The organism is Gammaproteobacteria bacterium, from assembly GCA_016195665.1.
Lineage (GTDB): Bacteria > Pseudomonadota > Gammaproteobacteria > SURF-13 > SURF-13 > JACPZD01.
The window spans coordinates 111082-168499 of the sequence record JACPZD010000024.1 but is presented as its reverse complement, the minus strand read 5'-3'; the positions used below and the strand labels follow the sequence as shown (position 1 = coordinate 168499).

At 59.5% G+C, this 57418-nt stretch carries 55 protein-coding genes (2 of these 55 running past the window's edge); 26 read left to right on the top strand and 29 right to left on the bottom strand.

What is annotated here, in order from left to right:
* Positions 1–55: the end of a DEAD/DEAH box helicase gene (locus HY028_07100; protein ID MBI3344604.1), read on the top strand. Its footprint begins 1265 nt before the window's first position; only the last 55 of its 1320 coding nucleotides appear in the window; its start codon lies beyond the left edge, outside the window; it ends in the stop codon at positions 53–55.
* A gap of 886 nt (positions 56–941) precedes the next feature.
* Here the strand turns inward: HY028_07100 and HY028_07095 are convergent.
* From HY028_07095 to HY028_07040, 12 genes are all read right to left on the bottom strand, one after another.
* Positions 942–4832, bottom strand: coding sequence for a TIGR02099 family protein (locus HY028_07095; GenBank protein MBI3344603.1), 3891 nt, complete (start codon positions 4830–4832; stop codon positions 942–944).
* Between the two features lie 83 nt (positions 4833–4915).
* Complete coding sequence (gene rng, locus HY028_07090) at positions 4916–6388, bottom strand: ribonuclease G (GenBank protein MBI3344602.1); 1473 nt, start codon at positions 6386–6388, stop codon at positions 4916–4918.
* Entirely contained in the window at positions 6389–6964 is a 576-nt protein-coding gene (gene maf, locus HY028_07085; GenBank protein MBI3344601.1) for a septum formation inhibitor Maf, read from the bottom strand.
* A gap of 13 nt (positions 6965–6977) precedes the next feature.
* Complete coding sequence (rlmH, locus tag HY028_07080) at positions 6978–7445, bottom strand: 23S rRNA (pseudouridine(1915)-N(3))-methyltransferase RlmH (GenBank protein MBI3344600.1); 468 nt, start codon at positions 7443–7445, stop codon at positions 6978–6980.
* 2 nt (positions 7446–7447) lie between these two features.
* Positions 7448–7933, bottom strand: a complete 486-nt coding sequence (rsfS, locus tag HY028_07075) for a ribosome silencing factor (GenBank protein ID MBI3344599.1) — start codon at positions 7931–7933, stop codon at positions 7448–7450.
* Positions 7915–8577, bottom strand: coding sequence for a nicotinate-nucleotide adenylyltransferase (gene nadD / locus HY028_07070; protein ID MBI3344598.1), 663 nt, complete (start codon positions 8575–8577; stop codon positions 7915–7917). Before nadD ends, rsfS begins: the two co-directional genes overlap by 19 nt.
* A 111-nt stretch (positions 8578–8688) precedes the next feature.
* Positions 8689–9945: a glutamate-5-semialdehyde dehydrogenase gene (locus HY028_07065; protein MBI3344597.1), complete on the bottom strand. Its 1257-nt coding sequence runs from the start codon at positions 9943–9945 to the stop codon at positions 8689–8691.
* Complete coding sequence (locus HY028_07060; protein MBI3344596.1) at positions 9945–10976, bottom strand: DNA polymerase III subunit delta; 1032 nt, start codon at positions 10974–10976, stop codon at positions 9945–9947. Before HY028_07060 ends, HY028_07065 begins: the two co-directional genes overlap by 1 nt.
* 633 nt (positions 10977–11609) lie before the next feature.
* Positions 11610–12617, bottom strand: coding sequence for an NAD(P)-dependent glycerol-3-phosphate dehydrogenase (locus HY028_07055; GenBank protein ID MBI3344595.1), 1008 nt, complete (start codon positions 12615–12617; stop codon positions 11610–11612).
* Entirely contained in the window at positions 12614–13093 is a 480-nt protein-coding gene (secB, locus tag HY028_07050; GenBank protein ID MBI3344594.1) for a protein-export chaperone SecB, read from the bottom strand. The genes HY028_07055 and secB overlap by 4 nt, the downstream gene beginning before the upstream one ends.
* A gap of 183 nt (positions 13094–13276) precedes the next feature.
* Positions 13277–13534 carry a glutaredoxin 3 gene (gene grxC / locus HY028_07045; protein MBI3344593.1) on the bottom strand — a complete coding sequence of 86 codons (258 nt, stop codon included), beginning with the start codon at positions 13532–13534 and terminating at the stop codon, positions 13277–13279.
* Between the two features lie 136 nt (positions 13535–13670).
* Entirely contained in the window at positions 13671–14102 is a 432-nt protein-coding gene (locus HY028_07040) for a rhodanese-like domain-containing protein (GenBank protein ID MBI3344592.1), read from the bottom strand.
* A gap of 146 nt (positions 14103–14248) precedes the next feature.
* On the opposite strand from HY028_07040, the gene HY028_07035 reads away from it, so the two are divergent.
* The 8 genes from HY028_07035 to HY028_07000 all read left to right on the top strand — a co-directional run bounded on the left by HY028_07035 (position 14249) and on the right by HY028_07000 (position 22937).
* Complete coding sequence (locus tag HY028_07035) at positions 14249–15847, top strand: 2,3-bisphosphoglycerate-independent phosphoglycerate mutase (GenBank protein MBI3344591.1); 1599 nt, start codon at positions 14249–14251, stop codon at positions 15845–15847.
* Positions 15848–15893: 46 nt separating this feature from the next.
* A complete protein-coding gene (locus tag HY028_07030) occupies positions 15894–17039 on the top strand; it encodes a peptidoglycan DD-metalloendopeptidase family protein (protein MBI3344590.1) in 1146 nt (381 codons plus the stop codon).
* Positions 17040–17253: 214 nt separating this feature from the next.
* Entirely contained in the window at positions 17254–18642 is a 1389-nt protein-coding gene (locus tag HY028_07025) for a S41 family peptidase (protein MBI3344589.1), read from the top strand.
* A gap of 143 nt (positions 18643–18785) precedes the next feature.
* Complete coding sequence (locus HY028_07020; protein ID MBI3344588.1) at positions 18786–19343, top strand: DJ-1/PfpI family protein; 558 nt, start codon at positions 18786–18788, stop codon at positions 19341–19343.
* Complete coding sequence (locus HY028_07015) at positions 19340–20977, top strand: STAS domain-containing protein (protein ID MBI3344587.1); 1638 nt, start codon at positions 19340–19342, stop codon at positions 20975–20977. The genes HY028_07020 and HY028_07015 overlap by 4 nt, the downstream gene beginning before the upstream one ends.
* 362 nt (positions 20978–21339) lie before the next feature.
* Positions 21340–21489, top strand: coding sequence for a lmo0937 family membrane protein (locus tag HY028_07010; GenBank protein ID MBI3344586.1), 150 nt, complete (start codon positions 21340–21342; stop codon positions 21487–21489).
* A gap of 73 nt (positions 21490–21562) precedes the next feature.
* Positions 21563–21784 (top strand): DUF3185 domain-containing protein, encoded by a 222-nt coding sequence (locus HY028_07005; GenBank protein MBI3344585.1) that lies wholly within the window; start codon positions 21563–21565, stop codon positions 21782–21784.
* A 211-nt stretch (positions 21785–21995) separates the two neighbouring features.
* Positions 21996–22937, top strand: coding sequence for a hypothetical protein (locus HY028_07000; protein MBI3344584.1), 942 nt, complete (start codon positions 21996–21998; stop codon positions 22935–22937).
* 114 nt (positions 22938–23051) lie between these two features.
* On the opposite strand, the gene ubiB is transcribed toward HY028_07000, so the two are convergent.
* The 10 genes from ubiB to HY028_06950 form a co-directional block, all read right to left on the bottom strand.
* Positions 23052–24710, bottom strand: a complete 1659-nt coding sequence (gene ubiB, locus HY028_06995) for a ubiquinone biosynthesis regulatory protein kinase UbiB (GenBank protein MBI3344583.1) — start codon at positions 24708–24710, stop codon at positions 23052–23054.
* Positions 24707–25354, bottom strand: a complete 648-nt coding sequence (locus tag HY028_06990; GenBank protein MBI3344582.1) for an SCP2 sterol-binding domain-containing protein — start codon at positions 25352–25354, stop codon at positions 24707–24709. Before HY028_06990 ends, ubiB begins: the two co-directional genes overlap by 4 nt.
* A 29-nt stretch (positions 25355–25383) precedes the next feature.
* Entirely contained in the window at positions 25384–26133 is a 750-nt protein-coding gene (ubiE, locus tag HY028_06985; GenBank protein MBI3344581.1) for a bifunctional demethylmenaquinone methyltransferase/2-methoxy-6-polyprenyl-1,4-benzoquinol methylase UbiE, read from the bottom strand.
* Positions 26130–26483 (bottom strand): DUF971 domain-containing protein, encoded by a 354-nt coding sequence (locus HY028_06980; GenBank protein MBI3344580.1) that lies wholly within the window; start codon positions 26481–26483, stop codon positions 26130–26132. Before HY028_06980 ends, ubiE begins: the two co-directional genes overlap by 4 nt.
* Before the next feature lie 235 nt (positions 26484–26718).
* Positions 26719–28059, bottom strand: a complete 1341-nt coding sequence (hslU, locus tag HY028_06975; protein MBI3344579.1) for an ATP-dependent protease ATPase subunit HslU — start codon at positions 28057–28059, stop codon at positions 26719–26721.
* Between the two features lie 21 nt (positions 28060–28080).
* Positions 28081–28614 (bottom strand): ATP-dependent protease subunit HslV, encoded by a 534-nt coding sequence (gene hslV / locus HY028_06970; protein ID MBI3344578.1) that lies wholly within the window; start codon positions 28612–28614, stop codon positions 28081–28083.
* 156 nt (positions 28615–28770) lie between these two features.
* On the bottom strand, positions 28771–30066 hold the full coding sequence (gene lysA, locus HY028_06965; GenBank protein MBI3344577.1) for a diaminopimelate decarboxylase: 1296 nt from the start codon (positions 30064–30066) through the stop codon (positions 28771–28773).
* 475 nt (positions 30067–30541) lie between these two features.
* On the bottom strand, positions 30542–30745 hold the full coding sequence (locus HY028_06960) for a cold-shock protein (GenBank protein MBI3344576.1): 204 nt from the start codon (positions 30743–30745) through the stop codon (positions 30542–30544).
* Between the two features lie 240 nt (positions 30746–30985).
* On the bottom strand, positions 30986–31696 hold the full coding sequence (locus tag HY028_06955) for a type 1 glutamine amidotransferase (GenBank protein MBI3344575.1): 711 nt from the start codon (positions 31694–31696) through the stop codon (positions 30986–30988).
* A gap of 95 nt (positions 31697–31791) precedes the next feature.
* The gene (locus HY028_06950; GenBank protein ID MBI3344574.1) at positions 31792–32232 is read right to left on the bottom strand and encodes a group 1 truncated hemoglobin; all 441 of its coding nucleotides are present in this window, start codon (positions 32230–32232) and stop codon (positions 31792–31794) included.
* 114 nt (positions 32233–32346) lie between these two features.
* On the opposite strand from HY028_06950, the gene HY028_06945 reads away from it, so the two are divergent.
* Together HY028_06945 and HY028_06940 are read left to right on the top strand one after the other, a co-directional pair.
* On the top strand, positions 32347–32691 hold the full coding sequence (locus HY028_06945; GenBank protein ID MBI3344573.1) for a helix-turn-helix transcriptional regulator: 345 nt from the start codon (positions 32347–32349) through the stop codon (positions 32689–32691).
* 20 nt (positions 32692–32711) lie between these two features.
* Positions 32712–33353 (top strand): retroviral-like aspartic protease family protein, encoded by a 642-nt coding sequence (locus HY028_06940; protein MBI3344572.1) that lies wholly within the window; start codon positions 32712–32714, stop codon positions 33351–33353.
* 155 nt (positions 33354–33508) lie between these two features.
* On the opposite strand, the gene HY028_06935 is transcribed toward HY028_06940, so the two are convergent.
* The 5 genes from HY028_06935 to HY028_06915 form a co-directional block, all read right to left on the bottom strand.
* Positions 33509–34342 carry a GTP cyclohydrolase I FolE2 gene (locus HY028_06935; GenBank protein ID MBI3344571.1) on the bottom strand — a complete coding sequence of 278 codons (834 nt, stop codon included), beginning with the start codon at positions 34340–34342 and terminating at the stop codon, positions 33509–33511.
* Positions 34343–34474: 132 nt separating this feature from the next.
* A complete protein-coding gene (gene queD / locus HY028_06930) occupies positions 34475–34930 on the bottom strand; it encodes a 6-carboxytetrahydropterin synthase QueD (GenBank protein ID MBI3344570.1) in 456 nt (151 codons plus the stop codon).
* Positions 34931–34939: 9 nt separating this feature from the next.
* Entirely contained in the window at positions 34940–36832 is a 1893-nt protein-coding gene (dxs, locus tag HY028_06925; GenBank protein ID MBI3344569.1) for a 1-deoxy-D-xylulose-5-phosphate synthase, read from the bottom strand.
* An 87-nt stretch (positions 36833–36919) separates the two neighbouring features.
* Positions 36920–37792: a (2E,6E)-farnesyl diphosphate synthase gene (gene ispA / locus HY028_06920; protein ID MBI3344568.1), complete on the bottom strand. Its 873-nt coding sequence runs from the start codon at positions 37790–37792 to the stop codon at positions 36920–36922.
* A 62-nt stretch (positions 37793–37854) separates the two neighbouring features.
* Complete coding sequence (locus HY028_06915) at positions 37855–38115, bottom strand: exodeoxyribonuclease VII small subunit (GenBank protein MBI3344567.1); 261 nt, start codon at positions 38113–38115, stop codon at positions 37855–37857.
* A 243-nt stretch (positions 38116–38358) separates the two neighbouring features.
* Here HY028_06915 and HY028_06910 point away from each other — a divergent pair, with 243 nt between their 5' ends.
* A complete protein-coding gene (locus HY028_06910) occupies positions 38359–39387 on the top strand; it encodes a VIT1/CCC1 transporter family protein (GenBank protein ID MBI3344566.1) in 1029 nt (342 codons plus the stop codon).
* Positions 39388–39482: 95 nt separating this feature from the next.
* Complete coding sequence (gene typA / locus HY028_06905) at positions 39483–41303, top strand: translational GTPase TypA (GenBank protein MBI3344565.1); 1821 nt, start codon at positions 39483–39485, stop codon at positions 41301–41303.
* Positions 41304–41429: 126 nt separating this feature from the next.
* On the opposite strand, the gene HY028_06900 is transcribed toward typA, so the two are convergent.
* The gene (locus tag HY028_06900; protein ID MBI3344564.1) at positions 41430–42353 is read right to left on the bottom strand and encodes a cation transporter; all 924 of its coding nucleotides are present in this window, start codon (positions 42351–42353) and stop codon (positions 41430–41432) included.
* 342 nt (positions 42354–42695) lie between these two features.
* Between HY028_06900 and HY028_06895 the strand changes: the two genes are divergently transcribed.
* Together HY028_06895 and HY028_06890 are read left to right on the top strand one after the other, a co-directional pair.
* Positions 42696–43655 (top strand): ABC transporter substrate-binding protein, encoded by a 960-nt coding sequence (locus tag HY028_06895; GenBank protein MBI3344563.1) that lies wholly within the window; start codon positions 42696–42698, stop codon positions 43653–43655.
* Positions 43652–45784 (top strand): EAL domain-containing protein, encoded by a 2133-nt coding sequence (locus HY028_06890; GenBank protein ID MBI3344562.1) that lies wholly within the window; start codon positions 43652–43654, stop codon positions 45782–45784. Before HY028_06895 ends, HY028_06890 begins: the two co-directional genes overlap by 4 nt.
* A gap of 1 nt (position 45785) precedes the next feature.
* Here the strand turns inward: HY028_06890 and moaC are convergent, their stop codons facing one another.
* Positions 45786–46259 carry a cyclic pyranopterin monophosphate synthase MoaC gene (moaC, locus tag HY028_06885; protein ID MBI3344561.1) on the bottom strand — a complete coding sequence of 158 codons (474 nt, stop codon included), beginning with the start codon at positions 46257–46259 and terminating at the stop codon, positions 45786–45788.
* Positions 46260–46284: 25 nt separating this feature from the next.
* Here moaC and moaD point away from each other — a divergent pair, with 25 nt between their 5' ends.
* From moaD to trpC, 11 genes are all read left to right on the top strand, one after another.
* Positions 46285–46518, top strand: coding sequence for a molybdopterin converting factor subunit 1 (moaD, locus tag HY028_06880; GenBank protein ID MBI3344560.1), 234 nt, complete (start codon positions 46285–46287; stop codon positions 46516–46518).
* Between the two features lie 111 nt (positions 46519–46629).
* The gene (locus HY028_06875) at positions 46630–47067 is read left to right on the top strand and encodes a molybdenum cofactor biosynthesis protein MoaE (protein MBI3344559.1); all 438 of its coding nucleotides are present in this window, start codon (positions 46630–46632) and stop codon (positions 47065–47067) included.
* 102 nt (positions 47068–47169) lie between these two features.
* Positions 47170–49371 carry a CHASE domain-containing protein gene (locus tag HY028_06870; GenBank protein MBI3344558.1) on the top strand — a complete coding sequence of 734 codons (2202 nt, stop codon included), beginning with the start codon at positions 47170–47172 and terminating at the stop codon, positions 49369–49371.
* Positions 49372–49588: 217 nt separating this feature from the next.
* Positions 49589–50032, top strand: coding sequence for a response regulator (locus HY028_06865; GenBank protein MBI3344557.1), 444 nt, complete (start codon positions 49589–49591; stop codon positions 50030–50032).
* Positions 50033–50035: 3 nt separating this feature from the next.
* Positions 50036–52516, top strand: a complete 2481-nt coding sequence (locus tag HY028_06860; protein ID MBI3344556.1) for an EAL domain-containing protein — start codon at positions 50036–50038, stop codon at positions 52514–52516.
* 44 nt (positions 52517–52560) lie between these two features.
* Entirely contained in the window at positions 52561–53241 is a 681-nt protein-coding gene (gene rpe, locus HY028_06855) for a ribulose-phosphate 3-epimerase (GenBank protein ID MBI3344555.1), read from the top strand.
* Positions 53242–53245: 4 nt separating this feature from the next.
* Positions 53246–53935 carry a phosphoglycolate phosphatase gene (locus HY028_06850; protein MBI3344554.1) on the top strand — a complete coding sequence of 230 codons (690 nt, stop codon included), beginning with the start codon at positions 53246–53248 and terminating at the stop codon, positions 53933–53935.
* A gap of 110 nt (positions 53936–54045) precedes the next feature.
* Positions 54046–55605, top strand: coding sequence for an anthranilate synthase component I (locus HY028_06845; protein MBI3344553.1), 1560 nt, complete (start codon positions 54046–54048; stop codon positions 55603–55605).
* Entirely contained in the window at positions 55596–56207 is a 612-nt protein-coding gene (locus HY028_06840) for an aminodeoxychorismate/anthranilate synthase component II (protein MBI3344552.1), read from the top strand. Before HY028_06845 ends, HY028_06840 begins: the two co-directional genes overlap by 10 nt.
* Positions 56208–56266: 59 nt before the next feature.
* Positions 56267–57286, top strand: coding sequence for an anthranilate phosphoribosyltransferase (gene trpD / locus HY028_06835; protein ID MBI3344551.1), 1020 nt, complete (start codon positions 56267–56269; stop codon positions 57284–57286).
* 98 nt (positions 57287–57384) lie between these two features.
* A protein-coding gene (gene trpC / locus HY028_06830; GenBank protein ID MBI3344550.1) for an indole-3-glycerol phosphate synthase TrpC crosses the window boundary here: on the top strand, positions 57385–57418 show its 5' portion. It continues 779 nt past the right edge of the window; the window shows 34 of its 813 coding nt (coding positions 1–34); the start codon lies at positions 57385–57387; the stop codon falls past the right edge of the window.

Genomic DNA, 57418 nt, shown 5'->3' with positions numbered 1-57418 from the left:
CCGTCCCTCCGGACGCGCCGATAGCCGCCGGAGCAGTGCCCGCTCTCGCGCCTGAAGCACGGATTAATTTTGGTAACACGGAAAGCGGGGCGCAAGCCCCGCTTTTTTTATGTCCCGGATTCGTACAGGGTCTGTATTAGATGTGTCATTGCAAGACCGATCCTGTTTCTAAGCCACGGACCAAGGAATGTCCGGATAGATGGCCAATGGTTTCTGTTCCGTCATAAATGTTCGCCAACAAGCGGGCTCTAACGCCGCGCGTGAGCGGCGCCGGCCACGGAGCCACAGGAAACGGCGCGTCCGGCGCAACGCGGATGTTAGCTGACATTCTTTATACGAAGGCATATACGACTACAAATCCCGCCATCACCAACAACGTGAGCGAGAATAGGAACACAATGTCAATGAGGTTGATCCAATACCGCACTTTCTTAGACTGAAGGCGTCTGAGAGTGAAAAATATGAGGTAGCAAGCAACGACGAAACCCAAGGATGAAAAAAGAAACATGTCATCAGCCAGAGTTTCGACCTTTGAGTTGGCTACTTTGAGATTAACGATACTAACGAGAGCCAGGCTAAGGCCTGCCAAAGTTCCGCTCGTCGGAAGGAGCGAAAGCAAGAGTTGTTGTATATCTTTCGGGTCGTTACCGTTCTTCAGCATATGTCAGCCGACTAAAATTAGACACCAGACGGTGTCTAATTCTGTCATTTCCGATTGTTAAAGCCAAGAAAGCTTGCTCCACGAGAAAAAAGTGTCAAACTCTGAAAAAATACGCCAACCAAATGTTCTCGAACATTAGCAGTCTGCTCAAAAACGTGATCAGGGGATGCAGCGCAAGGCGGAAACGAGCGAGAAAGCGGAGTTGACACGTAGTCAATGAGCATTTTGAGCCCGCTTCCAACGCCGCGATGCGCCCCTCAGCGCGTTTTTCAGCAGGCTGTTAGGGCTTGGTTTCGGGTGCCTTATTGACCGGCTCAATGACGGGTTTCTCCCACGGGCCTTTGACGGTGTATTGATAGCGTCCGATCTGGCCGATGCCGGGCAGGAGTTTGTCGGCGAGGAATACTCCGAGCGCGGCGACCGGGCCGCCGGCGACGGCGGCGGCGAGGGGGAGACTGCTTCCGATCTGGGGGATGACGGTGACGAGTTGATCATAATCCTTAGCGTCGAGGCCGGTTCTGCCGGTGACGGCGATCACCGCGGAGGGGCCTTCCATGATGAGATTGTTGGTGTAGACGTTGCCTTGTTCGAGGCTGAAGGTTCCGGCGATCTTGTCGAATCCAAAACCCTTGGCAAACAGGTCGGTGAAGTCAAGAGTGAGGCGGCGTGGCAGGGCTTGTAAACTGAGCAAGCCGAATATCCGTCCCGCGCCGGGTTCGATATCGAGAAAGCGTCCCTTGCTGGCCTTGAGGGAGAGCGTGCCGTTGAGATTGGCGAGGGCGTAGTCGCCGGGTCCGCCCGGCCAATTTGCGGCGATCTCCATCTGCGCCTTGCCGCCCTCTACGGTCTCGGCGTAACCCAGTTGCGCGAGCGCCTTGCCGAGGTCATCGGTGTCGAGTTTGCCGTCCATACGGGAAGTCTGTCCTGCGCCGGTTACGAGCCAGTCGCCCCTGGCGTCGAAGCGGAGGTGACCGGACTCCAGTTGCAGCCGGTCTATGCGCAGGCCGCCGGTCTGTTTGGCGGCGTCGAGGGTGGTGCGGCCCAGGTCAATATCGCCGTATTTGAAGCTCTCGCTGGTAAGATGCAGGGCCGGCCAGTGACGCGGGTCGAAGTCCGACGGTTTTGATTCCTTGGAGAGCGCGGCAAGGTGCAGCCGCTCGAAGGTCATCGTCAGATTTTGCTCGGGGGTTTGCAGGAAACGGCCGCGCCCTGCGATGGTCTCACTGTCGAGGGCGATGTTCCATCCTTGCGCGTCCTGCCCGGCGCGTAGGGCGATGGCGTTGAGGCGCTGATCGAATACTTCCAATATGCCGAAGCGCACGTCTATGCGATTCAAAAGTTGCAGCAGCGGATTGGGTTGCGAGCCCGCGGCGGGTGTGGCGATATAGGCTTGCCAATCGGCCCATGACAACTGCGGCAGCTCGCCGCTCAGCCGCAGACCCTGTTCGGGCAGACTCGCCTCACCGCCGCCGAAGCTCAGCTCGCCGCGTTTCAGACCCCATCCGTTTTGCTGTGACAACTCGAAGACACCGTTGATGCGATCACCGTAGCGCAGCGTGAGCCGCTTGTCGCCTTGCTTGGCGAGATCGGTGGCGATGCGCACCGGCAGTTCTTCGTTCGCGGCCTTGGCAAGCGGCGCGGGCAGGCGCACCGTCACGCCTTGCAGGCTGGAGGCGAGCGCAAGATCGGCTTGCACGGCGCCGTTGGCCGTATCCGAAAGCCGCAGGGTCGCCAGCCAGTCGGTTTCACCTTCCAGGCCGTTGAACCATTCGGCCTTGATGTCGGGCGCGGCCAGCTTGAGTTGCTTGACGAGTGTTGCGATATCCGCGCGGCTGCGCAGTTCAATAATGGCGGTCAAGGGCGTCGGCCCATTTGCGCCGGTGCGCCGCGTCCCCTGCTCGGTGCGCAGGCTAAGCCGTCCCGGTTGACCGTTGAAGGTCGCCGCAAGGTCGTTGCCGGCGAAGGTCAGGCCTTCCATGAACGCGACGGTTCCGGTGATATGGGTGAACTCGATGGCTTGTCCAAACTGTTCTTTAGGCAGCCGCACGCTGCCGTCCTTCAATTCCAGCGTGCCCTTTACGCGATTGGGCGTGGGGGAGAGCGGGATTTCCAGATCAAGGCTCAGTACGCTCTGTCCTCCAGCGCTGAGCCGGCTGACATAAGGGCCGAATTCCTTTTTGAGCGGGCTTTCATTGAGCAGCCGCACCACGTCGGATGCTGGTCCTTTCGCCTTGGCTTTTACAGTGAGCAACGGCTCGTGCACGGTCACATCGGCAATCTCGGCGTGCGCTCTGATGAGTTCTGAGTTGTAGATCCTGGCGCTCGCTGCATTCACTTCCAGGCTGCGGCCGCGAAAAACGACCTCCGCCTCGGTGTCGCCCAGCCAGGGCCAGTCCGGATGATAGGCCAACAGCAGATCGCGCGTGGTGAGGTTGACTTCAAAATTGCCCTGATGGGCGTCGAAGGGAAAATCGCTCAACCGTCCGTAGAATAAGGCGCTGCCGCCGGTCACGCGGCCGCTGGGGAAGGACTGCTCCAGCCAATGCACGCCCTTTGGCGCCATCACTTTTACCGGGAGATAACGCGACAATTGCCCGACATCAAAATTTTCCAGCGCCACGCGCGCGTCTAAAAAGGGCGACGATCCATCCTCCGGAAACTCCATGTGCATATTCAGTCTGGCGTCGAGATCGGCATTGTTGAAGCGTAGCTCCTCGGCGCCGATCCGCCATGCGCCGTCCATATGTTGCCAGCTCACTTGGCCCGACAGGGTGTCGAGTCCTATGGATGCTTGTAATAATTTATCTGCTATAAATGAGACACGGTGTGTGTCGAGATCGAGAGTGCCGGAATGCTGATCGCCCTGCAGTATTGCATCCAGTCCCGAAATTTCCGGAATGGTATTCCAGGCTTGAGTGGCGAGATCCACGACTTGGGTTTGCACCGAAAACGGCGCATCCTCGAATCGAGCGCCGTCCATGAGTATCGGCAAGCGCACTCGGAGATCACGCAACTCACCTTGCGGTTGCAGTGAATTCAAGGCCTCCTGCAACGCAGGCGGGAGCACTCCACCCGCTAATACTAGTGCGTTGACCTCCTCCAGCCGCAAGGTGTCGGCGCGGATATCCAGTTCGGTGGTTGCGCCGGCCTGCGTTGTTGCATGCACGGTCAAACGGCTGGCCGGTGATGGGGTATTGCCACGCCTGATGACCAGCCGCTCTATGCCCAGCGCCCAGCCCATGCCTTCACGTTGCCACGCAAACAGCCCGCTGGCGCGAGTGAGTTTGACGGGTGCAGCAGCCCAAGACACGCCGTCAAAACCGAATTCTCCCTCCAACCGTCCGAGGCGTCCACGCGCCCACTCTCCCCAGACCTGGAAGCCGCCCGTCCCTTCGCTGAATCTGATCGCGGTCGAACTCACCGACTCCGACCACTGCGCCAGATCCATGGCCTGTCCGCGTAGATAAAACTTACCGTCCCACTCGGCGGGCTGCATTACCGCTCCGCTGAAATCCAAGACAAAGTCGAGATGCTGATCCGGCTTTTTCGGGAGCGTCATCCCATTTTCACTAGCCAGCGTCAGCTTGCCGCTCAACTGATGGCGCGCGCCTTGAGTGCTCAGAGTGAGGTTGACACCGGTGAAATGCAGGCGCTTGCCTCGGGTTCGCTGATCGGTCCAGTAGAGTTCGCTGTCGTCCACGCGCAGGTGACCTTGTTGCACGAACCAGCCGAGCACATCCCCCGAGCCTGTCGCCTCGCCATTCATGCCTTCGAGCAAGAGACTGCCGTCGCTACGCCTCACCAGCGAGAGCATCACGCTGGAGACGCGTAATCCGCCCGGCTTGACGCGCCCGTGGCGCAGGTAATAAGGGAGATCCACCTCCAGTACCATTTCGCCGAAGCGGTACAAGATGCGCTCACCCGTGTCGTTCACCAGGCGCACGTCGCTGAGCCGCATGCGCGGATTCAGTCCCTGCCACTCTACATCCACCGCGCCGATCTTGACGGGCTGGCCCAGGGTCTCGCTGACCCGTTGCTCGATATCGGCGCGGTAATGGCCTGCAAACGGCAGCAGCAGACGCACCACACCAACCGCCACGGCGGCCAGGATGATTAGCACAATCGCCGTGGAGATGAAGCCGATCCGAAGATATTTAAGAAAACGCCGCATGATTTTTTGTGGGGTACCCTTGCTATGAGTAAGACTATGCAGTGGCCTTGAAGTTTACCTAGTCAAGCAGGCCGAGCAGGGTTTTAGGTCAGTACTACGTCATACTGCTCTTGGGTATACAACGACTCCACCTGAAACCTGATCGGCCGTTTGATAAATTCCTCAAGCTCCGCCACGCTGGCGGATTCTTCATCGAGCATCAAGTCCACCACCTCTTGCGAGGCCAATACCAGAAGCTTCTGACTTTCGTATTGGCGCGCCTCGCGCAGGATCTCGCGGAAGATTTCGTAACACACCGTTTCGGCGGTCTTCAACGAGCCTCGCCCCTTGCACACCGGACACGGTTCGCACAGGATGTGCCCCAGACTTTCGCGGGTGCGCTTGCGCGTCATCTCGACAAGGCCGAGCGCGGAGACGCCGCTGATATGGGTTCGGGTGTGGTCGCGTTCCAGATATTTTTCGAGCGAGCGCAGCACCTGACGTTTGTGCTCAGGGTCCTCCATGTCAATCAGGTCTATGATGATGATGCCGCCGAGATTGCGCAGCCGCAGTTGCCGGGCGATGGCGTAGGTCGCCTCGAGGTTGGTTTTGAAAATGGTCTCTTCGAGATTGCGATGGCCGACAAAGGCGCCGGTGTTGACGTCAACAGTGGTCATCGCCTCGGTCTGATCTATAATCAGATAGCCGCCGGATTTGAGCGGCACCCTGCGTTCCAGGGCCTTTTGTATTTCATCTTCGACGCCGTAGAGATCGAAGATCGGCCGCTCGCCGGGATAGTGTTCGATGCGAGACACCATCTCCGGCATGAACTTTTCGGCGAAGGTGATCACCTTTTGGCAGGTTTCGCGTGAATCTATGCGCAGCTTTTCGATCTCGGCGCGCACCAGGTCGCGCAAGGTGCGCAGCACCAGCGGCAGGTCCTCATATATCAGCGTCTCCGGCGGTTCGCTGCGCGCGCGCTCCTCGACCGACTGCCACAGCTTGTGCAGAAAATCCATGTCGGCGCGCAGTTCCTCCTCGCTGATGCCTTCGGCCGCGGTGCGCAGGATGTAACCGCCGCCGCCCTCCTGCGGCACAAAGGCGTTCACGATGTCCTTGAGGCGCTGCCGCTCCGCCATATCCTCCAGCCGGTGGGAGACGCCGATGTGCTGAGTGTAGGGGACGAACACCACGTAGCGCGAGGGGATGGCGATCTGCATGGTGAGCCGCGCGCCTTTCGTGCCCAGCGGGTCCTTGACGACCTGCACCAGAATCTCCTGGCCTTCGGTCAGCAGCTCACTGATGCCTTCGGGCGGGGTGCGGATTTTACCCTCCTCGCCGCCCTTCGCGGCCAGCAGGATGTCGGAGGCGTGCAGAAATGCGGCGCGATCCAAGCCGATCTCCACGAACGCCGCCTGCATCCCGGGCAGCACGCGGGCCACCCGGCCTTTGTAAATATTACCCACCAGTCCGCGCTTGTGGACGCGCTCGATAAACACGTCCTGCAATACACCGTTCTCGACCACGGCCACGCGGGTCTCGTGCGGGGTGATGTTAATTAATATTTCCATGCCCATTTACAGCACCTCGATACCACAATCGCGCAATAGTTCCGCCGTTTCAAACAAAGGTAGACCCACAACGCCGGAATAACTGCCTTCCATCCGTTCAATAAAGGCCGCCGCGCGGCCTTGAATAGCATAGGCGCCGGCCTTGTCATCCGCCTCGCCGCTGGCGGCATAGGCCGCCCGTTGCGCGGGCGTGGTGGCCGCGAAGGTGACCGTGCTGATACTGATGCGTACCGCCTCCTGTTCATTGACCAGCGCCACTGCCGTCAACACGTGATGGCGGCGCCCGGAGAGACGCTCCAGCATGCTAAGCGCATCCCGACGATCCTTGGGCTTGCCCAGGATTCGGCTGTCCAGCACCACTGCCGTATCGGCCGCCAGCACAGGCAACGCCTTGTCCGCGACAATCCGCCGTGCCGCGCGCGCCTTAAGCAAGGAAAGCCGTTGCACATACTCCTCCGGCGGCTCCCGCCCGTCCCAGGTCTCATCCACGGAAATCTCTGCTACATGATAGCGGACACCGATCTGCTCCAACAATGCTTGCCGGCGTGGCGAAGAGGAGGCGAGGTAGATGTGGGGCGTCATGGACACCTCATGTTCAGCGATGATAGGGGTGACCCGTAAGCAAGCTCCATGCGCGATACAACTGTTCGGCGACCACAATGCGCACCAGCGGATGGGGCAGGGTGAGCTTTGAAAGCGACCACAGATGATCCGCGCGCTTGAGACAACTTTCGGCCAAGCCATCCGGGCCGCCGGTGAGCAAAGCGACATCACGGCCGTCTTGCAGCCAATCTTTAAGCCGTTGGGCGAGCTGCGGGGTGTCCCACTGTTTGCCGCGCATATCGAGGGCGATCACATGGGCCTCTTTGGGTAGAGCGGCGAGCATGCGTTCGCCTTCATCCTGGATTGCCCGCGCCAGGTTGGCGCCCTTGCCGCGCTTGCCTGCGGGGATCTCTACAAGTTGCAGGCGGCTCTCGCGCGGCAGCCGCTTGACGTATTCGTCATAGCCCGATTTCACCCAATCGGGCATACGCTCGCCGACCGCGATGAGATGAATGCGCAGCGTCAGGTTCCCGTGCTGCGAGCCCGCTTGACGGCAGGCGCCCGGCGCTTGCCTGTGGTTTTTGCAGACGCGAATTTTTTGGGCTTAGTCACGCCGCTTTTGGCGGCGGATTTCGCGCTCTTTTTCGGGATTTCTTTTTTCACGGAACCAGCGCCTTCCTCTATTGCAGCATCACCCCAGAGTTTTTCCAAATTATAGAAATCGCGCGTCTGGGGAAGCATGATATGCACCACCGCATCGCCGAGATCCACCAGCGCCCACTCGCCGGCCTGCTCGCCTTCCACGCCGAGCGGCGGCAGACCTTTTTTCTTTGCCTTTTCAACGACGTGATAGGCGATGGCCTTGACCTGGCGATCCGAGGTTCCGCTCGCGACGATCATGAGATCGGTGACATTGCTTAGGCCACGCACGTCGAGTACTTTGATATCCTGCGCCTTGAGGTCCTCCAGGGCGTCTATCACCAATTTCTTCAAGCGATCGAGTCGCATCGGTTCTCCTTGTGAACAGTTGAATACAGGTTCTCGGCCTTGATGATTTTCAGCACGGACTCCGGCAACAGAAAACTCGCGCTGTTGCTCTCCGCAGTCAGCCGGCGGATCTGCGATGAGGAGATGTCCAGTTGGGTGATGGGGCAGAGAAAAATACAACCGGCGCCGGATGTTGTGAGCCGTTTTGGATCATCCACCCGCCGCTCCGCGAGCAACTGTCTGATCTCATCCGCCGGTTCGCCCGTCCAACCGGGGCGGTGCGCGGCCACGATGTGGGCAAACCCCGGAAGCTCTTGCCAGCGATGCCAGGTGTTGAGCTTCAAAAACGCATCCATGCCCACGATGAGACAGAGCGGCATGGCGCCGAGTTCGGCGCGCAGCGACAGCAGCGTGTCCACCGTATAGGAAGGGCCGCTGCGCCGCAGCTCGCGGTCATCCACGCGCAGGCCAGGCACGCCCTTGATGGCGGCCTTGACCATGCTCAATCGTTGTCCGGCGCTTGCAATGGGCGGGCTGCGGTGCGGCGGTTGACCGGTGGGGATTAGGCGCAATTCGCTGAGTTTCAGGGCCTGGTACACTTCCACGGCGAGGCGCAGGTGGCCGAAATGGATGGGGTCAAAGCTGCCGCCTAAAATGCCGATCATTTGAGAGGCAGATACAAGATACAAGATACAAGATACAAGATGGAGGCAACCTTGCCATCCCCCTCCGGAAAATACGGGGTTAACTTGTATCTTGTATCTTGTATCTTGAACCTATTTTCTAACATGCCCTTCGCCAAGTACGATGAATTTTTGCGTGGTCAGCCCCTCCAGCCCCACCGGGCCGCGCGCGTGCAGTTTATCGGTGCTGATACCGATCTCCGCGCCCAAGCCGTATTCGAAACCGTCGGCGAGCCGGGTGGAGGCGTTCACCATCACTGAACTGGAATCCACTTCGCGCAGAAAACGCTGCGCGTGAGAAAAATCCTCGGTGACTATGGCGTCGGTGTGTTGCGATCCGTGCTGCTCGATATGCTCGATGGCCTCGTCAATATTGTTCACCACGCGCACCGCGAGTATCGGCGCGAGATATTCGGTGTTCCAATCTTCTTCGGTCGCGGCCTTTGCGTCAGGGGCCAACGCGCGCGTCGCCTCGTCGCCGCGCAGTTCCACACCGGCCTCTTGATACATCTTGGCGAGTCGTGGCAACACGCGCGGGGCGATATCCTTGGCGATCAATAGCGTTTCCATGGTATTGCAGGTGCCGTAACGCTGGGTCTTGGCGTTGTAGGCGACCTTGACGGCCTTCTCGACATCGGCCTTGTCGTCTATGTACACATGGCAGACGCCATCCAGGTGTTTCAGCACCGGCACCGTGGCCTCCTTGCTGACGCGCTCGATCAGGCCCTTTCCGCCGCGCGGCACGATCACGTCCACGTACTGCTTCATGCGGATCAACTCGCCGACTGCGGCACGGTCGCTGGTCTCGATGACCTGTACGGCATCCTCCGGCAAGCCGGCGCGTTTGAGCCCCGCGTGGATGCAGGCGGCGATGGCTTGATTGGAATGCAGCGCCTCGGAGCCGCCGCGCAGGATGGCGGCATTGCCCGCCTTGAGGCACAGTCCCGCGGCGTCGGCCGTGACATTGGGACGCGACTCGTAAATGATGCCGATCACACCGAGCGGCACGCGCATCTTGCCGACCTGAAAACCGGCCGGGCGGTATTTGAGATCGGTGATTTCACCGACCGGATCGGGCAAGGCCGCGATCTGGCGCAGTCCTTCGGCCATGCTCTTCACGCGCACCTCGTTCAACTCCAGGCGATCCAGCATGGCGGCGTCGAGACCGGCCTGGCGGGCGGCGTCCATGTCCTTTTTGTTGGCCGCAAGCAGTGCGGCCTCATCCCGCTCGACGGCCTCGGCCGCCGCGAGCAGGGCGGTGTTTTTTGCCTCTGTGCCGGCCTTGCTCAGCGTGCGCGCCGCGCGCCGCGCACGCTGCCCAACGTCATGCATGTACTTTTTGATGTCCATTATTGCAACTCTACCTGCAAATTGTTGGGTGCGCCAGCCATCGCCAGGCTCAACGCCGACAGCTCGTCCCAGGCATCGCCCGGGGCAAAGCCCTTGATGACGCGGTCGGCGCGGGCGGCGCGCCGCAACAGCTCGTGCCAAACGCGCGTCTTGTGACGCTGCAAGGCGCGATGCGCAATGGGTTTGCGCTTTTCCCAGATTTTATACTTGGCGTAGATCTGCTCGACGCGCGCGCCGTGCTCGCTCTCGTACGCCATACCCGCAAGGCTGCGCAACTCGCGCGCCAGCGCCCACAACACCAGCACCGGCTCAACCCCTTCATCACGCAGGCCGTTCACGATTCGCGAGGCGCGCGTCACATCGCCGCTCGCCGCGGCGTCCACCAGATCATAAATATCAAAACGTGCGCTGTCGGCCACCGCGGCCGCGGCCTGCTCCATGTCCAGTTTGCCTGCGCCATAGAGCAGGTACAACTTCTCGATGTCCTGCACGGCGGCGAGCAGGTTGCCCTCCGCGCGCTCGGCCAGCAGGCCGCACACCTCGGGACTCGCCTGCATGCCTCGTGCGGCGAGGCGCCTGCCGATCCAGCCGGGCAGGGCCTTTGCCTCGACCGGCCAGATTTGTATCACCACGCCCGCCTGCTCCAGGGCGCCGAACCACTTACCCTTTTGCGTCTGTGCGTCGAGCTTAGCAGTGATGACCAACAACAACGTATCGGCGGGCGGGCGGCTCGCATACTCCACCAGTGCGCCGCTACCCGTGTCACCGGGCTTGCCGGTAGGCAACCGCAGTTCGATCAGACGCCGTTTGGCGAACAGCGACAGGCTGTGCGCGGCCTGCCACAATGTGTTCCAGTCAAAGTCCTTGCCCGCCGTCAGCACTTCACGTTCCGTGTAACCTTGGGCGTGCGCCGCCGCGCGGACGGCCGCGCACGACTCATCCACCTGGAGGGGCTCGTCGCCGGACACCAGATAGACCGGCGCCAGCGTGCGCTGCAAGTGCCCTGTGAGCTGTTCGGGTTTCATTCTCATAAAGAAGTGTGTTGAGCTTGGCGCCCGGCCGGTAGAATTTTCCCCGCACGCCTCCTGAGAAGTCAATCTCATCCGGTATGTCGTCGTTGGGTGGGTTACTCGTTGCGTTCATGGTGTCACCTACAGGCGCCTACAACAACTGGGCTAGGTGGCCCGCGTTTCTTGCGTGAGCATAGCCTCTGCTGCATAAGGTTATCGTACCCTCCTAAGTAACGAAGTTCAATCGTACCAGTAAGTACCCTGGGTGTGACAAAGTGGAATTTTGAAAATTATCCTGGGTTTCATTTCATTCCATCCAGTCTACGCGCTTAAATCAAGCGTAGCAGATTCGACACTGATAATATAAAGGGCGTTTGTCGGCTCTGGCCATGCCTTGAGCCGGCCTACTACTCTTCATAAACTTGGATAATAAGGAGCGAAAACCATGAGTAAAAGCATGGACAGTAAGAAACAAACCAAGAAACAACCGACCAAGACCATGAAAGAAAAAAGAGCAGCGAAGAAGACTAAGAAGGAGAGCAAGCGTTAGCCAATGTCAACGCGTGGGCATAAAAAACGTGCCCACCCTACCCTGACTTTGCGGTGCCGACGCATCATTAAATGAAATGTCGGATCCGCTACGCTTGATCCGACCTACATCGTTTCCGCTTTTTGTTCTCGCTGGAGTAATGACTGCACGGCTGCGCGTGGGTTTTTGCCTTCGCGCAGCACGCAACACACCTGTTCGCTGATGGGCATTTCGACTCCGCGCGCTTTCGCCAGGCGCATGACTTCGCGCGCGGTGGGGACGCCTTCTACGATTTGGCCGATCTCGCGCAAGCCTTCAGCCAGCGGCGTGCCGTGTGCGAGTGTGAGGCCCAGGCGGCGGTTGCGTGACTGGTCGTCGGTGCAGGTGAGCACGAGATCACCCAATCCGGCGAGGCCCATGAAGGTTTCGCGCTTGCCGCCGAGCGCTACGCCCAGGCGCATCATCTCGGCGAGGCCCCGCGTAATGAGCGCAGCACGGGTGTTGGCGCCGAAGCCCAGACCGTCCGCGATGCCTGCGGCGAGGGCGAGCACATTTTTGACTGCCCCACCCACTTCAACGCCGATCACATCATCCGAGGTGTAGGCGCGAAACGTATCACTATGCAGGTGTGAGGCAAGATCGGCGGCGAACTGCGGGCTGGCGGAGGCTACGGTGACCGCGGTGGGTAAGCCCGCCGCCACTTCGCGCGCGAAGGTAGGACCGGAGATGACCGCGGTGGGGCGTGTTCCCACTATTTCTTCGGCCACTTCATGCAGCAGCTTTCCCGATTCCGGTTCCAGCCCTTTGGTCGCCCAGGCGATGCGCATATGCGGTTTCAAACGAGGAGTGAGGCGCGTTAACGTTTCGCGGAAGGCGTGACTCGGCACCGCCACCAGGCAATCCTCACAGCCCTCCATCGCCAGTGCGACGTTGGCCGTAACCTTAAGTGCGGCAGGGAAAGCGATGCCGGGGAGGAATTTTTTATTACAGCGCACCTCGGCCAACTCGGCGATGTGCTTTACATCGCGGCCCCACAATGTCACCGGCGCGTCATTACGGGAGAGCAGGATAGCGAGCGCGGTCCCCCAAGAGCCTGCGCCGAAGACTACTATCGGTTTAGCCGGAGGTGTTATTGCAACACCTCGCCTTGTCCTGCCTTTGAGCGGGTGTGCATATAGAGCGCATCGAAATTCACCGGCGAGAGCAGAAATTGCGGGAATCCGCCCTTGGCGACCAGCCCCGCCACCACCTCGCGCGCGAATGGAAACAACACGCTGGGGCAGAGACTGCCCAGCACGGGTCCGAGGTCAGCCTCGTTGCCGCCGGCGATGTTGAAAATTCCCGCCTGATGTACCTCCGCGAGATAGGCCGTGCGGTCACCCTGTTTGGCGGTGACGACAATGGTTAGGATTACTTCATAGACGCCCTCACTCTGCGGCGCCGCGGCACTGCGCAACTGAACGTTGATCTCCGGCGCCCAGCTTTCCAAAAATATCTGTGGGGAGTTGGGGGTCTCGAAGGAAAGATCTTTGACATAGATCTTCTGTATGCTCAATTGAATACCGGGCGAGCCCGCGCCCGGCTGTTGCTGTTCCTGTGTTTCCGCCATGTGTTATTTCCTGTTGTCGGTTAAAGGTACTTCTAAAAAAACGGTTAGGCGGGAGAGACCGCCCGCCACCCCAGTATCGCGGATTGTGCCCATGAACCGGACGGTCTCTCCCTCATCCGGCTCTTCGGACTCCCTTCTCCCGCAAGCGGGAGAAGGGAGTCCGTGCGGCCTTCAGCCGCAGGTTCATGGGTAGATTCCGCCGAGCAGGGTGTCCAGCTTACCGCTCTGTTCGAGACGCCACATGTCATCAAAACCGCCCACGTGGTGGTCGCCGATAAAGATCTGCGGAACGCTGCGCCGCTGACTTTTATGTTCCATTTGTTGCCGTAATGCGGGGTCGAGATCCACGCGCAGATCGGTGTAACTCACGCCCTTGGCATCCAAAAAACGCTTCGCGCGCACGCAATAGGGGCACGCGGAGGTGCTGTAGATAACGATCATCTACTTAGGGCGCCTCTAAAAACGCGTCTTTTGCTCCAATACTGCGTTGCAGCTTGTCTCCGCTGCTCACATACTGGCGTGTATGCTGCGCTGCTCGACGGCGCTGCGCCTTGTCTTGAAGCAAAATCCATCATTTTTAGAGGCGCCCTTTACTCAGCGGCAGCTTGGCCTCGCGCCAGGCGCGCAGCCCGCCAGCCAATTTGTAGGGCGTGGTAAAGCCCTGTTTGCGCAGCAGCGCAGCCGCGCGCGCGGAACGCTCACCCGTTTGACAGGCGATGATGATGGGCTTGTCCTTATAGTCTTCCAGCGCAGGCAGGCGCGCCTCCAAATTTTCCAGCGGAGCGGATATCGCGTGCACGATGTGACCCTCGTGGAACTCTTTCTCTTCACGCACATCCAACACCGTGGCGCCTTGTTGATTGATGAGGCGCACCGCCTCCTGCGGCTCCACCTCTTTGAAACCGAGCATTTTCTGACTGAGGCCGCTGGTTAACAGCAGGGCGAGGATAATCACCAGCGCCAAAAACAGCTCCCAGTGGGCGATGACGAATGTGCTTAACTGCTGCATGCGCTGTATACCGAATAGGGAAGAAAATTGTATAATTTGCTTATAAACGCCTATTTTATAGTTATAACGCCTTTCATGCCATTGTCTTTGCGTTTCCCCGGTTGTCCGGAACCAGCCAACACTCGGCCGTGTGCAGGATTAAATCCATGCCTTTGACACATCGCCCCATGGTGCTCATCGTTCTGGATGGCTGGGGCTATAGCGAAAATCCGGTAGGCAACGCCATACTCGCCGCCCGCAAACCGGTGTGGGACGGCCTTTGGAAAAATTACCCGCACACGCTCATCAGCACCTCGGGGACGGATGTCGGCCTGCCCGCCGATCAGATGGGCAATTCCGAGGTGGGGCACCTCAATCTCGGCGCGGGACGCATCGTCTATCAGGAATTCAGCCGCATCAGCCGCGCCATCAAGACCGGTTCGTTCTTCACCAACGAGGCGTTGACCAAGGCCGTGGATCAGGCCGTCGCCAATAACAAGGCGGTGCACATGCTGGGGCTGCTGTCCGACGGCGGCGTGCACAGCCATGAAGAGCACATCCACACCATGGCCGAATTGGCGGCGCGGCGCAGCGCGGCGCGCGTGTATCTGCACGCCTTTTTGGACGGCCGCGATACCTCGCCAAAGAGCGCGACGGCTTCCATCAAGGCCATGCAGGATAAGTTCGATGCCTTGGGCAAGGGCCGCTTCGCCTCGATCATAGGCCGCTATTACGCGATGGACCGCGATCACCGCTGGCCGCGTATTCAAGCGGCCTACGACCTCATCACGCTGGGAAAGGCGGAGTTTCGCGCCGAGACCGCCATGCAGGCCCTCGAGATGGCCTATGCGCGCGGCGAGTCCGACGAGTTCGTCAAGGCCACCGCCATCGTTCCGCAGGGCGACGTACAGGGAAGTACTAGTGTCGCGGGAGGCAGGATGCCGGGAGCGACTCAACAACCGGTGCGCATCGAGGACGGCGATGTGGTGATCTTCATGAATTTCCGCTCCGACCGTGCGCGCCAGATCACGCGCGCCTTCATCGAGCCGAACTTCACCGGTTTCAGGCGCGAGGCCATGCCCAAGCTCGGCGGCTTTGTCACCCTCACCGATTACAGCGAGGACTTCCCCGTGCCGGTGGCCTTTCCGCCGGAGCGCCTGAAAAACGTCTTCGGGGCCTATGTCGCGGAACAGGGTTTACGTCAACTGCGCATCGCCGAGACCGAAAAATACGCGCACGTGACCTTCTTTTTTAACGGCGGAGAGGAGCAGCCGTTTGTGGGCGAAGATCGCATCCTGATCCCCTCGCCGCACGTCGCTACCTACGACTTGCAGCCGCAGATGAGCGCGGTGCAACTCACCGACCAGTTGGTGCAGGCCATCGAGAGCCGCACCTACGATACCGTCATCTGCAACTTCGCCAACCCGGACATGGTCGGACATACCGGCAACCTTGACGCCACCGTTAAGGCGATTGAAACCATAGACGCCTGCCTCGGTCGCATCGTCGAGGCCCTAAAAAAGGTCGGCGGCGAGTTGCTCGTCACCGCCGATCACGGCAACGCGGAGCAGCTCATCGGCGAGGGCACCGGTCAGGCGCACACCGCGCATACCACCAACCCGGTGCCGTTGATCTACGTCGGCCGGCCCGCCAAGATGACCAAAGGCGGGACCCTGGCCGATGTCGCCCCGACCCTGCTGCACCTTATGAACTTGGACATCCCCTCCGAGATGAGCGGCGATAGCCTGGTGGAGTTTGTTCATTAGAACCAGATACAAGGGAAAAGATACAAGATACAAGATAAGCGTTCTCATGCTTGTATCCGCCCTAGCGCTGCCCGCTTGGGGCGCTACGCAAGACAACGACGCCGCGAATTACCAAAGCAAGTCTGCTGAGCTGGAGAATCTTCGCAGCCGGATCGAGACATTGCGGTACAGCCTGGAGGGCGCGCAGCAACAACAGGGCGATCTGCGCACCCGCCTCGCCGACGCCGAGCAGGCCATTGCCGCTCTCGATGCGCGCCTCAAAGAGCAAGACGCCCAACTGCAAACCCATACCCGGCGGCTCAACGAACTGGAAGCTGAAAAGCGTCGCCTCCAGGACGAACTTGACGCCCAGAGCGCGGCGCTGGGCCGGCAGCTGCGTGCGGCCTATATCCTGGGGAGGCAGGATGACTTGAAGATCCTGTTGAATCAGGAAGACCCCGCCCGGCTCGGCCGTCAACTGGTTTATTACGACTATCTGAATCGCGCGCGGATGCGCCGGATAGAAAACTACAGTGTAAATCTCAAGCAACTTGCCGCGGTGACTGAGTCCATCGGACAGCAAGTGGCCGCCCTCGAGACATTACAGACCGCGCAACGGGAAGAAAGACAGCTTCTGGAACTGGGCCGGCAAACGCGCGTCCAACTGCTCGCCGGGCTTAACAGCGAGATCGGCGTCAAAAATGAGGAGTTGACCCGCCTCCTGGAGGACGAAAGACGCCTCCAGGCCTTACTTCCCACCTTGCAGCAGTCGGCCGCGGCCCATGAACCCAAGACCGGCGGCGACCCTACGCCGTTTGCGGCGCTCAAAGGCAAACTACCGTGGCCGAGCCAGGGCCCCCTCATCGCCCACTACGACAGCCCGCGGCTGGGCGGGCAACTAAAATGGCGCGGGGTGTTGATCCAGGCCGAGGAAGGCGCGGCGGTACGGGCCATCGCGGCGGGCCGGGTCGTGTTTGCCGACGAACTGCGCGGCTTTGGTTTGCTCGTCATTATTGACCATGGCGACGGCTACATGAGCCTGTATGGCTACAACCGCGAGTTGCATAAAAAATCCGGCGACCGGGTTGAGGCCGGCGAGACCATCGCCGCCGTGGGTTTGAACGGCGCCGAGGAACCCGCCGGGCTGTATTTTGAGATCCGGGCGCACGGCGAGCCGAACAACCCTGCACTGTGGTGCGCGCCTCCGGCTTAGCAGTTCAAAATCGCTTACTCCATCAGGTTGTTGAAAAAAAGCCCGCCATGGCCTTTTCCAAATCGCAAAGCAAAAAGTGCGATTTTTGCTTTGCGCCGTGCGCCCCAGCAGGCTGTTTTTTAACAGCCTGCTATAAAAAGCACAAGGAAAATCGCCCATCTTGCGGTAAAATGCAATATTAGTCGTTCCTCACGGATGTAGAGTGGAGTCACACATGAATCACAGAATGCGTAGTCTTTTGATCCTTGGCCTCGGCCTCTTGCTCGGCATCTCGCTCGCGCTGGGGCGGGGTGTCCTTGCCCAGCGCGAAGAGGCGCAGGCGGCTTCGCCGCTGCCTCTCGAGGAGCTGCGCACCTTTACCGAGGTATTCGCCAAGATCAAGAGCGACTATGTCGAACCCGTTGAAGATAAGGTACTGCTGGAAAGCGCCGTGCGCGGGATGTTGGCAGGCCTCGACCCGCATTCGAGCTATCTTGACAGCAACGCCTTCAAGGAATTGCAGATCGGCACGACCGGCGAATTCGGCGGCCTCGGTCTCGAGGTCGGCATGGAGAACGGCTTTGTGAAGGTCATCGCGCCGATTGATGACACGCCCGCCAGCCGCGGCGGCGTCCACGCCGGCGACCTCATCATCCGGCTCGACGACACCCCGCTACAAGGCATGGAACTCAATGACGCCGTCAAGCTCATGCGCGGCCCGGAGGGCTCCCAGATCACCCTCACCCTTCTGCGCAAGGGCGAGGAAAAGCCCCTCAGGATTACGCTGACCCGCGCCATCATCAAGGTCAAAAGCGTCAAGAGCCAAACCCTGGAGCCGGGATTCGCGTATCTGCGCATCTCGCAATTCCAGGCGCAGACCGGCCCGAATATGATCGAGGCGATAGACAAACTCAAAAAAGACAGCAACGGTGAGCTGAAGGGTCTGGTGCTCGATCTCCGCAATAATCCCGGCGGCGTGCTCAATGCCGCGGTGGCGGTGAGCGACGCCTTCCTGGAGAAGGGCCTGATCGTCTACACCGAGGGCCGCGTCAAGGATTCTCAATTCCGCTTCAACGCCACACCCGGAGACGTCCTGAAGGGTGCGCCCATAGTGGTGCTGGTCAACGGCGGTTCGGCCTCGGCCTCCGAGATCGTGGCGGGCGCCCTCCAGGATCAGAAGCGCGCCATCGTGATGGGCGCCAAGACATTCGGTAAGGGCTCGGTGCAGACCATCCTGCCGATGACCAATGACTCCGCTCTCAAGCTCACCACCGCGCGCTACTTCACGCCCAACGGCCGCTCCATCCAGGCCGAGGGCATCGTGCCGGATGTGGTTTTGGAAAACGTCAAGCTCGCCGCCACCGAGCAGTCCGGCATTGAGCTTATCAAGGAGTCGGATCTCACGCGCCACCTTATCAATAACAAGGGTCAGGACGGCAAGGCCGGCGCCGATGGCAAGGAGCAAGGCGAAAAGGGAGAGAGCAAAGGCGACGCTACCTCAGCGCCCGAGACCGGTGCTCCCGAAAAGCCCAAAGAACCTCTGTTGACCAGCGACTACCAACTCCATGAGGCGCTCACCCTGCTCAAGGGGCTTGCCATATTGCCGCAACGTTCAGCAAATTGAGTTTGCGGCCGTAAACCTAGGGAAACTCTGAAAATATATCATCAACCGCCAAGGCTCCAAGATCACCAAGAAAAAAGGCTTGAATTGAAGGAAAAATCTTGGCGTTCTTGGCGTCTTGGCGGTTCAACTCTATAGGACCCGCGATGACACAGGTGCTCGTTCCGCTTGCACAAGGTTGCGAAGAGCTTGAGGCCGTCACCATCATAGACCTGCTGCGCCGCGCCGACATCACGGTCGTGACGGCCGGGTTCGATGCCGGGCCGGTGCGTGGAAGCCGCGGTACGCGCCTGTTGCCCGATACCACGCTCGACGAAGCGCTCGAGCACGACTACGACATGGTGGTGCTACCCGGCGGCCAGCCTGGCGCAGACAATTTGAACAAAGACGCGCGCGTCCGTGAACTGTTAAAAAAGATGGCGAATAGCGGCAAATTCACCGCCGCTATCTGCGCCGCGCCCGCCGTACTCGCGCATGCCGGCCTGCTCAATGGCAAACGCGCGACCGGCTTTCCGGGCACACTGGAAATACTCGCGTCCTCCAACATCAGGATTGAAAATAATCCCGTGGTCAGGGACGGCAAGGTCATCACCTCGCGCGGCCCCGGCACGGCGATGGATTTCGCACTCGAACTGATCGAGGTATTGTCCGGAAAAGAAAAACGCACTCAGGTCGAAGCCGCCTTGCAGCGCACACTGCGTTGATCGCCTTTCTTGAAGCCAGCCGCGCCGGACTGTTTGGGCGCGGACACATCCTCCCCAATCTGCTCGCCGGAGTTATCGTCGGCGTAGTGGCGCTCCCCCTCGCCATGGCGTTTGCCATCGCCTCCGGCGCCAAACCGGAACAAGGCATCTATACCGCCGTGATCGCGGGCTTGCTCACTGCGGTGCTGGGCGGTAGCCGGATGCAAATCTCAGGCCCCACCGGGGCCTTCATCGTTATCCTCGCCGGTATTACAGCAAAATACGGCTTCGACGGCCTGCAACTCGCCACCTTGATGGCGGGCCTGATCCTCGTCGTAATGGGCCTCGCCAACCTGGGCGCGCTGATAAAATTCATTCCCAATCCGGTCGTGGTCGGCTTTACCACAGGCATCGCGGTCATCATCTGGGTGGGCCAGTGGAAGGATTTTTTCGGCCTGCATCCGCCATCCGCGGGAACACATTTTCACCAGAAGTTCTGGAGCCTGCTGCAAGCCTTGCCGCACCCGCATCTGGCGACCGCCGGCCTTGCGCTTACGGCGCTCGCGCTCGCGATCCTCACTCCGAAATTCATCAGGCGCGTCCCCGGCCCTCTCGTTGCCATGCTGGTAGTCACACTGCTGCAAGTGCTGTTTAAATTCGACGGTGTAGCGACCATCGGCAGTGTGTTCGGCGGCCTGGCCCAGGGCCTGCCCGAGTTCAAGCTGCCGCAAGTCAGCTTTACGCATATCATCGAGCTCATCGGGCCGGCCTTCACCATTGCGATGCTGGGCGCGATTGAATCATTGCTCTCGGCAGTCGTGGCCGACGGCATGACCGGCACACGGCATAATTCCAATCAGGAGCTGACCGGGCTGGGGCTGGCCAACATGGTGACCCCGCTGTTCGGCGGCTTCGCCGCCACCGGCGCCATCGCCCGCACCGCCACCAACATCCGCAACGGCGCCACAAGCCCGCTCGCCGGCATCACCCACTCGGCGGTCTTGCTGCTCATCCTGCTGGCACTCGCGCCATATGCCGCTTACATCCCCATGTGCGCGCTCGCCGCCATTCTGTTTGTGGTGGCCTATAACATGAGCGAGCTGCGCCACTTTGCACATCTGGTGAAGAGCAGCCCGCGCAGCGATGTCGCCGTGTTGCTGATTACATTTTTTCTCACCGTATTTGTGGATCTGGTGATTGCGGTCAATGTCGGCGTGATCCTGGCCGCATTGCTGTTCATGAAGCGCATGGCGGAGTCGGTGCGCATCGAAGGCATCAACAGCGAGGAAATCGCTACCCTGTTGCCGGATTACTGCGTGATCGGCATTCCCAAAGGCGTGCAAATCTATTCCATCGACGGGCCGTTTTTTTTCGGCGCCGCCGAAACCTTCGAGAACACGATGATGGAGTTAAACGGTGACATCAGGGTATTGATCATCCGCCTGGCACGCGTCCCGTTCGTCGATGCCACCGCGATGCAAACCTTCCACGAGATGATCGAGCTGTTTCAGAATAAGCACAAACGCATCATCATCTGCGAGGCCAATGAACGCGTGACCAGAAAGCTGACCCAGGCCGGCATCCTAGATCAGCTGGGCGCAGAGAATGTCTATCCCGATTTGCTGGCGGCGTTGAATGCTGCGGAGAAACACTAGAGCTGATTAAAACCGTTCATGACGAGTAGCTCGCGGTATTCGTAGGACCGGCTAGGCATTTGTCGTAACCCAAAATATCCCAAAGCATCTAAGAACTTATCCATAAATAATTTACCGCAGAGGGCGCAGAGGAATCAAGAAGGATTTGTTTCTCCTCCGCGTCCTCCGCGGTGAAGCTTTTTCACCGCAAGGGACACAGGGGAACTATTTATGGATATGCTCTAAGTATCAGCCCCGTTATTCCGCCCCCTGACAAGGCACACAATTATTTGCATTCGTTTTGAAAATGTCGCTTAATAAATGGGGTAGATTGACATTAACCTGGCAATTGACCCCATTAAACAAAGGAGTTGAACATGGATATCTTGTGGACTGTTGCTGTAGTTCTGTTGATTCTATGGGCATTAGGGCTGGTCACCTCCTACACCATCGGCGGGTTTATCCATATCCTCTTGGTGATCGCCATCATTGTGGTACTGATTCGAATCATCCAGGGCCGCAGGCCTTTATAGTTTTATGGAATCTCTGATAAATCAGAGATTCCTCGGATCCACCTGATTTCAAAATTAATCAAGGAGACTGTGTATGAAATCGGCGACCATGATCGGTATCATTCTTATCGTACTGGGGGTTGTTGCACTCGCCTACCAGGGAATTACCTACACGACCCAAGAGAAGGTCATTGACATTGGCCCCATCGAGGCCACTGCAGAAACCGAGAAGACGATCCCGCTCCCGCCTGTTTTAGGCGTATTGGCGCTGGCAGGAGGAATCGTACTGGTTGTGGTAGGAGCAAAAAAACCGTAGTAGTTTAAAAGTGAAATCGCCGCGTACCCAAAGCCTGAATCTGTGGTATAATTATTTTGCTGTTTGCATGACGGCCGGATAACTACTCCGGCTGTCTTCTGTAGTCCCGAAATGGTGGCTCATCCATGGGCCGCACGCAGCTTGTTCTTCAACCGTCGGCAGTACAATCGCCCGTTTATCTCGTGTCCATCCCATTTCCAAGGAGCATACGATGCATTACAACATCCATTTTCGCAGTCTCTCCAGCAGCTTCCGGCATATTGTGGCGCATATCGTCATCACGCTGCTGGCCATTGGAATGGCTTTTTACTTGCCAGTGGCTGCCAAATACATTCTTTACTATTGGTGGCCCAAAGTGGAATACGATTCCCATTTACTGGTCATCACAGAGATCGGCTTTGCCGCCGTCCTGGTCATGCTGTTTAATATTTCCATAATTGCCTTGGACGGACGGCGCAACTTGCGGATGAATAAGATCGCCTCGCTGGTGTATGCGCGCGAAAAAACCGGCTGGTTTTCCCGTCGGGGCGAGCGTGCCTTGCGCAAGAAATTTCTTTGCGCGCGGGATGTCTCGATTTTTTCCATCACCGGCTATGATACGTTCAGCTCGGAAAATTGCATGCTTCAGCAGCCCTTGGAACACAGCTACGAAATCCGGGTGATGCTGATGAATCCGAATGGCGAGGGCGCTATCAAGCGCGTCAACTCCCTGGACAACCCGGAATCACTGCTGGAAACCTACCGCAGTGAAATCGAGATCAGCATCGCCTATTTGAAGAAGCTGAGCGCCGCAGGCAAGAAGATCTCCCTCAAGTTCTATGACGACCCGCCGTTCTGGAAGCTGGTGGTGACGGGCGAATATGTATGGGTGCAGTATTGCCATGACGGCTATGAGGTCAAGAACCAGCCGGAATACGTATTCGCCCTGCAGCGGGACTACCCTACCCGCGGCTTCTTTGCCCCCTTCTATATGTACTTTCTCGACCAGTGGAATGATCCCCGTCATCCTGAGTACAGCCTGGAAACGGATGAGTTGGTTTACCGCAACGCGGAAGGCAATGAAATCAGGCGGGTCGCTTTCGGCCGGACAGAGGAGGGGCAAATTGAGCGGCACGTTAAGGACTGCGGTCCGCAAGTCCGCAGGCTGGGTTGAGAAAAGAAATCCGGCCTTCGCCGCTGCAAAATATAACCGCAGAGATCGCAGAGGAGGTGCGTTATTTCATGCCCCCCAAACACCTCCGCGTCCTCAGCGGTAAGTTTTAATCAGTTAATCCCGTCCGCCCGACCACGAACGGATCAGGAGCAAGGCGCCGATGCCACCGAGCAGCCAGGTGAGCACGGGCGCATTGCCGATCATCATCGGGGCATAACCGTCCAAACCTTTAATCACTGCGGCGCTGATAATAAAGGCCGCGCCTATCGTGGCGGTATAGCCGCGGGCCATGGCCTGCCGCATCTCACGGCGGATCTCATTAAGTTCCTTCGATTTCCATTCGATTTGCAGTTTGCCGTCACGCGCCTGTTCCAGGACTTCATGCACCAGTAGAGGAATATCGGGCATCTTTTCCGCCCACTGCGGGGCATTCTCGCGGATGGCGCGCAATAAGGCGCGTGTTCCGACCTGTTCGCTCATCCAGCGTTCCAAGATCGGCTTCGAGGTAACCCACAGGTCCAGCTCGGGATACAGTCGCCGGCCCAACCCTTCGATGTTGAGCAAGGTTTTTTGCAGCAGCACCAGTTGCGGCTGCACTTCCATATTAAAGCGGCGCGCCGTTTGAAACAGACGCAGCAACAACTGCCCGAAGGAGATGTCCTTCAGCGGGCGTTCAAAAATCGGTTCACACACGGTACGCATGGCGGATTCAAACTCATCTACTCGCGTAGTAGACGGCACCCAGCCTGCATCTACGTGCAACTGCGCGACGCGGCGGTAGTCCCGGTTGAAAAAGGCCAGAAAGTTCTCCGCGAGATAGCGTTGATCCGCCGGGCTGAGCGTACCCATGATACCGAAGTCCACCGCGACGTATTGGCCCTTGGGCGAGACGAAGATGTTGCCGGGGTGCATGTCGGCGTGAAAGAAACTGTGACGGAAGACTTGAGTAAAAAATATTTCCACGCCATGTTCGGACAGTTCCTTGAGGTTGATGCCTGCCGCGCGCAGCCCGGCGACATCACTGATAGGGATGCCGTAAATCCGTTCCATGACCATGACGTCGCGGCGCGCCAATGGCCATTCGATTTCCGGTACATAGAGCAACGTGGAACCCAGCCAGTTGCGGCGTAACTGGCTGGCGTTGCCCGCCTCGCGCAGCAGGTCGAGTTCATCGAGTATGGTCTTTTCGTACTCCGCGACTATTTCGCGCGGCCGCAGACGTTTTCCCTGTGACCAGTAACGCTCGGCCAACTCGGCGAGGGCGTAAAGCAGGCTCACATCGCGGCGGATCACCTTTTCGATCTGCGGACGCACCACCTTGACAACCACCTCGCGGCCGCCGAACAGGCGCGCGAGATGAACTTGTGCGATGGAGGCGGAGGCAAAGGGCGTCTCCTGAAATTCCTGAAACACCTCGCTCAAGGGTTTCCCGTAGGCCTGCTCGATGATGGCTCGCGCCTGATCGCCGGGGAAGGGCGGCACTTGATCCTGAAGCAGAGCAAGTTCCTTGGCGATGTCTTCCGGCAATAAATCGGGGCGGGTGGAGAGCATTTGCCCGAACTTGACGAACACCGGTCCGAGGTCTTCGAGGGCGCGGCGGATGCGCACCGCGCGCGGCGGCAGATCGCCGCGCACCCAGTACCACGGGGCAAAATAAAGCAAAAAACGCAGCGGGCGGAACAGATGGGTGGCGAGGATGATTTCGTCCAGCCCATGCCGCAGCAAGACACGATTGATATAAAACAGGCGGAAAAACTGGCCGGGGCGTATCACGTTTTTTTATCCGTCGCAGCTTCCAGGCGGCGCCGCAGGCGCGCCACCCGTTGCTCCAGGCGTTCGACATCATCGCGCAAGGTATCCACCGCGCCGATAAAGTTCCGCACGTCGTCCGGGCGCGGCAGGTTGTACGCTTCCTCCTGTTGATACTCGGCGAAATCCTGGCCGAGCCTGGCGGCGGCTTGCCGGCCCCAGCCCTGCACGGCGCGCGCCGCGTTACCGAGTTTGTGGGCCAACAGGTCGCCCACGAACCCTGCGAGATGTTCCTCCCAATCTATCTCGACGGCGTCGAGGATCTGCTTGAAGCGCTGTCCCAACTCGACGTCGCCGCTGATCCGTATCTCGCCCAAGGCCAACGCCGCACGGGCCTCGCGGCTGTCACTCTGCAGGCTCCCCATGCGTAATAGCGCCCACGGCGCACCACGCAATGTCGCATCGGGAACGCCCGCATAATCCGCAAGGATGCGGACCCCATCCGGCTCCGGCGCAAGGTATATTGTCCGCTCCAGGCCTTCCAATTCGACCGCGATGACCTTGCCGGAGAGAGCGGCGAAACGCGACGGGGTATCTGGGTCGAGATTGAGATAGCGGTTCAGTGCGCCTTCCAAGGCGCGTATGTGCACTGGCTGGGGGATGTTCATGCGTGTTGGGTAGGTTCGGGCAGTGGGACTCAGAACTTATAACCCTTGTGCAAGGCCACGATGCCGCCACTCAGATTGTAGTAATCACAGCGCTCAAAACCTGCGCCCTGCATCATCGCTTTTAAGGCTTCTTGATTTGGATGCATGCGGATGGACTCGGCGAGATAGCGGTAGCTATCCGCGTCGCGTGCGATCAGTTTGCCCATCAGAGGGAGGACCTTGAACGAGTATAGATCATACAGGGGTTGCAGGCCGGGGATGCTGGGTTTGGAAAACTCCAGTATCAACGCACGGCCGCCCGGCTTCAACACCCTGCAGATCGCAGCCAGGGCGCGTTCCTTATGAGTCACATTGCGCAGCCCGAAGGCCATGGTGACACAGTCGAAATAGTCATCGGGAAAAGGCAGGCATTCGGCATCGGCCTGGAGATATTCAATATTAGCCACCACTCCGCGATTCACCAACCGCTCACGCCCTTCCCGCAACATGGCGGCATTGATGTCGGCGAGCATCACTTGACCTTGCATCCCCACGCGATCCGCGAGTTTTGCGGCCAGGTCACCGGTACCACCGGCGAGATCCAGCACGCGCTCCCCTGCCCTGACACCACTCACGTCAATAGTGAAGCGTTTCCACAAGCGATGGATGCCGAACGACATGACATCGTTCATCAGGTCGTACCTGGCCGCCACCGATCCGAACACACCGGCGACCCGCTCCGCCTTTTCCTCGATGGGGACTTGTTGATAGCCGAAGTGGGTGGTGTCTCGTTCGCTCATGCTTCTTTGCGCGTGTGACCTGCCCGCTGCAGCCGTTCCAGATAGGCCTGCCATTTTTCCTGCCGATGTGCACCGAGCTCATAGAGCAGATCCCACGAATAAAGCCCCGTGTTGTGGCCGTCATCGAAATGCAGGCGCACCGCATAGCTGCCGACCGGGTCTATGGCGCTGATGTTGACCTGCTCCTTGCCCACCTGCAACACCTCCTGACCGGGGCCGTGACCGCGCACCTCCGCCGAGGGCGAATACACGCGCAGGTACTCGCAGGGCAGATCGAAACGGGCGCCGTCGTCGAAGCTGATCTCCAGCATGCGCGATTTTTGATGCAGTTTAATTTCAGTGGGACGCATAGATACAGATACAAGAGAAAAGATACAAGAGAAAAGTACAAAACTTTATCCCTCTTGTATCTTGTATCTTTCCTCTTGTATCAGCCTTCAAAGTATATACCTGCTCAGATCCGCGATTTTTGGTGCAGCTTGATTTCAGTGGGGCGCATAGGTACAGATACAAGAGAAAAGATACAAGAGAAAAGTACAAACTTTATCCCTCTTGTATCTTGTATCTTTCCTCTTGTATCAGCCTTCAAAGTATATACCTGCTCAAATCCTCATTCTCTGCCAGTTCGCGGAGATGTTCGTCCACGTATGCGGCGTTGATCTCGAAGCTCTGACCCGCTTGCTCTGACGCACCGAAGGAGATCGTCTCCAGCAGACGCTCCATCACCGTATGCAGCCGGCGTGCGCCGATGTTCTCGGTGCGCTCGTTGACCTGCCAGGCGATCTCGGCGAGGCGGGAAATGCCGTCCGGCGTGAAACTCAAGTGTACACCCTCGGTCGCCAACAGCGCGCTGTATTGCTCAGTAAGTGAGGCGTCCGGCTCGGTCAAAATACGCACAAAATCCTGCGCGCCCAGCGCATCCAGTTCGACACGTATCGGCAGGCGGCCCTGCAATTCGGGGATGAGATCGGAGGGCTTGGAAAGATGAAACGCGCCCGATGCGATGAACAGAATATGATCGGTCTTGACCATGCCGTACTTGGTGGACACCGTACTCCCTTCCACCAGCGGCAACAGATCGCGCTGCACGCCTTCGCGCGAGACATCCGCTCCCATACGTTCCGATCGCGAGGTGATCTTGTCTATCTCGTCTATGAATACGATGCCGTTCTGCTCGACGTTTTGTATGGCGCGGGTCTTGAGGGCCTCTTCATCTATGAGCTTGGCTGCCGCTTCATCGGTCAGCAATTTAAAAGCCTCCTTGACGCGCAGCTTGCGGGTACGGGTGCGGCTGCCGGCAAGATTTTGAAACATCCCCTGCAACTGACTGGTCATCTCCTCCATGCCGGGCGGCGCCATGATCTCCACGCCAATGGGAACGGCGCTGAGTTCGACCTCGATCTCACGCTCATCGAATTCGCCTTCGCGCAGTTTTTTGCGAAAGGTCTGGCGCGTAGACGACTCTTCCGCAACCACCGCCGCATCGGACGGAACAAAGGCCGGCTGGCGTGCGGGACGCAGCAGGATATCCAGGATGCGCTCCTCGGCGCTCTCCTCGGCGCGGTGCCGCACCTTTTTCATTTCTTCCTCGCGCGTCATCTTGATGGCGGTGTCCAGCAGGTCGCGGATGATGGATTCCACATCACGCCCCACGTAACCCACCTCAGTGAATTTGGTGGCCTCAACCTTGATGAACGGCGCGCTGGCCAGCTTGGCGAGGCGGCGCGCGACCTCGGTCTTGCCCACGCCGGTCGGACCGATCATCAGAATATTCTTGGGCGTGATCTCATTGCGCAAGTCCTCGCTGACCTGCCCGCGCCGCCAGCGGTTGCGGAGCGCAATCGCCACCGCACGCTTCGCCGCGCCCTGGCCGATGATGTGTTTGTCCAGTTCCTGGACGATTTCCTTAGGTGTCAGCATCGTCATAACGGTATAGACCAAAGCGGCCTACAACTCCTCTATCGTCAAATTCCGGTTGGTGTAAATGCAGATGTCCGCTGCAATCGCCATGCTCTTCTCCACAATGGTGCGGGCGTCGAAATCGGTGTTCTCGAGCAGCGCGCGCGCCGCCGCCTGGGCGAATTGGCCGCCCGAGCCGATGGCCATCAGGCTCTGCTCGGGCTCGATGACATCCCCGTTGCCGGAGATGATGAGCGAGGCGGTTTTGTCCGCGACCGCGAGCAAGGCCTCCAGGCGGCGCAGCATGCGGTCGGTACGCCAATCCTTGGCGAGCTCGACGGCGGAACGGGTGAGATTGCCCTGGTGTTTTTCCAGCTTGGCCTCAAAACGCTCGAACAGCGTGAAGGCGTCCGCGGTGCCGCCGGCAAAGCCGGCAATCACCTGGTCGTGATACAGCCTGCGCACCTTGCGCGCATTGCCCTTCATGACCGTGTTGCCCACGGTCACCTGACCGTCCCCGCCTATGACGACCTTGCCGTTACGCCGCACCGACAGGATGGTTGTACCGTGAAATTGTTCCACTGATTAGCCTCTATTGAGCCTTACTACGATGAAAAAAACATCACCGCAGAGGACGCGGAGGTGAAATTCATCATCCTAATCACATTCCTCCGCGTCCTCTGCGGTGAATATGTTTACTGATATTGGGCGCGGCAGGCCGTAATTCAACACAGCTTGCTACGGCAACAGTTTTTCGCCCGCAAACAGTTCCACCACCGTCTCGCGTGCGCGCACAAGGTGGTGCCGGGCGCCGTCCACGATCACCTCCGCCGCGCGCGGGCGGGTGTTGTAATTGGAGCTCATGCTCATACCATAGGCGCCCGCCGAAAAGATCGCCAGAAGATCGTTGCGTTGCACGTTCAAGCTGCGATCCCGGCCCAAAAAATCGCCGCTTTCGCACACCGGGCCGACCACATCATAGATCTGCGCCTCGGTCGCTCCCGGCGTCCTGCCTCCCGCGACACTAGTATGTCCCTGTACGTCGCCGGTACGCTCCTGCACCGGCCGGATGGCATGGTAGGCATTATACAGGGCGGGCCGTATGAGGTCGTTCGTGGCGGCGTCCACGATCACGAAGTTCTTGTGCCGGCTATGCTTTATATATTCGACCCGGGTCAACAAGATCCCGGCGTTGCCGGCGATGGCGCGTCCGGGCTCAATCAAAATTTGATAATCCCGGTTCCTGAGTTGCGGAAGCAATGCCGCGGCGTATTGCGCGGGCTCCAGCGGCGTCTCGTCCGAATACCGGATGCCCAGTCCGCCGCCGAGATCCAGATGGCGGAGTGCGATGCCATCATCCTCTAGCCTGTCCACCAGGGACAATACCCGCTCAAGAGCCTCCACAAAAGGCTCGACTTCGGTCAACTGCGAACCGATATGGCAGTCCACGCCCAGCACCTCGATGTGCTGCATCGCCGCAGCCCGCCGGTAGACCTCATGGGCGGCGGTAATGTCTATCCCGAACTTGTTTCCGGCGAGGCCGGTGGAGATATAAGGATGAGTGCGCGCGTCAATATCGGGATTCACGCGCAGCGAGACCGGCGCGCGCCGTCCCAGGCGTCCCGCGACCTCATTGAGACATTCCAGTTCGGCCTCGGACTCGACGTTGAAACACAGAATGCCAACCTCCAGGGCACGCTGCATCTCCATGCCGGTCTTGCCGACACCTGAAAAAATCACCTTGCCGGGATCGCCCCCCGCAGCCAGGACACGCTCCAGCTCTCCGCCCGAGACGATATCAAAGCCCGAACCCAGCCGCGCCAGCAGGTTGAGCACGGCGAGATTGGAGTTGGCCTTGACGGCGTAGCAGACCAGATGCCTGCACCCGGCAAACGCCTGATCGAAGGCGCGCCAGCGTTCCTCCATCGCCGCGCGCGAATAGACATAACACGGCGTGCCGTAGAGATCGGCGAGGACTCCAAGATCCACGTCCTCGGCGAACAGCCGGTTATTGCGATAGGTGAAGGGTTGCATATGGGATTATTCCACACCGGTCGAGGGCAGGAATCTTAAGGAAGCTCTGATCATGTTGAACCGCCAAGACGCCAAGAACGCCAAGACTTTTCTTTACAAATTCAAGCCTTTTTTCTTGGTGACCTTGGCGCCTTGGCGGTTGGCGATATATTTTTCAGAGTTTCCTTAAAGAAGACTCAAGGGGTTTGCTGGGGCTGCGGGTGCTGCTCAGGCAAATACAAATCGCCCTTCTGTCCACAACCGGCCTGAGCGCACAGAGTGAGTGCAGCAATGACCAGGGCCGTGAGGTATGTCTTGAGGTGAGCGTTCATTTTTATTCGCACCCACGATCCGTCAACGCTCCAGCCTGCACATGGGTACCGGATTCGGGACGAGAGCAGATCGGGTACCTGCCCGGAAGGCAGGACTTGATACTTGCTAAAGCAGGATTACTTCCCTGCGCACAAGCCTCACATTGAAGCTTGTGCTGTGACTATCAGGCGGGCCTTACGTTGGTCGCCTGCAGGCCCTTGGGCCCCTTGGTTGTTTCGAACTCGACGGTCTGGCCTTCGGTCAGAGTCTTAAAACCCTCGGCGGTAATGGCCGAGTAGTGAACGAACACGTCTTCGCTGCCATCCTTCGGTGAGATAAATCCAAAACCTTTGCTATCATTGAACCACTTCACAGTACCCAGACTCATGTTACTACCTCTTATTTATGGTTAAACTCAACAGGCTGCTCACCGTATCTCTCACCTTACAATGATGCACATACAAAACGCCTGCCTCCAAACTAAGCGCCCGTGAAGAAACCCTTATAGGCCCGGTCGGTCACGTCCGCTATAGGTGAGTTTAACGCTTTTCTTGCCTATGTCCAGCATTCTCAACAAATTTTTTATGCGCGCCTCACACCCCTCGCCCACGCGAAATGTGACAGAAACTTATACTGGTAGCTCTAAAGAGCGCAACCAGTGCGTATAAAACACCTCAGCGACTTTATGTAAGGCGTCTATCCTGGCGGACAGGTCTTGCACCATCTCCGCTTCGCTCTGCACACTCGGCGTACCGGCCAACAATTCCTTTCCGCCCGCGCGCGCCCATTCGCCCACCATCTCCGCCGTCATCTCGACATGGCACTGCAGGGCGAGGATGTTGCCCGCCACGAAACCCTGCTGAGCGCAGTAGCGGCTGGTGAGGATAGGCGCGGCGCCCTCGGGCAATGTGAACGTCTCGCCGTGCCAATGAAATACCTCGAAGTGTTCAGGCAAATCTCCGAGCCAGTCTCGTGCCGCCTCATTTTCGACGCGTTGCACAGGGTGCCAGCCGATCTCTTTGACGGGATTGACAGTCACCTCGCCGCCGAGCGCCTTACTGATGAGCTGCCCGCCCAGGCAATGCCCCAGTAGCGGCAGTCCGGCTTCAGCGGCGCGGCGGATGAGACCGAGCTCTTGCTTGATCCATGGCAGGTCATCGTTGACGCTCATCGGCCCGCCCATGAAGACCAGGCCGGAAGTATCCTCCAGGCGTGGAGGGACATCCTCAGCCGCATCAATGCGGATCAGCTCATACGGGATTTTGCGCTGATCCAGAAAATGCGCGAAATAACCCGGCCCTTCGGTGGGAAAATGGCGGAAGATACGCAGCGGTTTCACTCAAGACTCCATAACATTGCCGGCCGAATAAATTCGGCCCTACGACATGTCGCCCTTCATAGGGTAGGGCCGAATTTATTCGGCCGGCGCCTGCGTCATTGACCTACAATATCTCCTTTCATAGGGCCGAGTATACCCAACAGATCGTCCTGCTCCTTCTTCGCCACCTTGAACTTATCCAATGCCTTGACCAGATCCTCGACCACGGCGTTAAAATCCGCGTCGGTTATGGCCATGCCCTTGTGCGTGGTCTTCATGTCACGCCCCTTGTACTTGCAGGGGCCGCCGCTGCCTTCACAGATCTGGTCAACCATCATGGCCTTAAAATGGGTGAGGTCGGTTTTGGCAAAGTAGTGATTGATGCGCTGGTCGCCGCCCACAATACCCGTAAACTCCGCGACCACGGCCTTGATGGCCTTCTTGCCGCCCAGCCGGTCATACAGACTGGCGCTCCCGGCGGCATAGACATAAGGCGCCAGGCCCACGCTCAGCACCAGCAGCAGCATCACCGGCTTGAATCTTTTGACGTTATACATCACGATGTCCTCCTATAGGTTATAAACCAACTTGAGGCCGCAAACATAATCCGTTTCGAGCCGTGTGATAAGTAACCACTCTTTGGTGGGATAGGTACTTTTCGGTGCATCTTTATGAACGCAAACGTTAAAAAAATTTTGCAGCCTGCCGCGAAACAACCGCCCGTGAGCAGAATCATCGAGGATGTCGTCGGCTGTAAATGGTCCTTGACGGTGTTGCAACTGGTGCGCCAAGGAGTTCATCGGCCCGGCGCGATGGAGCGCAGCGTGGAGGGGCTCACGCCCAAGGTGTTGAACCAGCGCCTGCGTAAGCTGGTCACCTACGGGATATTCCGGCGCAGTGAGTTTCCCGAAATCCCGCCGCACGTCGAATACACACTGACCCCCTTTGGCACGCGATTTGTATCTATCCTTGACGCCATCGAGGAGCTGGAGAAGGAAGCCGGCTCGCGGGGCTGACACAAGCCGTAGGGAGAGACATGCGATTTATCAAGATAGCGGGAATACTGGCTGCGCTCAGCAGCCTGCCGGCGACGGCGGGTGACATCATGATGCTGGGGCTGTTCAAGGACAAGGCCGTGGTCAGCATCAACGGCAAACAACGCAGCCTCGCGCCGGGACAAACCAGCCCGGAGGGCGTCACCCTCATATCCGCCAGCAGCAACGGCGCGGTGCTGGAGGTGGAAGGCAAGCGCCGCAGCTATCCGCTGGGCAGCCAGGTCAACACTCGACTCGCCGCGTCCAAACACACCGCCGTTCAGGTTTATCCCAATCCGGCGGGCATGTACACCACGGTCGGCAGCATCAACGGCCTGCCGGTGAATTTTCTGTTGGATACCGGCGCGACCTTCATCGCCATGAACGCCAACGAGGCTAAACGGCTGGGGCTAAGCTACCGTCTCGACGGCCAGCGCACGGCGGTGAACACCGCCTCAGGCATGGCGGAGGCTTTTATGATCAAACTCGCCAAGGTCAAGGTCGGTGAGATCGAGTTACGCGATGTTGACGCTGCGGTCATCGCCGGCGACAGCCCCACCGAGGTGTTGCTGGGTATGTCGTTCCTGGGAAAACTGGAGATTCAGCACAAAGAAAAAATAATGGAATTACGAAAGAAGAATTAGATTAATTTAATATAACCGCAGAGGACGCAGAGCAGTAAGATCAAAGATAATTTAATTTACTCTCCGCGTCCTCCGCGGTGAGGTCTTTTATGTATTCTATACTGGACTGGGCTATCGCATCTTTCCCCAGGACAGGCTTGACCGACCTACGACAGCTAATGCGGCAAAGCGGCCGCCTCCACTATCTTATCCCGCTCGATCATCGCATAGGCCGAGTGGTTGTGGATGGATTCGAAATTCTCGGATTCCACCACATAGGCTTCAATCCGTTCATCTTGATTGAACACGGCGGCGATGTCGCGCACCATGTCTTCCACAAACTTCGGATTGTCGTAAGCGCGTTCGGTGACGTACTTTTCATCGGGGCGTTTGAGCAGGCCGTACAGCTCGCAAGACGCCTGTTTTTCGACCATGTCTATCAGCTCTTCGATCCAGACGAACCCCTGTATGCGCACCTGCACGGTGACGTGCGAGCGCTGGTTGTGCGCGCCGTAGCGGGAGATTTCCTTGGAGCAGGGGCATAAACTGGTGACCGGCACCTGTACCTTGATGGTAAGGCCGGTTTTTTTATTCACCACCTCGCCGGTAAACGTCACCTCGTAGTCCATCAGGCTCTGCACGCCCGACACCGGCGCGGCCTTATTCACAAAATAAGGGAAGCTCATCTCGATGTGGCCGGATTCGGCATTCAGTAGCTCGGTCATTTCGTGCAGCATGTCCTTGAAGGAGGCCACCGAGATCTCGCGTTCGTGTTTGTTGAGGATCTCCACAAAGCGCGACATGTGCGTGCCCTTGAAATTGTGCGGCAGGTTCACGTACATGTTGAAGTTGGCGATGGTGTGCTGCTCGCCGCCGGTGCGGTCGCGCACCCGCACCGGGTGACGGATGTCCTTGATGCCCACCTTGTTGATGGCGATGCGGCGCGTATCCGCGGTTCCCTGCACGTCGGCGATGGGGAGAATATTGTCCGGCTTGGTTGCGATTTTCATACGGCTGTATCCTCTTGGACGCGCGCCCGCCTTGGTTTGACTTCTTGGGAACTCTGAAAAAGTCATCCATGACATTTTTCAGAGACGAAAAACGAAAAATGCGATTTTCGTTTTTCTCCATTACTCAATCGCTTAATGCGATTGAGTAATGGCAATACATCCCTGTATCGCGGGAACCTCTGATTTAATCAGAGGTTCCCCTTCGACCGCCTCGTCGCTGTAACGCACGCAGGCGCGATCCGTCTCCCACAGCGTGACGGCGCTCACCCGCACGCGCGGATTATTGAGACGCTGCGACAGACCCTGATAAAAATAGGCGGCTATGTTTTCCGCGGTCGGATTGACCTTGTCAAACGGCTCGATGTCGTTCAAATAGTGATGGTCGAGCCGTTGGGCGAGTGCGCGGGTCGCCTCTTTGATGACCTTGAAATCCAAGCCCATGCCCACCTCATCCAAGTGCCGCGCGATGACCTCGACCTCCACCTTCCAGTTGTGGCCGTGCATGCGGCTGCAGTCGCCGGGGTAGTCACGCAGGGTGTGGGCGCTGGCGAAATCGGTCAGAATCTTGAGGGTGTACAGGGCGGCCATAATTGTTGACTATTTTACTATGGTTTTGACCGCCGGGAAAGCCTGTGGTTCTGTCTCATAACGGGCATCAATCGCCCGAATGATGCCCTCAGCGTCCAAGCCGCAGCCCGCGAGCAATTCCGCGCGGGCGCCCTGTTCGATAAAGGTATCAGGCAGGCCGAGGTGCAGGAGGGGCGTGCTATGTCCTTGACTTATCAGGCATTCATTCACCGCGCTGCCCGCACCGCCCACCACCGCGTTTTCTTCAACAGTGACCAGCAGCTCATAACGACCGGCGATCTCGGTTAGCAAGGCTTCGTCCAAAGGCTTCACAAAGCGCATATTGACCACCGTCGCATCCAGTTGTTCGGCGGCATCCAGGGCCGGCTTCAACATGCCGCCAAAGGCCAGCAGCGCCAGCCGCTTACCCTGCCGGCGCACCTCCGCCTTGCCGATGGGCAACGCCTGCATGGCGGCCTGTACGGCGGCGCCCGGACCCGCGCCGCGCGGATAACGCACCGCCGCGGGGCCGTCGTGCAAAAACCCGGTATAGAGCATCTGGCGGCATTCGTTTTCGTCGCTGGGCGCCATGATGAGCATATTGGGGATGCAGCGCAGATAGGAAAGATCAAAACTGCCCGCGTGGGTGGGGCCGTCGGGACCGACCAGTCCGGCGCGGTCTATAGCGAACAGCACGGGGAGATTCTGCAAGGCGACGTCGTGGATGAGCTGGTCGTAGGCGCGCTGCAGGAAGGTCGAGTAGATCGCCACGACCGGTTTTAAGCCCGCGCAGGCGAGACCGGCGGCAAAGGTCACGGCATGCTGCTCGGCGATGCCCACATCGAAATAGCGCTGGGGGTGACGCTTGGCGAATTCCACCAGCCCGGAACCCTCGCACATGGCGGGCGTGATGCCGACGAGGCGTTCATCGCACGCCGCCATGTCGCACAGCCAGTCGCCGAATACCTGCGTATAGCTTGGCTTGCCGCCCGGCCCGGAGAGCGGCTCGCCGCTCTCGGGATCAAAGGCGGTGACGCCATGATAGCCGCACGGGTCCGCCTCGGCGGGCGAATAGCCCTTGCCCTTCCGGGTGGCCACGTGCAGAAACTGAGGACCCTTGAGCGAGCGCAGATTGCGCAGGGTCTTAATGAGGCTGTGCAGATCATGGCCGTCGATCGGGCCGATGTAATTGAAACCCAGCTCTTCGAACAGGGTGCCCGGCGTGACCATGCCCTTCATGTGCTCCTCGGCGCGGCGCGCCAGCTCTTCGATGTGAGGCATGCCCGCGAGCACCTTCTTGCCGCCCTCGCGCACCGAGGCGTAAAACCGGCCCGACAATACGCGCGCCAGATAGTTGGACATGCCGCCCACGTTCTGCGAGATGGACATGTCGTTGTCGTTGAGGATCACCAGCAGATTGGCGCCGAGATCGCCGGCATGGTTCAAGGCCTCGAAGGCCATGCCCGCGGTGAGCGCGCCGTCGCCTATCACCGCGACGATTTTGTGCTCGTCCTCGCCCCGCGTCTTGGCAGCCATCGTCATGCCCAGCGCCGCGCTGATAGAGGTGCCCGCATGACCTACGCCGAAGGTGTCGTAAGGGCTTTCGCCGCGGCTGGGAAAGCCCGCGATCCCGCCTTTTTGCCTGAGCTTCGCCATCGCCTCACGCCGGCCGGTGAGGATCTTGTGCGGATAACTCTGATGACCGGTATCCCAGACCAGCAGATCCCGCGGCGTGTCGTAGACGTAGTGCAAGGCAATCGCCAACTCGACCGTCCCCAGGCCCGCCGCGAGATGGCCGCCCGTGCGCCCCACGGATTCAATCAGAAACGCGCGCAGCTCGGCGGCAAGCGCGACCAGCTCCGCCTCGCTCAATGTGCGCAGATCGTGCGGGCTATGGATGCGGGGGAGTAACGGATCGGTCATGAGGCGGTTTCAATGAGATAAATTGTTGATGATGGAGGGTCGCCGCGGGTTTTGCAAGCGGGCGCTTGCGGGGGAAGGAACGAGGATCTAGCTGCGGCGCTCTACAATATAATCCGCGATCCAGCGCAAGGAGTCGGCGCGGGGATCAAGATCTTTGATTGAGGCGAGCGCAATGTCACGCTGCTCATCGGCCATGCGCTTGGCCTCGGCCATGCCGACGATCGCGGGGTAGGTGGGCTTGTTGCGGGCGCGATCCGCGCCCTGAGTCTTGCCGAGGGTGGCGGTGTCGCCCTCTTCGTCGAGGATGTCGTCGCGGATCTGAAACGCGAGGCCGGTGGCCTGCGCGTAGCGGTCGAGCCGCTCCAGCAGGGCGCTATCAAACTCGGCCGCGCACCAGGCGCCCAACAGCACGCTGGCGCGGATCAAGGCGCCGGTCTTGTGGTGGTGCATGTGTTCCAGCTCGGCGAGCGACAGAGTCTTACCCACCGCCGCGAGATCCATTTCCTGACCGCCAGCGAGACCGTGTGATCCGCACGCCTCGGCCAGGATCCCAATCATCTTGAGACGGGTGGCGGCGCTCACCGTCAAGGTCGGGGCTTGCGCGAGGATCTGAAAGGCAAGCGTGAGCAGCGCGTTGCCCGCGAGGATAGCCGTCGCCTCGCCAAACACCTTGTGGCAGGTGGGCTTGCCGCGGCGCAGGTCGTCGTTGTCCATGGCGGGGAGATCATCATGCACCAGCGAATAGGCGTGGATCATCTCGACCGCGCAGGCGGGCGCGTCCAGGCTTTCCAATTCCGCACCCAGGCACGCGCCGGAGGCATAGACCAAGATGGGCCGAAGGTGTTTACCGCCGCCCAGCACGGCATAGCGCATGGCCTGATGGAGCGCGGCAGGGCGCCGCTGCACAGCCGGCAGCCGTTGCTCCAGGGCCTGTTCGACCCTGTGCTGATAACTGTTCAGCAGGCTGTCGAGGGCATCATTGGACGGCAGGTTAACGGGATGGACATGCCGAGGCACCAGAGCTATTCCTCTTGGTTCTCGAAGGGCCTGTCCTGAGCACTGTCGAAGGGTTGGGCCTCAAGCGCGCCGTCTTTTTCCATCAAGATCTGCACCTTCTGTTCGGCCTCTTTCAGGGCCGTTTGACAGGCGCGGGTCAGCTCGATACCGCGTTCGAAATGTTTCAGCGAATCCTCCAGGCTGATGTCGCCTTTCTCCATGCGCGTTACCAGCGCCTCCAGTTCCTTGAGGGCGTGTTCAAAATCGAGACTGGCTTTTTTCGGCATGGTGACGCTCTCGGATTCTTCCATAAATACAGTTTACCGCTGAGGACGCAGAGGAGAAGTCAATACAGAAGATCGTATCTCTCTACGCCTTTGCGGTGTATGCTTTTTTATATTTAGGGAACCTCTGATTAAGTCAGAGGTTCCCTAATAGTCGTATCATAGCCTCACCTTTACGTTTGCGCCAACGTCCACGACCATAGATCTTGCGCAATCGGTCTGATTTGCCAGGGGGAGAGAGCAATCATGTCAGCACTCGAAAATTGGACTGAGGAAATGCAGTCGGCCTATCTCTACCGGGTATTGGCGGAGGTGGAGGCTGACCCCGTCAAGGGCAGGCTGTTCAAGCGGTTAGGCGAGGCGGCCGGGGCGCAGGCGGGCATCTGGGCGGAGCAGATAACGCGGCACGGCGGCGCGCCACCCCATGAGTTTCATCCGTCGCTGCGGACAAGAGTGGTTGCGAGTCTGATCCGCACGCTTGGCCCGCGCGCCATCCGGCCGGTGCTGGCCGCTATCAAGATTCGCGGCCTCTCTGTGTATGCAGGGGCTCCTGGAGCCGTAGGACATGTCATGCCCACCTCGGTGCAGGACTTCGGCCATCGCCACAAGGGAGCGGGGAGCGGCGGCAATCTGCGCGCCGCCGTATTCGGCGTGAACGACGGGCTGGTCTCCAATACCAGTCTCATCCTCGGGGTGGCCGGGGCGATCAGCGATCCCAAGCTCATCCTGTTGTCGGGTGTGGCCGGACTCCTCGCCGGCGCGCTTTCCATGGCCGCAGGCGAATATATTTCCATGCGATCCCAGCGGGAGATGTACGAATACCAGATCGGCCTGGAGCGCGAGGAACTGGAACAGTACCCGGACGAAGAGGCCGAGGAGCTTGCGCTCATATACCACGCGCGCGGGGCGGACATGGAGCAGGCGCGCAGCTTCGCGCAAGACATTATCCGCAACCCAGAGCACGCCCTCGCCAGCCTGGCGCGCGAGGAGCTGGGCCTCAACCCCGACGACCTCGGCTCGGCCTGGGGCGCCGCGTTTTACTCCTTTTTCTCCTTTGGTATCGGCGCCGTAATCCCTTTGCTGCCGTTTTTACTGCACCTGAGCGCAGCGGTTTCCGTGAGCGCAGGACTTGCGGCCGTCAGTTTGTTCGCCGTGGGAGCGACTCTCAGCCTGTTCACCGGGAGACAGGCCCTGTGGGGCGGTTTGCGGATGGTGCTGATCGGCGGCGGGGCGGGGGTGGCGGCTTATTCAATCGGGGCGCTGCTCGGGGGGTAGGGCTTACGGCTTGAATATGTCCATATATCAACATGGTGGCGTCCGGTAACTATTGCAGTGTATAATGTTTGGTTTTGCTAAGTATGGATGTCACTGTGATAGAGAATTTACGCAATATCGCCATCATCGCCCACGTGGATCACGGCAAGACCACGCTGGTGGATAAGCTGTTGCAGCAGTCGGGAACCTTTGGCGCGCGCGCCGCGCTGACCGAGCGCGTCATGGATTCCAACGATCTGGAGCGCGAGCGCGGCATCACCATTCTCGCCAAGAACACTGCGCTGCGCTGGCGCGACTACCGCATCAATATTGTAGACACACCCGGCCACGCCGATTTCGGCGGCGAGGTGGAACGGGTGCTCTCGATGGTGGATTGCGTGCTGCTGCTGGTGGATGCCGTGGACGGTCCCATGCCGCAGACCCGTTTCGTGACGCAAAAGGCCTTTGCGCTCGGCCTGAAGCCCATCGTGGTCATCAATAAAGTGGACCGTCCCGGCGCGCGTCCGCATTGGGTGCTGGATCAGACCTTCGATCTGTTCGACAACCTCGGCGCGACCGAGGAACAATTGGATTTCCCGGTGGTGTACACCTCGGCGCTGCACGGTTACGCCGGCCTCGACGCCGGGGTGCGCGAGGGCGACATGACGCCGCTGTTTGAAACGATCGTCAAATACGTGAGGCCGCCGCAGGTGGACCCGGCAGGGCCGTTTCAGATGCAGGTCAGTTCACTCCAGTATTCGAGCTACGTGGGCGTCATCGGCATCGGACGCATCGCCCGCGGGCGCATCAAGACCAACACCCAGGTGGTGGTGGTGGATCACGAGGGCAAACGCCGCAACGGGCGCGTGCTACAGCTTTTCAATTTGATGGGCATGGAGCGCATCGAGATTCCCGAGGCCGAGGCCGGCGACATCATCGCCTTCACCGGCATCGAGGGCCTGGGGATTTCAGACACGCTGTGCGATCCCACTGCGGTCGAGGCATTGCCCGCGCTGGTGGTGGACGAGCCCACCGTGAGCATGACCTTCCAGGTGAACAACTCGCCGTTCGCGGGCAAGGACGGCAAGTATGTCACCAGCCGCCAGATCCGTGAACGCCTGCAGCGCGAGCTGATCCACAATGTGGCGCTGCGCGTCGAGGATACCGAAGACCCGGACAAATTCCGTGTGTGCGGGCGCGGTGAGTTGCACCTATCCATCCTGATCGAGAACATGCGCCGTGAGGGTTATGAACTCGCCGTAGGCCGCCCCCAGGTCATCGTGAAAGAAATCGACGGCGTGCTGTGCGAACCCTGCGAGTCGCTGGTGGTGGACGTTGAAGAGCGGCACCAGGGCGGCGTGATGGAGGCGCTGGGGATGCGCAAGGGCGATCTCTCCAACATGCTGCCCGACGGCAAGGGCCGCGTGCGGCTCGAGTACATGATCCCGACGCGCGGCCTTATCGGCTTCCGCACCGATTTTCTCACCCTCACCTCCGGCACCGGCCTCATGCACAACGTGTTCGACCATTACGGCCCGCTCAAAAAGGGCAGCATCGGCGAGCGCAACAACGGCGTGCTGATTTCCAATGACATGGGCAAGAGCGTGGCCTACGCGCTGTTCAGTTTGCAGGAACGCGGACGGTTATTCATCGGCCACGGGGAAGAACTGTACCAAGGCATGATTATCGGTCTGCACTCACGCGACAATGACCTCGTCGTCAACGCACTCAAAGGCAAACAGCTCACCAATTTCCGCGCCGCGGGCAGCGACGAGAACGTCGTCCTGGTGCCGCCGGTGCGCATGTCGCTGGAGCAGGCGCTGGAATTCATCAACGACGATGAACTGGTCGAGGTGACGCCGCATTTCATCCGCTTGCGCAAGCGGCTATTGTTGGAACATGAACGCAAGAAGGCGTCGCGAGCCTCGGCGGCTTAAACCGCATTAAAATCGTCACCGCGGAGGACGCGGGGGGAAAGCTGAATCTTTTTGACCTTATTTCTCCGCGTCCTCCGCGGTTTGTGTATTTTTGCTTGCGTTCCTCTCTGCGTCCTCTGCGATAAATTACATTTGCGGGTATTTCAACGGCCTCAAGATATGCGTCGTCGGCTCCGGCTGCAGGGTGACGTGTTCGATGCCGTAACGGTCGTGCAGCAGCGTGCGCAGTCCGGCCAATGTTTCCTCCCAGTGCGCGAGGTCGCTCACCATGATGTGGGCTGAAAGCGCGACCATGCCCGAAGACAGCGTCCAGATGTGCAGGTCATGCACCGAACGCACACCTTTAACCGTCGCAAGCGCGCAGCCGATCTCCGGTAAGTCCAGACCCGGCGGCACGCCTTCCATGATGACGTGCAGCGCCTCGCGCAGCAGGTGGATGCTGGAGTAGAGAATCAATACGCAGATGAACAGGGACAGGATAGGGTCTATGGCGGCCCAGCCGGTGAGATAAATCACCACGCCCGAGGCAAGCGCGGCGACCGAGCCGAGCAGATCCGCCATCACGTGCAGCAACGCGGCGCGCAGATTAAGGGTCTGCTCGCCGCGGCTGAGCAGAACAGCCACCGCCAGATTGACCAGCAGACCCAAGGCCGCCACCACGATGACGGCGCCGGCCATGACCGGAGTAGGGGCGCGCAGACGCTCAATCGCCGACACCACGATGCCCGCGACGATGGCCAGCATCAGTAAGCCATTAAACAAAGCCACCACCACCTCGGCCCGGCCCAAGCCGTAAGAATGGCGCGCCGACACAGGGCTGCGCGCCACCCAGGCCGCGAGCAGGGCCAGCGCCAAGGCGCTGGCGTCGCTCACCATGTGGCCGGCGTCACCCAGCAAGGCCAGCGAACCCGCCCACCAGCCGCTCACGCCCTCTACGGCGGCAAACAGCAGCGTGACTATGAACGCATAACCCAGCAACCGGCGGTTCCCCTCGCCGCGCGCATGGGAGTGGCCATGATGGTCTGTTCCCGCAACCACCGGTTTTTCCATTGCTGCATAATGATCGTGGCTATGCATAGTATGATGTCCGCGGGTGAAAAGACTTTACCGCTGAGGACACAGAGGAGATGTGTTATTTCAAGACACCCCAAACACCTCTGCGTTCTCAGCGGTGAGTTTTTTATCAGTCGTCACGTAGCTGCGCAATGTGACCTGCGATAGCTGCGAGACTTTATAATCTATCAGTATCCGCCTTGGCTGGCCATGGGCCAGGGCCGATTCGCTCAAGAAAATCCGATAGTTGACGATATATGCAAAAAGGTACAATGTTTGCGCGTATTTTTCTTAGTACGCAGCACCTCCTGTACTTTATAGCTAACCCGAGGGTGGCTCATGCAGGCACGGATGTGGCGGGGTTGGGCGGTTTTGTTATTTGTGCTCCTCGGGTGTACCCCCGAGCCTGAGCCGCCGCTGCGTATCGGCACCAATGTCTGGCCCGGTTACGAACCGCTTTATCTCGCCAGGGACTTGGGTTATTTCGACGCCACGCCGGTAAGGCTGGTGGAGTACACCTCGGCGACCGAGGTCTCACGCGCCTTTCGTAACGGCGCGATCGAGGCAGCAGCCCTGACCCTGGATGAGGCGCTGTCTCTGTTGCAATACGGCGCCGCTGCGCGCGTGGTGCTGGTGATGGATATCTCTCACGGCGCCGACGTCGTCCTGGCCAGGCCCGAGATCAAAGAATTAAGGGCTATCAAGGGGCGGCGCGTCGGCGCCGAGAGCAGCGCGCTGGGGGGCTATGTGCTGGCCCGGGCGCTGCAATTCGCAGGGCTCAGCCACAATGAGATAACCGTCGTATCTATGCCGGTCTCTGGGCAAGAACAGGCCTTCAAAGATCGCCGGGTGGACGCCTTGGTGACCATGGAGCCGGTCCGTACCCGTCTGCTGGCGCAAGGCGCCCGGCAACTGTTTGACAGCAGTCAAATACCGGGAGAGATCGTAGACGTCCTGGTGGTGCGGCAGGACTATATAGATAAACACCCCCAGCAGGTGCGGCGTTTAATAGCGAACTGGTTCAGCAGCCTGGAGTATATGAAAGAACACCCCAACAACAGCAGCCAACGCATGACCAAGCGACTCGCCGTTAACACTGCGGAGGTCGGCCTCTTGTTTAATGGTCTGCGCATTCCCGGTATTGAGGAAAACCGCAAGCTGCTCGGCCGCACCCCTCCGGACCTGTTGGCGCCCGCCCAAAAACTGATGCAGACTCTGCTCGAACAAAATCTCTTGGATAAGCCCGTCGCGCTGCCGCCCCTGTTCACAGCCCGCTATCTGCCGGACAGCCCGCCATGAGTCCGGTGCTCTTTTCACTGCGCTTCATCATCCCGCTCTTGCTGCTGCTGTTTGCGGTGGTCTGGGGCATGTATACCCTGAGCCACGACACCAACGCCGAGATGGTCAAGCTCGAAGATGCGGCGCGCCTGCAGCTGGTGCAGGAGATGACAGGTCTACAGCGTGAATTAGAACACCTGTTGGCAACAGGAGATCAGGCCGGGGTGCAATTGGAGATCACCCCGATGGGTTCCGATCCCGATCTGCGTTACGCCTTCCTGAGCGACGACCAAGACCGTATCCTGTACGCCACCCGCACGGACTGGGTAGGGCGGACGATGCAAGAGGTCTTCCCGGCTATCAATACCAGGCTCATCGCCGAGGCCAAGCAGACGCTCACCGGCGCGGTGCTGTTGTCCGACGACCGCAATTCATTGATGGGCTACTACCCTATCCTGCTCGGCGCCCGGCAGGGCGACCTGCGCCCCAACCGCGTCGGGGTCCTGTTCATCCTCAATGACCTCGGCGCGAGCAAACTCGCCGCGCTACGCAGTGTCGAGGGTGAAGCCTTGAAATCCACCTTGATACTTATGGTCCTGTCCGGCCTGCTCGCCTTGATATTCCATTTTACGCTGACGCGCCGGGTGGCGAAGGTGGTGACGGCCACCGAGCGCCTCGCCGCCGGCGATCTCAGCGCCCAGACCGGGCTCAGCGGCAACGATGAACTGGCCCGCATCGGCCAGGCCTTCGATCAGATGGCGCGCAAGATCGAGGCCGACAATCTGCGCCTGCAGGAGGGCAGGCTGCTGCTGGAACATCAGGCCCTGCACGATGTGCTGACCGATCTGCCCAACCGCGCCCTGATTGAGGACCGCTTGCAGCAGGCCATCCTGAGCGCCAAGCGTCAGGCGCGCTCACTCGCCCTGCTCATCATGGATCTCGACGGTTTCAAAGAGGTCAACGATACCCTGGGCCATCATATGGGCGACTTGTTGCTGCAACAGGTCGCGCTGCGCCTGCAAGATATCCTGCGCAAATCCGATACCGTGGCCCGCCTGGGCGGCGATGAGTTCGCCGTGTTATTGCCGTCGGCGGACGCCGAAAAGGCCGTCCTGGCCGCGCGCAAAATACTGGACGCCCTCAAGTCGCCCTTCCCCATCCAGGGGCATATCCTGGATATAGGCGGCAGCATCGGCATCGCACTGTTTCCCGCTCACGGCGCCGACGGCACCACCCTGGTGCGGCGCGCCGATGTGGCGATGTACGTGGCCAAGCGCGCCAATACGGGCTATGCCATCTACGACAGCGAGCACGATCAGCACAGCATGGCGCAGCTCGCCCTGACCGGCGAATTCGGTCACGCCATCGAGAACCAGCAGCTTGCACTGTACTATCAGCCCAAGATAGATCTCAAGAGCGGCTGTCTAGTGAGTGCCGAGGCCCTGGCGCGCTGGCGTCATCCGCGACATGGGCTCATCATGCCGGACAAGTTTATCCCTCTCGCGGAGCGCACCGGGTTGATCAAGCCCCTGACGCAGTGGGGTCTCAATACCGCGCTGCGCCAGTGCGCGAGCTGGCGTGAGGCCGGTCTCGATCTCGGCGTGGCCGTCAATCTCTCGGCGCGCAACCTGCCCGAACCGCAGCTTGCCGAAAATATCGCCCGGATGCTGGAAAACTGGAGCGTGCCGGCCGGTTGGCTGGAGCTGGAGATCACCGAGAGCGCGATCATGACCGACCCGGTGCGCGCCCTTAATATTTTGACGCGACTCGACGCCATGGGCGTGCGACTCGCCATAGACGACTTCGGCACGGGCTACTCCTCGTTGTCGTATCTCAAAAAGCTCCCGGTTGATACCATCAAGATTGATAAATCATTCGTCATGCACATGTCTACCGACAAAAATGATGAGGTGATCGTGCGCTCCACCATAGACCTCGCCCACAATCTAGGCCTGCGAGTGGTCGCCGAGGGCGTCGAACGGCAAGAGGCCTGGGAGATGCTGAACGATCTGGGCTGTGATATGGCGCAGGGCTATTACATCAGCCAGGCCCTGGCGCCGGTGGAGTTTGCCGCCTGGCTGAAGGACTCGCCTTGGCGTGTGGGGATCCTGGCCGTCACGGGAATAACGGCGGAGATTAACCCCGGTTAGTCTACCCACGCCACTCCCCGGAGCGGCCGCCGGACTTTTCCAGCAGGCGGATGCACTCCAGGGTCATACCGCGATCCACCGATTTACACATGTCGTAAACAGTAAGCAAGCCGATCTGGACCGCGGTGAGCGCCTCCATTTCCATGCCGGTCTGAGCGGTGGCCTCGACGGTGGCACGGCAATACACCGCCTGCTCATCGGGCCTAAGCTCAAACTCGACCTCGACCCTGCTAAGCGGCAGCGGATGACACAGCGGAATCAGTTCCGCTGTCTTCTTGGCGGCCATGATCGCGCCGATGCGGGCCACGGCCAGTACATCGCCCTTGCCGTGACCGCCCTCACGAATGAGGGCCAGTGTTTCAGGTTTCATGCGGATGCGGCCCTCGGCACGCGCCCGGCGGCGGGTGGCGGGCTTGTCGCCCACGTCCACCATGTGCGCCTCGCCGGCTTGGTTGAGGTGAGTCAATTTGCTCATATCATGTAAGTGGTAAACTTTGACAATGGCCATTAGAGTAAAGTATTTCGCCAGTCTGCGCGAGCGCATGGGACGTGCGGAGGAAACGCTCACGGCCGATGAGGCGCTCACCGTGGCGGATGTCTGGCGGCGCGTGAGTGGCGCTCAGCCCGTACCCCCCAATCTGCTGGCGGCCGTCAACCAGGAGTATGGATCATTTTCGCAGGCGGTACATGACGGCGATGAGGTGGCGTTTTTCCCGCCGGTGACGGGTGGGTGATAAAGGCACGTGAGGAGTGAGGCGTGAGGTGTTAAAGTGGTGTTCCTCCTCACTCCTCACCCCTTACGCCTCACTCGTAGCCCCTGTGGCTGTGAGTTATGAGGTATATATATGGCCATTTTTGTGCGTGACACAGCCTTCGACCCTTGGGCCGAACTGGCCGCGTATCAAATCCAGACACTACCCGCCGGCAAGTATGGCGCCAGCGCCGTTTTTGTCGGAACAATGCGCGACCTCAACGAAGGTGACTCCGTGCGCAGCATGACACTGGAACATTATCCAGGCATGACGGAAAAGCACCTGGATACGATCAGCAGCGAAGCCGCGCGCCGCTGGGACATCGTGGACAGCCTCATCATCCATCGTTACGGCGCGCTCCAGCCTAATGATCCCATCGTGCTGGTGGCGGTATGGGCGACGCATCGCGCGCCGGCCTTCGACGCTTGCCGCTATCTGATCGAGGAACTGAAAGACCGCGCGCCGTTTTGGAAACAAGAGATGCTCGACGACGGTACGCGCTGGGTGCAGCACAACACCCCTGGCCCCTAGCCCCTTTTCAGCCATCCATGGCGCGACTTCGGATACTAGCCCAAGCCCCAGCCCGCACATCCCTGTGCGGGCGTTCGCGTTCCTAAGCCCGCCGCTCACCCCATGCCACTGAATAAATTCGATACCAAAGGATTGCGTCAGTGGTTGCCGTATGGGGTGTTGCTGGTCGGCCTGCTGGTCACCGGCGTGGAGGCGTATCGCGACACGCTGATGGTGGAAGCCCAGGCCAAAGTCCGCTTTGATGCAGCGGTGGAGACCACGCGCGTCTGGCTGGAGCGGCGCATGGATCGCTACATAGACGTCTTACGGGCCGCCCGCGCCCTGTTCGCCGCAAGCGAGTCGGTAACGCGCGCCGAGTTTCGCAACTATGTCGGCACTATTAACGTTGCCGGGCGTTACCCGGGGCTCGCTGCGATTCAATACACCCCCCGTGAGACGCCGGCGACCTTGGAGGCGTTTCACGCGCGGCTCAAGCACGATGGGCTGGGCGACTATCGTGCGTGGGATCTAGAAAGTGGCCGCACCGGCTTGTTGCATAAAAAAGCGCGGGACTATTTTCCCATCGAACTCATTGAGCCCTTTACGCCTCTGGCGCTGGCATTCGATGTGAAGGCGCCCATGAACCTAGACGCGCTGGCGCGGGCCCGCGATACCGGTCTCCCCTCTTTGGGAAGCAGAATTCCGCGCCTGGTCGAGGGGCCGGATGACCAACCCGGCTTTTTGTTGTTTGTGCCGGTCTATCGCAACGGCGCCGCCCTCGACACGGTGCAGCAACGGCGTGATGCCTTGCAAGGTTATGTGAGCGGAGTGTTTCGCGCTCATGAGCTATTGCGCGACATCTACCTGAAACAAAATCATCCCCAGGTGGATTTTGAGGTGTTTGACGGCCGCACCCTGAACCGTGCCACACTGCTCTATGATGATGACGGCGTAGCGCATGCCCTGGATCCGTCTTACCGGGCGCGTTTCCTCCGCACCTCTGAGCTGGAGGTTGCCGGCCATATCTGGACCCTGCACTTCTCCACCCTGCCGCAATTCGACCAGGACCTCAACCTGGAACTGCCGTGGATCGTATTAGGCGGGGGGATAGCGCTCAGCCTGCTGCTGTTCTGGATTACCCGTAACCAGGTAAACGCCCGCATCAAGGACCAGCGCATCGCCAGCGAATTGCGGGAAAACCGGGCCAATCTCGCGCGCGCCCAGCAGATCGGCCGGATGGGCAGTTGGGAGGTGAATCTCGCCGACTACAGCTGGCGCTGGTCGGACGAATTATATGACTTGTGCGGCCTCACGCGAGGCGCAACGGCGCCGGATTATCAGGCCCTGCTGAATGTGATACACCCGAAGGATTTGGCGCTGGTCAAAAAACACCTGGATGCCGCGCTTAACGCGCAACAGTCTTTCGGCATAGATCATCGCCTGGGCGCAAACGATCGCCGGGAGCGGTTCGTCTACCACCATGCCGAGGTCATCACCGACGCCGCCGGCAAACCGGTCCGCATCGTGGGCACACTGCAAGACATCACCGAGCGCAAACGGGCCGAGAGTCATGTGCAGATGCTGAACACGGAGTTGGAGCAGCGGGTGCAGGAACGCACCGCCGAGCTCGCCGCCGCCAACCAGGAACTGGAGGCCTTCAGCTACTCGGTCTCCCACGACTTGCGCGCGCCGCTGCGTTCCATCAACGGCTTCAGCCAGGCCCTGCTCGAGGACTATGGCGCACAGCTGGACGCCGCCGCCCTCGGTTATTTGCAGCGCGTGCGCGGCGCGAGCCAGCACATGGCCGTGCTGATTGACGATTTGTTGGAACTGGCGCGGGTGACCCGCAGCGAACTGCGCCGCGAGCGAGTGGACTTGAGCCCCCTCGCCAAAGAGATCACCGCCGATCTGCGCAAGACCGATCCGGAGCGCGCGGCGGAGATCGTCATCGCGCCGGCGCTGAGCACCGTCGGAGATGCGCGCCTGCTGCGGGTGGTGTTGACCAATCTGTTCGCCAATGCCTGGAAGTTTACCCGCAGGCATCCGCAGGCCAGAATCGAATTCGGCGCGCTCGTGGAGGACGGCAGGGCCGTCTATTTCGTACGCGATGACGGGGCGGGATTCAATATGGCCTATGCCGGTAAGCTGTTCTCGCCCTTTCAGCGCCTCCATCCCGCGGCCGAATTTGAAGGGCATGGTGTCGGGCTCGCCACGGTACAGCGCATTATCTCCCGCCACGGCGGACGGGTGTGGGCCGAAGGGGAGGTGGGACGGGGCGCCACCTTCTATTTCAGCCTCGGCGACCATACCCTAACAGGCTGTTGAAAATGAGATTTTCAACAGCCTGCTAACGCTGTGAGACTGAGTCTCAATTACTTTCAGCAGGAAGCTCTGATTTATGCATGTTGAACCGCCAAGACGCCAAGAACGCCAAGACTTTTCTTTACAAATTCAAGCCTTTTTTCTTGGTGACCTTGGCGCCTTGGCGGTTGGCGATATATTTTTCAGAGTTTCCCTATAAGCGTTTGCGATGGGCGCCTTTATGGAACAGAAAATCATTCTGCTGGTTGAGGACAACCCCGATGACGAGGCGCTGACCCTGCGCGCCTTCAACAAAAATAACATCGCCAATGAAATCATCGTGGCGCGCGACGGGGCGGAGGCGCTGGACTATCTGTTTGCCCAGGGCAGTTATCAGGGACGCGACGAAGATGGCCTCCCGCAACTTATCTTGCTGGATTTGAAATTGCCCAAGATAGACGGGCTCGAAGTTTTGAGGCAACTGCGCGGTCACCCCGTGACTTCCTATTTACCGGTGGTGATCCTGACCTCCTCCAGAGAAGAGCAAGACCTGATCAACGGCTACCGTCTCGGCGCCAACAGCTATATCCGCAAGCCGGTGGATTTCGTGCAGTTCGTAGAGGCAGTGCGGCAACTGGGTCTGTACTGGCTGCTTATCAATGAGCCCCCTCCCAGAGTGTCTTAATCTATGAAACCCATGCTACGGGTGCTTATCGCCGAGGACACTGAGTCTGACGCCGCGCTTATCGTGCGCGAACTTGAGCGCGGCGGCTACCGGCTCGAGTATGAACGGGTGGAAACCGCCGCCGCGCTGAAAAGAGCGCTCAGCAAGCCCTGGGATATTCTGCTGTCCGATTTCAGCATGCCGAGCTTCACCGCCCCCGATGCGTTGCGCATCTTGCAGGAGAGCGGTCTCGACCTGCCGTTTGTGATCGTCTCCGGCACCGTCGGAGAGGAGCGCGCCGTGGAGGCCATGCGGGCGGGCGCCGGTGACTATGTCTTGAAAACCAACATGGCGCGGCTGGTTGCCGTGGTCGAACGCGAGCTGCGCGAGGCGGTGGAGCGGCGCAAGCGCAGGCAGGCGGAGGAGATGCTGGCGCGCATGGGCAGAATCATGGACAACTCCCCGGTGGAGATCTATATCTTCGACCCCGAGACGCTGCGCTTTTTACAGGTCAATCAAACCACAGTGTGCAATATCGGTTACAGCGCCGAGGAAATGCGGCTTATGACGCCGCTCGACATCAAGCCCAACCTCACCCCCGAGCGCTTCGCGCGCCTTTGCGCGCCGCTGCTGAGCGGGGAGCGAGAACAGATCGGTTTCGAGGCGACACACCGGCGCAAGGACGGCTCCACCTATCCCATCGAAGCCAAGCTGCAATACTCGCGCTCCGAAACCGCGCCGGTGTTCGTCGCCATCATTCAGGACATCACCGAGCGCAGACAGGCCGAAGAGACGCTGTTTCACGAAAAGGAGCGCGCCCAGGTCACCCTGCAATCCATCGGCGACGCGGTGATCACCACCGATGCGGAGGGTCTTGTCACGTATCTCAACCCTATCGCGGAGGAGATCACCGGGTGGGACAGCGCGGAGGCCCAGGGGCGGCCACTCTTGCAGGTGTTCAACGCCATGCATGAAACCACTCGTCAACCGGTCGAATGCCCGGCCACGGTGTGCCTGCGGGAGCAACGCAGTGTGGCATTGAGTCAATACACCGTGCTAGTGCGCCGCGACGGCGTGGAATTCGCCATCGAAGATTCTGCCGCCCCCATTCGCGACCGCAGCGGCAATATCATCGGCGCGGTGCTGGTATTTCATGACGTGACTCATGCCCGCGTGCTGGCCAACCAGATTGCCTATCAGGCCCGCCATGATTCCCTCACCGGACTCATCAACCGCCGCGAGTTTGAGACCTATCTCAATCAGGCGCTGGAGAGCGCCGCGAATGACGGCAGGCATCACGCCATGTGTTATATAGATCTCGACCAGTTCAAGATCGTCAACGACAGTTGCGGCCATATCGCCGGCGACCAATTGTTGAAGGAGCTGGCCGGGACGCTGCACAGCCTGGTGCGCGAAAACGACGTGCTGGCGCGTCTGGGCGGCGATGAATTCGGCGTGCTGCTGGAAGGCTGCCCGCTCGACAAGGCCTTCAGCATCGCCGAGGCGCTGCGCGATGCGATCGGCAAATTCCGCTTCGCCTGGGGAGACCGTCTCTTCGAGATCGGCGCGAGCATCGGCCTGGTCGCCATCACCTCCGACAGCGGCAGCCTCACCGATGTGCTCTCCGCGGCCGATTCGGCCTGTTACGTCGCCAAGGACCACGGCCGCAATCGCGTGCAGGTCTATCGGGCCAACGATACCGCTCTGCTGCAGCGACGCGGTGAAATGCGCTGGATAGGCCGCATCCACAAGGCCCTGGAGGAAGACAGTTTCTGTCTTTACTACCAGACCATGCTGCCCTTGAATCCCGCCGCCGCGCCGGGGGCGCACTATGAACTCCTATTACGCATGAAGGATCCGGACGGCGAACTCACCCTGCCATCCGCCTTCATACCCGCAGCGGAGCGCTACAGCCTGATGCCCACCCTGGACCGCTGGGTGATCCGCCGCGCGCTCGCATGGCTCAGCCGGCGCGGTTCCGGTAATGACCTCGCCACCTGCGCCATCAATCTTTCCGGCCAGTCGCTGTGCGATGACCGCTTTCTCAATTTCGTGGTGGATGAGCTGAGTCAGGCCGGCGTGACGCCTTCCCAGCTTTGTTTCGAGATCACCGAGACCGCGGCCATTGCGAACCTGTCGCGCGCGATGCGCTTCATTTCGACCCTCAAGGGCATGGGTTGCCGCTTCGCGCTGGACGACTTCGGCAGCGGACTAAGCTCCTTCACCTATCTTAAAAACCTTCCGGTGGATTATCTCAAGATAGACGGGGTGTTTATCAAGGACATGATGAACGACCCGATAGACCACGCCATGGTCGAGTCCATCAATCAAATCGGCCATGTGATGCGTATCCAGACCATCGCCGAGTGGGTGGAGAGCGAGACCATACTGCGGGAACTTAAAAAGATCGGCGTGGACTATGCCCAGGGTTACGCCATCAGCGCCCCTCAACCGTGGGAATCCGCATTGCTCGTTAATCCAGGCCAGATGAAAATTTTGGCGTAATCGGTTAGAGTGAGGCCCTCACTCTAACCGGTAGCAGGATACCCATGCCTTACTTCATCGCCCCCTCCATCCTCTCGGCGGACTTTGCGCGCCTGGGTGAAGAAGTTGACGCCGTGCTCAAGGCCGGCGCCGACATCGTGCACTTCGACGTGATGGATAACCATTATGTCCCCAACCTCACCATCGGCCCGCTGATATGCGAGGCGCTGCGCAAGCACGGCGTCACCGCGCCGATAGACGTGCACCTGATGGTGAAACCGGTGGATCGCATCATCCCGGACTTCGCCAAGGCCGGCGCCACGTACATCACCTTTCACCCCGAGGCCACAGAGCACATAGACCGCTCGCTGCAACTGGTGCGCAGCCTCGGCTGCAAATCCGGCCTGGTGTTCAACCCCGCCACACCGCTCGATCATCTGAAATACGTGATGGACAAAGTAGACATGATCCTGCTTATGTCGGTGAACCCCGGCTTCGGCGGCCAGAGTTTTATCCCTGCAACCCTGCCCAAGCTGCGCGAGGCGCGCCGGCTGATTGACGAGTCCGGCTACCCTATCCGCCTGGAAATAGACGGCGGCGTGAAGACCGACAACATCCGCGAGATCGCCGAGGCGGGCGCCGACACCTTCGTCGCGGGTTCGGCGATCTTCAGCACGCCGGATTACAAAGCCACCATTGCCAAGATGCGTGAAGAATTGAAAAAAGCAGCGGGCCGCAAGTCTTAATCCCATGACGTTAAAAACTCCCAAAATGGTGTTGATAGATTTGGACGGCACACTGGTGGACAGTGTACCGGATCTCGCCTGGTGCGTGGACAAAACGATGGAGGCGCTGGGTATGCCGCCGCGCGGCGAAGCGCGCGTCCGGCTATGGGTGGGTAACGGCATAGTGCGCCTGGTGCACCGCGCGCTCACCGACGAGTTGGACGGCAAGGCGGACCCCGAACTGTTTGAACGCGCCTTGACCGTCTTCAAGGACTTGTACGCCGGGCACACCTGTGTGGACAGCCGTCTCTACCCAGGGGTGAAGGAAGGGCTGGCGCTGCTCAAGACGGCCGGCTATAAACTCGGCTGCGTCACCAACAAACCGGCGCAATTCACCGAGCCGTTGCTGGAAAAAATGGGCATCCGGGACAATTTTTCCATCGTCATCAGCGGCGACACCCTCCCGCAGCAGAAACCGCACCCGGAGCCCTTGTTGCACGCCGCGCGGTTTTTCGATGTGGCGCCGGAGCAGGCGCTGATGGTGGGCGACTCGGAAAGCGATGTAAAGGCCGCGCGCGCCGCCGGATTCAAGATCGTCTGCATGAGTTACGGCTATAATCACGGCCGGGACATCCGCTCCGCCAAACCTGACGCAGTGATAGATTCTTTGGTAGAATTACCGCCTCTCTTCAACGCAAACCGGGCCGTTGCTTAACAGATGATGAAACAGGGCAGATCAGCAAAACGATGGCGGGTTTAAGCGCACGCTTGAATCTGCCCTGTATTGCTACGCCCGTTTAACCGTTATCTCGACAAGCAACGACCATGACACCGCAACTATTCGACGCCCTGGCGCGCCAGGGTTATAACCGCATTCCGCTGGTACGCGAGGTCTGTGCCGACCTCGACACGCCGCTCAGTGCCTACCTCAAACTCGCCGACGACGCACAAGGACATACTAGTGTCGCGGGAGGCAGGATGCCGGGAGCGACCGCGCCTTATTCATACTTATTCGAATCGGTGCAGGGCGGTGAAAAGTGGGGGCGCTACTCCATCATCGGACTCCCCTGCCGCACCATCATGCGCGTCTCCGGTCATGACATCACGGTGGAAAAAGACGGTGCGATTATTGAGCGCATGCAGAGCGACGATCCGCTGACCTGGATCGAGCAGTTTCAGGCGCGCTACAAAATAGCGCCCGCGGCGGGACTGCCGCGCTTCACCGGGGGGCTGGTCGGTTACTTCGGTTACGGTACGGTGCGCTACATCGAGCCGCGCCTGGCCAAGTGCACCAAACCCGACGCGCTCGGCACGCCGGACATTCTGCTCATGGTATCGGATGAAGTGGTGGTGTTCGATAATTTGAGCGGCAAACTGTATCTGGTGATCCACGTCAATCCCGCGTTGGAAGATGCCTGGAACAAGGCGCAGGCCAGGCTCGACGAACTCGTCGAGCGATTGCAGCATGCTACACCGCATCCGCATGACACCGTGCATACCCTACGCGAAGAGGATTTCGTGTCCGGCTTCACGCAACAGGGTTTTGAACAAGCCGTCGCGCGCGTCAAGCATTACATCGTGGAAGGCGACATCATGCAGGTGATGTTGTCGCAGCGCCTCACTGCGCCGTATGCAGGCAGCGCGTTGAATTTTTACCGCGCGCTGCGCGCGCTGAACCCGTCGCCTTATATGTTTTATCTGGATCTCAGCGATTTTCATGTGGTCGGTTCCTCGCCGGAGATCTTGACGCGCCTGGAAGACGGCGTGATTACCGTACGCCCTATCGCCGGGACGCGCAGGCGCGGTGGTACCGAAGAGGAGGACCGCGCGCTGGAGCAGGAGCTGCTCGCCGATCCGAAAGAGCGCGCCGAACATTTGATGTTGATAGACTTGGGGCGCAACGACGTGGGGCGTGTCGCCGAGACCGGCAGCGTGAAGCTTACGGAGAAAATGATCATCGAGCGTTATTCACATGTCATGCACATCGTCTCCAACGTCGCGGGGCGCTTAAAAAAGGGCATGACGGCGTTGGACGCCTTGCGTGCTACTTTTCCGGCAGGCACGGTGAGCGGTGCGCCAAAAATCCGTGCCATGGAAATCATTGACGAACTGGAACCGGTGAAGCGCGGTATATATTCCGGCGCGGTGGGATATCTCGGCTGGAACGGCAACATGGACACCGCGATTGCGATCCGCACCGCCGTCCTCAAAGACGGCATGCTGCACGTGCAGGCGGGCGCGGGCATCGTCGCGGATTCGGTGCCGCGTCAGGAATGGGAAGAGACCATGAGCAAGGCGCGCGCCCTGGTGAGCGCAGCGGTGACGGCATCCAGAGGCCTCGATGTCACCCCTGTCACGGTGCCGGAGGTAACACCATGCTCCTGATGATAGACAACTACGACTCCTTCACCTACAACCTGGTGCAGTACCTGGATGAGCTGGGCGCTGACGTGCGCGTGTTTCGCAACGATCAGATCACGCTCGCCGAAATCAAAAAACTCACGCCCGCGCACATCGTCATCTCGCCTGGGCCGTGCACGCCGGACGAGGCGGGTGTGTCGGTGGATACGATAAAGGAATTCGCTGGAAAAATACCGCTGCTCGGCGTGTGCCTCGGCCACCAGAGCATCGGCCAGGCGTTCGGTGGCAAGATCATGCACGCGCGCGAATTGATGCACGGCAAGACCTCATTGATCTATCACACGGGCAAGGGTGTCTTCAAGGGTTTGCCGAGTCCGTTCGAGGCGACACGCTATCACTCGCTGGTGATTGAAAAGGAAACGTTGCCGGACTGTCTGGAGGTCACCGCGTGGACGCAAGACGCGCAAGGCAAGATGGACGAGATCATGGGTGTGCGTCACAAGACGCTCAACGTCGAAGGCGTTCAGTTTCACCCTGAATCCATACTGACCCAATATGGACACGATTTATTGGCGAACTTTCTAAGGATTTCACGCCAAGACGCAAAGACGCCAAGAGCTACATAATGGGAACATACTCGATAAACAGCTATTGCGCCCTAGCGCCTTTGCGTGAGCCCGCCTAAATGGACATCCAATCCGCCATCCGCGCCGTAGTCGAGCGGCATGATTTATCCGGGGACGAGATGACCGCCGTCATGGAAACCATCATGAGCGGGGCGGCCACGCCCGCACAGATCGGTGGTTTCTTGATCGGCCTGCGCATGAAGGGTGAGACCATCGAGGAGATCGCCGCCGCGGCGCGCGTGATGCGCGAACTATGCACGAAGGTTGAGGCGCATGTGGGGCGCCTGGTGGACACCTGCGGCACGGGCGGCGACGGCGCGCACACCTTCAACATCTCCACCGCGAGCGCGCTGGTCGCCGCTGCGGCGGGCGCCAAGGTCGCCAAGCACGGCAACCGTTCGGTGTCCAGCAAATCGGGCAGCGCCGACGTGCTGGAAGCGGCGGGCGTGAATCTCGATTTGACGCCCGAGCAGGTTGCCGCGTGCATAGAGAAGATCGGCGTGGGTTTTTTGTTCGCGCCCAGACATCACGGCGCGATGAAGCACGCCATTGCGCCGCGGCGCGAGATGGGCGTGCGCACCATTTTTAATTTACTGGGACCCCTCACCAATCCCGCCGGCGCGCGCAATCAAGTGGTGGGCGTGTGGGGCAAAGATTGGGTGGCGCCCTTGGCCGAAGTGCTCGCGCGCCTGGGCAGCCATCATGTGATGGTGGTGAACGCCGAGGATGGCATGGATGAGATCAGCATCGCCTCGCCCACGCACGTCGCCGAGCTCAAAGACGGGGCGATCACCCGCTACGTGATTACGCCGGAGGAGTTCGGCATCATGCGCGCCGATGTGGCGAGCCTGGTGGTGGCGAGCCCCAAGCAAAGCTTGAGCTTACTATGCGCCGCGTTGGACGACACGCCGGGCCCGGCCACCGACATCGTGGCATTGAACGCCGGCGCGGCAATTTACGTGGCGGGCATCGAGCCTACCCTGGAGCAGGGCGTGCGTAAGGCGCAGGCGGTTATCGCCAGCGGAGCGGCGAGGGAGAAATTCGCAGCACTGATTAGCTTTACCCAGAGTTTTAAGTGATAACCGCACGAATAGACGCCGAGTCGCAGAGAACGCAAAGACATATATCTCTAATAATCTTCGCGTCTTTGCGTCTTTGTGTGGAGCCTTATTAAAATATGACCGCACCGCCCGACATCCTGCAAAAAATTC

What these genes read in the sequence shown, in the direction of transcription:
- HY028_06935 (MBI3344571.1), bottom strand. Translation starts at nt 34,342, where the DNA reads ATGAAAATCGCAACCAAGCCGGACAATATTCTCCCCATCGCCGACGTG.
- ubiE (MBI3344581.1), bottom strand. Translation starts at nt 26,133, where the DNA reads ATGAGCGAACGAGACACCACCCACTTCGGCTATCAACAAGTCCCCATC.
- HY028_06960 (MBI3344576.1), bottom strand. Translation starts at nt 30,745, where the DNA reads ATGAGTCTGGGTACTGTGAAGTGGTTCAATGATAGCAAAGGTTTTGGA.
- secB (MBI3344594.1), bottom strand. Translation starts at nt 13,093, where the DNA reads ATGGCGGAAACACAGGAACAGCAACAGCCGGGCGCGGGCTCGCCCGGT.
- rng (MBI3344602.1), bottom strand. Translation starts at nt 6,388, where the DNA reads ATGGGCATGGAAATATTAATTAACATCACCCCGCACGAGACCCGCGTG.
- maf (MBI3344601.1), bottom strand. Translation starts at nt 6,964, where the DNA reads ATGACGCCCCACATCTACCTCGCCTCCTCTTCGCCACGCCGGCAAGCA.
- HY028_06940 (MBI3344572.1), top strand. Translation starts at nt 32,712, where the DNA reads ATGCGATTTATCAAGATAGCGGGAATACTGGCTGCGCTCAGCAGCCTG.
- queD (MBI3344570.1), bottom strand. Translation starts at nt 34,930, where the DNA reads ATGGCCGCCCTGTACACCCTCAAGATTCTGACCGATTTCGCCAGCGCC.
- HY028_07020 (MBI3344588.1), top strand. Translation starts at nt 18,786, where the DNA reads ATGACACAGGTGCTCGTTCCGCTTGCACAAGGTTGCGAAGAGCTTGAG.
- hslU (MBI3344579.1), bottom strand. Translation starts at nt 28,059, where the DNA reads ATGACGATGCTGACACCTAAGGAAATCGTCCAGGAACTGGACAAACAC.
- HY028_07040 (MBI3344592.1), bottom strand. Translation starts at nt 14,102, where the DNA reads ATGCAGCAGTTAAGCACATTCGTCATCGCCCACTGGGAGCTGTTTTTG.
- HY028_06900 (MBI3344564.1), bottom strand. Translation starts at nt 42,353, where the DNA reads ATGGAAAAACCGGTGGTTGCGGGAACAGACCATCATGGCCACTCCCAT.
- nadD (MBI3344598.1), bottom strand. Translation starts at nt 8,577, where the DNA reads ATGATCGGCATTTTAGGCGGCAGCTTTGACCCCATCCATTTCGGCCAC.
- HY028_06890 (MBI3344562.1), top strand. Translation starts at nt 43,652, where the DNA reads ATGAGTCCGGTGCTCTTTTCACTGCGCTTCATCATCCCGCTCTTGCTG.
- rpe (MBI3344555.1), top strand. Translation starts at nt 52,561, where the DNA reads ATGCCTTACTTCATCGCCCCCTCCATCCTCTCGGCGGACTTTGCGCGC.
- lysA (MBI3344577.1), bottom strand. Translation starts at nt 30,066, where the DNA reads ATGCAACCCTTCACCTATCGCAATAACCGGCTGTTCGCCGAGGACGTG.
- HY028_06840 (MBI3344552.1), top strand. Translation starts at nt 55,596, where the DNA reads ATGCTCCTGATGATAGACAACTACGACTCCTTCACCTACAACCTGGTG.
- rsfS (MBI3344599.1), bottom strand. Translation starts at nt 7,933, where the DNA reads ATGCGACTCGATCGCTTGAAGAAATTGGTGATAGACGCCCTGGAGGAC.
- HY028_07035 (MBI3344591.1), top strand. Translation starts at nt 14,249, where the DNA reads ATGCCTTTGACACATCGCCCCATGGTGCTCATCGTTCTGGATGGCTGG.
- HY028_06910 (MBI3344566.1), top strand. Translation starts at nt 38,359, where the DNA reads ATGTCAGCACTCGAAAATTGGACTGAGGAAATGCAGTCGGCCTATCTC.
- HY028_07030 (MBI3344590.1), top strand. Translation starts at nt 15,894, where the DNA reads ATGCTTGTATCCGCCCTAGCGCTGCCCGCTTGGGGCGCTACGCAAGAC.
- HY028_07000 (MBI3344584.1), top strand. Translation starts at nt 21,996, where the DNA reads ATGCATTACAACATCCATTTTCGCAGTCTCTCCAGCAGCTTCCGGCAT.
- HY028_06875 (MBI3344559.1), top strand. Translation starts at nt 46,630, where the DNA reads ATGGCCATTTTTGTGCGTGACACAGCCTTCGACCCTTGGGCCGAACTG.
- dxs (MBI3344569.1), bottom strand. Translation starts at nt 36,832, where the DNA reads ATGACCGATCCGTTACTCCCCCGCATCCATAGCCCGCACGATCTGCGC.
- HY028_06990 (MBI3344582.1), bottom strand. Translation starts at nt 25,354, where the DNA reads ATGAACATCCCCCAGCCAGTGCACATACGCGCCTTGGAAGGCGCACTG.
- HY028_06950 (MBI3344574.1), bottom strand. Translation starts at nt 32,232, where the DNA reads ATGTATAACGTCAAAAGATTCAAGCCGGTGATGCTGCTGCTGGTGCTG.
- moaC (MBI3344561.1), bottom strand. Translation starts at nt 46,259, where the DNA reads ATGAGCAAATTGACTCACCTCAACCAAGCCGGCGAGGCGCACATGGTG.
- HY028_07095 (MBI3344603.1), bottom strand. Translation starts at nt 4,832, where the DNA reads ATGCGGCGTTTTCTTAAATATCTTCGGATCGGCTTCATCTCCACGGCG.
- HY028_07065 (MBI3344597.1), bottom strand. Translation starts at nt 9,945, where the DNA reads ATGGACATCAAAAAGTACATGCATGACGTTGGGCAGCGTGCGCGGCGC.
- HY028_07025 (MBI3344589.1), top strand. Translation starts at nt 17,254, where the DNA reads ATGAATCACAGAATGCGTAGTCTTTTGATCCTTGGCCTCGGCCTCTTG.
- grxC (MBI3344593.1), bottom strand. Translation starts at nt 13,534, where the DNA reads ATGATCGTTATCTACAGCACCTCCGCGTGCCCCTATTGCGTGCGCGCG.
- HY028_07005 (MBI3344585.1), top strand. Translation starts at nt 21,563, where the DNA reads ATGAAATCGGCGACCATGATCGGTATCATTCTTATCGTACTGGGGGTT.
- HY028_06865 (MBI3344557.1), top strand. Translation starts at nt 49,589, where the DNA reads ATGGAACAGAAAATCATTCTGCTGGTTGAGGACAACCCCGATGACGAG.
- HY028_06895 (MBI3344563.1), top strand. Translation starts at nt 42,696, where the DNA reads ATGCAGGCACGGATGTGGCGGGGTTGGGCGGTTTTGTTATTTGTGCTC.
- HY028_06945 (MBI3344573.1), top strand. Translation starts at nt 32,347, where the DNA reads ATGAACGCAAACGTTAAAAAAATTTTGCAGCCTGCCGCGAAACAACCG.
- HY028_06870 (MBI3344558.1), top strand. Translation starts at nt 47,170, where the DNA reads ATGCCACTGAATAAATTCGATACCAAAGGATTGCGTCAGTGGTTGCCG.
- HY028_06980 (MBI3344580.1), bottom strand. Translation starts at nt 26,483, where the DNA reads ATGCGTCCCACTGAAATTAAACTGCATCAAAAATCGCGCATGCTGGAG.
- HY028_06915 (MBI3344567.1), bottom strand. Translation starts at nt 38,115, where the DNA reads ATGCCGAAAAAAGCCAGTCTCGATTTTGAACACGCCCTCAAGGAACTG.
- HY028_07060 (MBI3344596.1), bottom strand. Translation starts at nt 10,976, where the DNA reads ATGAGAATGAAACCCGAACAGCTCACAGGGCACTTGCAGCGCACGCTG.
- HY028_06860 (MBI3344556.1), top strand. Translation starts at nt 50,036, where the DNA reads ATGAAACCCATGCTACGGGTGCTTATCGCCGAGGACACTGAGTCTGAC.
- HY028_06850 (MBI3344554.1), top strand. Translation starts at nt 53,246, where the DNA reads ATGACGTTAAAAACTCCCAAAATGGTGTTGATAGATTTGGACGGCACA.
- trpD (MBI3344551.1), top strand. Translation starts at nt 56,267, where the DNA reads ATGGACATCCAATCCGCCATCCGCGCCGTAGTCGAGCGGCATGATTTA.
- moaD (MBI3344560.1), top strand. Translation starts at nt 46,285, where the DNA reads ATGGCCATTAGAGTAAAGTATTTCGCCAGTCTGCGCGAGCGCATGGGA.
- HY028_06845 (MBI3344553.1), top strand. Translation starts at nt 54,046, where the DNA reads ATGACACCGCAACTATTCGACGCCCTGGCGCGCCAGGGTTATAACCGC.